General features: G+C 58.0%; 58 protein-coding genes and 1 tRNA gene (1 of these 59 cut by a window edge). 27 read left to right on the top strand and 32 right to left on the bottom strand.

Annotated elements, in window-relative coordinates:
- Positions 1-609 carry the 5' portion of an ATP-binding cassette domain-containing protein gene (locus JQ845_RS06385; protein WP_003446611.1) on the bottom strand. 1,308 nt of this gene lie to the left of the window's left edge, so the window shows 609 of its 1,917 coding nt (coding positions 1-609); it begins with the start codon at positions 607-609; the stop codon falls past the left edge of the window.
- A gap of 214 nt (positions 610-823) precedes the next feature.
- Here JQ845_RS06385 and JQ845_RS06380 point away from each other — a divergent pair, with 214 nt between their 5' ends.
- Positions 824-2,752, top strand: a complete 1,929-nt coding sequence (locus tag JQ845_RS06380) for a transglycosylase SLT domain-containing protein (RefSeq protein WP_003446610.1) — start codon at positions 824-826, stop codon at positions 2,750-2,752.
- An 82-nt stretch (positions 2,753-2,834) separates the two neighbouring features.
- On the opposite strand, the gene JQ845_RS06375 is transcribed toward JQ845_RS06380, so the two are convergent.
- From JQ845_RS06375 to yegS, 3 genes are all read right to left on the bottom strand, one after another.
- Positions 2,835-3,641: an MOSC domain-containing protein gene (locus JQ845_RS06375; RefSeq protein ID WP_003446609.1), complete on the bottom strand. Its 807-nt coding sequence runs from the start codon at positions 3,639-3,641 to the stop codon at positions 2,835-2,837.
- Between the two features lie 64 nt (positions 3,642-3,705).
- Positions 3,706-4,641, bottom strand: a complete 936-nt coding sequence (locus tag JQ845_RS06370; protein ID WP_161720058.1) for a chemotaxis protein CheV — start codon at positions 4,639-4,641, stop codon at positions 3,706-3,708.
- An 82-nt stretch (positions 4,642-4,723) separates the two neighbouring features.
- Positions 4,724-5,653: a lipid kinase YegS gene (gene yegS, locus JQ845_RS06365; protein ID WP_161720056.1), complete on the bottom strand. Its 930-nt coding sequence runs from the start codon at positions 5,651-5,653 to the stop codon at positions 4,724-4,726.
- A gap of 180 nt (positions 5,654-5,833) precedes the next feature.
- Here yegS and JQ845_RS06360 point away from each other — a divergent pair, with 180 nt between their 5' ends.
- Positions 5,834-7,282 (top strand): mannose-1-phosphate guanylyltransferase/mannose-6-phosphate isomerase, encoded by a 1,449-nt coding sequence (locus JQ845_RS06360; RefSeq protein WP_203008775.1) that lies wholly within the window; start codon positions 5,834-5,836, stop codon positions 7,280-7,282.
- A 91-nt stretch (positions 7,283-7,373) separates the two neighbouring features.
- Here the strand turns inward: JQ845_RS06360 and JQ845_RS06355 are convergent, their stop codons facing one another.
- Both JQ845_RS06355 and moaB read right to left on the bottom strand, forming a co-directional pair.
- Complete coding sequence (locus JQ845_RS06355; RefSeq protein WP_203008774.1) at positions 7,374-8,600, bottom strand: molybdopterin molybdotransferase MoeA; 1,227 nt, start codon at positions 8,598-8,600, stop codon at positions 7,374-7,376.
- Positions 8,584-9,123, bottom strand: a complete 540-nt coding sequence (gene moaB / locus JQ845_RS06350) for a molybdenum cofactor biosynthesis protein B (protein WP_003446604.1) — start codon at positions 9,121-9,123, stop codon at positions 8,584-8,586. Before moaB ends, JQ845_RS06355 begins: the two co-directional genes overlap by 17 nt.
- A gap of 79 nt (positions 9,124-9,202) precedes the next feature.
- Between moaB and mobA the strand changes: the two genes are divergently transcribed.
- Both mobA and JQ845_RS06340 read left to right on the top strand, forming a co-directional pair.
- Positions 9,203-9,772, top strand: coding sequence for a molybdenum cofactor guanylyltransferase MobA (mobA, locus tag JQ845_RS06345; RefSeq protein ID WP_003446603.1), 570 nt, complete (start codon positions 9,203-9,205; stop codon positions 9,770-9,772).
- Between the two features lie 106 nt (positions 9,773-9,878).
- On the top strand, positions 9,879-10,100 hold the full coding sequence (locus JQ845_RS06340; protein ID WP_003446602.1) for a YgdI/YgdR family lipoprotein: 222 nt from the start codon (positions 9,879-9,881) through the stop codon (positions 10,098-10,100).
- 68 nt (positions 10,101-10,168) lie between these two features.
- On the opposite strand, the gene JQ845_RS06335 is transcribed toward JQ845_RS06340, so the two are convergent.
- Positions 10,169-11,059 (bottom strand): pseudouridine synthase, encoded by an 891-nt coding sequence (locus JQ845_RS06335; protein WP_127195840.1) that lies wholly within the window; start codon positions 11,057-11,059, stop codon positions 10,169-10,171.
- A gap of 57 nt (positions 11,060-11,116) precedes the next feature.
- On the bottom strand, positions 11,117-11,353 hold the full coding sequence (locus tag JQ845_RS06330; protein WP_003446600.1) for a glutaredoxin family protein: 237 nt from the start codon (positions 11,351-11,353) through the stop codon (positions 11,117-11,119).
- A 274-nt stretch (positions 11,354-11,627) separates the two neighbouring features.
- Here JQ845_RS06330 and JQ845_RS06325 point away from each other — a divergent pair, with 274 nt between their 5' ends.
- From JQ845_RS06325 to JQ845_RS06295, 7 genes are all read left to right on the top strand, one after another.
- On the top strand, positions 11,628-13,364 hold the full coding sequence (locus tag JQ845_RS06325) for a cation:proton antiporter (RefSeq protein WP_203008773.1): 1,737 nt from the start codon (positions 11,628-11,630) through the stop codon (positions 13,362-13,364).
- A gap of 141 nt (positions 13,365-13,505) precedes the next feature.
- Positions 13,506-13,820: an ElaB/YgaM/YqjD family protein gene (locus tag JQ845_RS06320; RefSeq protein WP_003446596.1), complete on the top strand. Its 315-nt coding sequence runs from the start codon at positions 13,506-13,508 to the stop codon at positions 13,818-13,820.
- A 1-nt stretch (position 13,821) separates the two neighbouring features.
- Positions 13,822-14,199: a phage holin family protein gene (locus JQ845_RS06315; RefSeq protein WP_003446595.1), complete on the top strand. Its 378-nt coding sequence runs from the start codon at positions 13,822-13,824 to the stop codon at positions 14,197-14,199.
- Positions 14,196-14,540 (top strand): hypothetical protein, encoded by a 345-nt coding sequence (locus JQ845_RS06310; protein ID WP_003446593.1) that lies wholly within the window; start codon positions 14,196-14,198, stop codon positions 14,538-14,540. Before JQ845_RS06315 ends, JQ845_RS06310 begins: the two co-directional genes overlap by 4 nt.
- A gap of 149 nt (positions 14,541-14,689) precedes the next feature.
- Positions 14,690-16,021 (top strand): deoxyguanosinetriphosphate triphosphohydrolase, encoded by a 1,332-nt coding sequence (locus JQ845_RS06305; protein ID WP_003446591.1) that lies wholly within the window; start codon positions 14,690-14,692, stop codon positions 16,019-16,021.
- A gap of 370 nt (positions 16,022-16,391) precedes the next feature.
- Positions 16,392-17,018, top strand: a complete 627-nt coding sequence (locus JQ845_RS06300) for a response regulator transcription factor (protein ID WP_003446589.1) — start codon at positions 16,392-16,394, stop codon at positions 17,016-17,018.
- A gap of 8 nt (positions 17,019-17,026) precedes the next feature.
- The gene (locus tag JQ845_RS06295; protein WP_203008772.1) at positions 17,027-20,647 is read left to right on the top strand and encodes a transporter substrate-binding domain-containing protein; all 3,621 of its coding nucleotides are present in this window, start codon (positions 17,027-17,029) and stop codon (positions 20,645-20,647) included.
- 172 nt (positions 20,648-20,819) lie between these two features.
- On the opposite strand, the gene JQ845_RS06290 is transcribed toward JQ845_RS06295, so the two are convergent.
- Both JQ845_RS06290 and JQ845_RS06285 read right to left on the bottom strand, forming a co-directional pair.
- Positions 20,820-21,302: a GAF domain-containing protein gene (locus tag JQ845_RS06290; RefSeq protein ID WP_010656826.1), complete on the bottom strand. Its 483-nt coding sequence runs from the start codon at positions 21,300-21,302 to the stop codon at positions 20,820-20,822.
- Complete coding sequence (locus tag JQ845_RS06285; RefSeq protein WP_003446582.1) at positions 21,295-22,188, bottom strand: ATP-binding protein; 894 nt, start codon at positions 22,186-22,188, stop codon at positions 21,295-21,297. The genes JQ845_RS06290 and JQ845_RS06285 overlap by 8 nt, the downstream gene beginning before the upstream one ends.
- A gap of 175 nt (positions 22,189-22,363) precedes the next feature.
- Here JQ845_RS06285 and JQ845_RS06280 point away from each other — a divergent pair, with 175 nt between their 5' ends.
- Positions 22,364-24,679, top strand: a complete 2,316-nt coding sequence (locus JQ845_RS06280) for a response regulator (protein WP_003446580.1) — start codon at positions 22,364-22,366, stop codon at positions 24,677-24,679.
- A gap of 64 nt (positions 24,680-24,743) precedes the next feature.
- Here JQ845_RS06280 and JQ845_RS06275 read toward each other — a convergent pair whose 3' ends face one another.
- Entirely contained in the window at positions 24,744-25,226 is a 483-nt protein-coding gene (locus tag JQ845_RS06275; RefSeq protein ID WP_010656828.1) for a glutathione peroxidase, read from the bottom strand.
- A 22-nt stretch (positions 25,227-25,248) separates the two neighbouring features.
- The gene (gene msrB / locus JQ845_RS06270) at positions 25,249-25,644 is read right to left on the bottom strand and encodes a peptide-methionine (R)-S-oxide reductase MsrB (RefSeq protein ID WP_003446577.1); all 396 of its coding nucleotides are present in this window, start codon (positions 25,642-25,644) and stop codon (positions 25,249-25,251) included.
- A 210-nt stretch (positions 25,645-25,854) separates the two neighbouring features.
- Between msrB and JQ845_RS06265 the strand changes: the two genes are divergently transcribed.
- Positions 25,855-27,066 (top strand): pyridoxal phosphate-dependent aminotransferase, encoded by a 1,212-nt coding sequence (locus JQ845_RS06265; RefSeq protein ID WP_003446576.1) that lies wholly within the window; start codon positions 25,855-25,857, stop codon positions 27,064-27,066.
- 315 nt (positions 27,067-27,381) lie between these two features.
- Positions 27,382-28,269: a protease HtpX gene (gene htpX / locus JQ845_RS06260; RefSeq protein WP_003446575.1), complete on the top strand. Its 888-nt coding sequence runs from the start codon at positions 27,382-27,384 to the stop codon at positions 28,267-28,269.
- Between the two features lie 55 nt (positions 28,270-28,324).
- Here the strand turns inward: htpX and JQ845_RS06255 are convergent, their stop codons facing one another.
- Positions 28,325-28,984: a thiopurine S-methyltransferase gene (locus JQ845_RS06255; RefSeq protein WP_202210372.1), complete on the bottom strand. Its 660-nt coding sequence runs from the start codon at positions 28,982-28,984 to the stop codon at positions 28,325-28,327.
- Between the two features lie 100 nt (positions 28,985-29,084).
- On the opposite strand from JQ845_RS06255, the gene JQ845_RS06250 reads away from it, so the two are divergent.
- Positions 29,085-29,852, top strand: coding sequence for a DODA-type extradiol aromatic ring-opening family dioxygenase (locus tag JQ845_RS06250; RefSeq protein ID WP_203008771.1), 768 nt, complete (start codon positions 29,085-29,087; stop codon positions 29,850-29,852).
- A 115-nt stretch (positions 29,853-29,967) separates the two neighbouring features.
- Here the strand turns inward: JQ845_RS06250 and JQ845_RS06245 are convergent, their stop codons facing one another.
- Positions 29,968-31,641: a DEAD/DEAH box helicase gene (locus JQ845_RS06245; RefSeq protein WP_003446572.1), complete on the bottom strand. Its 1,674-nt coding sequence runs from the start codon at positions 31,639-31,641 to the stop codon at positions 29,968-29,970.
- 370 nt (positions 31,642-32,011) lie between these two features.
- Entirely contained in the window at positions 32,012-32,767 is a 756-nt protein-coding gene (locus JQ845_RS06240) for a spermidine synthase (protein WP_127195833.1), read from the bottom strand.
- Positions 32,768-32,927: 160 nt separating this feature from the next.
- Here JQ845_RS06240 and JQ845_RS06235 point away from each other — a divergent pair, with 160 nt between their 5' ends.
- The gene (locus JQ845_RS06235; RefSeq protein ID WP_203008770.1) at positions 32,928-34,274 is read left to right on the top strand and encodes a class II 3-deoxy-7-phosphoheptulonate synthase; all 1,347 of its coding nucleotides are present in this window, start codon (positions 32,928-32,930) and stop codon (positions 34,272-34,274) included.
- Between the two features lie 76 nt (positions 34,275-34,350).
- Here JQ845_RS06235 and JQ845_RS06230 read toward each other — a convergent pair whose 3' ends face one another.
- Positions 34,351-34,572: a DUF1127 domain-containing protein gene (locus tag JQ845_RS06230; RefSeq protein WP_010656831.1), complete on the bottom strand. Its 222-nt coding sequence runs from the start codon at positions 34,570-34,572 to the stop codon at positions 34,351-34,353.
- A 96-nt stretch (positions 34,573-34,668) separates the two neighbouring features.
- On the opposite strand from JQ845_RS06230, the gene JQ845_RS06225 reads away from it, so the two are divergent.
- Positions 34,669-35,526, top strand: coding sequence for a LysR family transcriptional regulator (locus JQ845_RS06225; RefSeq protein WP_003446564.1), 858 nt, complete (start codon positions 34,669-34,671; stop codon positions 35,524-35,526).
- Here the strand turns inward: JQ845_RS06225 and JQ845_RS06220 are convergent.
- The 3 genes from JQ845_RS06220 to earP form a co-directional block, all read right to left on the bottom strand.
- Positions 35,516-36,268 (bottom strand): sulfite exporter TauE/SafE family protein, encoded by a 753-nt coding sequence (locus JQ845_RS06220; RefSeq protein ID WP_003446559.1) that lies wholly within the window; start codon positions 36,266-36,268, stop codon positions 35,516-35,518. The two genes, JQ845_RS06225 and JQ845_RS06220, sit on opposite strands and share 11 nt — an antisense overlap.
- Positions 36,269-36,402: 134 nt before the next feature.
- Positions 36,403-36,975 carry an elongation factor P gene (locus JQ845_RS06215; RefSeq protein ID WP_003446557.1) on the bottom strand — a complete coding sequence of 191 codons (573 nt, stop codon included), beginning with the start codon at positions 36,973-36,975 and terminating at the stop codon, positions 36,403-36,405.
- Positions 36,976-37,024: 49 nt separating this feature from the next.
- Positions 37,025-38,158 carry an elongation factor P maturation arginine rhamnosyltransferase EarP gene (gene earP / locus JQ845_RS06210; protein WP_203008769.1) on the bottom strand — a complete coding sequence of 378 codons (1,134 nt, stop codon included), beginning with the start codon at positions 38,156-38,158 and terminating at the stop codon, positions 37,025-37,027.
- Between the two features lie 136 nt (positions 38,159-38,294).
- On the opposite strand from earP, the gene JQ845_RS06205 reads away from it, so the two are divergent.
- Positions 38,295-38,777, top strand: coding sequence for a GreA/GreB family elongation factor (locus tag JQ845_RS06205; RefSeq protein WP_161720040.1), 483 nt, complete (start codon positions 38,295-38,297; stop codon positions 38,775-38,777).
- A 105-nt stretch (positions 38,778-38,882) separates the two neighbouring features.
- On the opposite strand, the gene JQ845_RS06200 is transcribed toward JQ845_RS06205, so the two are convergent.
- Positions 38,883-39,134, bottom strand: coding sequence for a hypothetical protein (locus tag JQ845_RS06200; RefSeq protein WP_003446553.1), 252 nt, complete (start codon positions 39,132-39,134; stop codon positions 38,883-38,885).
- A 178-nt stretch (positions 39,135-39,312) separates the two neighbouring features.
- Between JQ845_RS06200 and JQ845_RS06195 the strand changes: the two genes are divergently transcribed.
- The 4 genes from JQ845_RS06195 to JQ845_RS06180 all read left to right on the top strand — a co-directional run bounded on the left by JQ845_RS06195 (position 39,313) and on the right by JQ845_RS06180 (position 41,942).
- Positions 39,313-39,633 (top strand): ElaB/YgaM/YqjD family protein, encoded by a 321-nt coding sequence (locus JQ845_RS06195; protein ID WP_003446552.1) that lies wholly within the window; start codon positions 39,313-39,315, stop codon positions 39,631-39,633.
- Positions 39,634-39,910: 277 nt separating this feature from the next.
- Positions 39,911-41,113, top strand: coding sequence for an MFS transporter (locus tag JQ845_RS06190; protein ID WP_003446551.1), 1,203 nt, complete (start codon positions 39,911-39,913; stop codon positions 41,111-41,113).
- Positions 41,114-41,217: 104 nt separating this feature from the next.
- Positions 41,218-41,514: a DUF6388 family protein gene (locus JQ845_RS06185; RefSeq protein WP_003446549.1), complete on the top strand. Its 297-nt coding sequence runs from the start codon at positions 41,218-41,220 to the stop codon at positions 41,512-41,514.
- A gap of 116 nt (positions 41,515-41,630) precedes the next feature.
- On the top strand, positions 41,631-41,942 hold the full coding sequence (locus tag JQ845_RS06180; protein WP_003446546.1) for a hypothetical protein: 312 nt from the start codon (positions 41,631-41,633) through the stop codon (positions 41,940-41,942).
- Positions 41,943-42,081: 139 nt separating this feature from the next.
- Here JQ845_RS06180 and JQ845_RS06175 read toward each other — a convergent pair whose 3' ends face one another.
- Positions 42,082-42,600, bottom strand: coding sequence for a DUF4142 domain-containing protein (locus tag JQ845_RS06175; RefSeq protein ID WP_003446544.1), 519 nt, complete (start codon positions 42,598-42,600; stop codon positions 42,082-42,084).
- Between the two features lie 296 nt (positions 42,601-42,896).
- Between JQ845_RS06175 and JQ845_RS06170 the strand changes: the two genes are divergently transcribed.
- Complete coding sequence (locus tag JQ845_RS06170; protein ID WP_158525117.1) at positions 42,897-43,607, top strand: CatB-related O-acetyltransferase; 711 nt, start codon at positions 42,897-42,899, stop codon at positions 43,605-43,607.
- Positions 43,608-43,838: 231 nt separating this feature from the next.
- Here the strand turns inward: JQ845_RS06170 and JQ845_RS06165 are convergent.
- A tRNA-Ser gene (locus JQ845_RS06165) sits at positions 43,839-43,928 on the bottom strand.
- Positions 43,929-44,235: 307 nt separating this feature from the next.
- Here JQ845_RS06165 and JQ845_RS06160 point away from each other — a divergent pair.
- From JQ845_RS06160 to JQ845_RS06150, 3 genes are all read left to right on the top strand, one after another.
- Positions 44,236-44,925, top strand: coding sequence for a crotonase/enoyl-CoA hydratase family protein (locus JQ845_RS06160; protein ID WP_127195772.1), 690 nt, complete (start codon positions 44,236-44,238; stop codon positions 44,923-44,925).
- Between the two features lie 208 nt (positions 44,926-45,133).
- On the top strand, positions 45,134-45,916 hold the full coding sequence (locus JQ845_RS06155; RefSeq protein ID WP_003446523.1) for a lysophospholipid acyltransferase family protein: 783 nt from the start codon (positions 45,134-45,136) through the stop codon (positions 45,914-45,916).
- An 83-nt stretch (positions 45,917-45,999) separates the two neighbouring features.
- Positions 46,000-46,971 (top strand): magnesium and cobalt transport protein CorA, encoded by a 972-nt coding sequence (locus tag JQ845_RS06150; RefSeq protein ID WP_003446522.1) that lies wholly within the window; start codon positions 46,000-46,002, stop codon positions 46,969-46,971.
- 46 nt (positions 46,972-47,017) lie between these two features.
- Here JQ845_RS06150 and JQ845_RS06145 read toward each other — a convergent pair whose 3' ends face one another.
- The gene (locus JQ845_RS06145; protein WP_003446514.1) at positions 47,018-47,743 is read right to left on the bottom strand and encodes an amidotransferase; all 726 of its coding nucleotides are present in this window, start codon (positions 47,741-47,743) and stop codon (positions 47,018-47,020) included.
- A 583-nt stretch (positions 47,744-48,326) separates the two neighbouring features.
- On the opposite strand from JQ845_RS06145, the gene JQ845_RS06140 reads away from it, so the two are divergent.
- Entirely contained in the window at positions 48,327-49,139 is an 813-nt protein-coding gene (locus JQ845_RS06140; protein ID WP_203008768.1) for a c-type cytochrome, read from the top strand.
- Positions 49,140-49,210: 71 nt separating this feature from the next.
- Here the strand turns inward: JQ845_RS06140 and JQ845_RS06135 are convergent, their stop codons facing one another.
- The 9 genes from JQ845_RS06135 to JQ845_RS06095 form a co-directional block, all read right to left on the bottom strand.
- On the bottom strand, positions 49,211-49,552 hold the full coding sequence (locus JQ845_RS06135) for a ribonuclease E inhibitor RraB (protein ID WP_003446510.1): 342 nt from the start codon (positions 49,550-49,552) through the stop codon (positions 49,211-49,213).
- A 276-nt stretch (positions 49,553-49,828) separates the two neighbouring features.
- Entirely contained in the window at positions 49,829-50,434 is a 606-nt protein-coding gene (locus JQ845_RS06130; RefSeq protein ID WP_003446508.1) for an START domain-containing protein, read from the bottom strand.
- Positions 50,435-50,481: 47 nt separating this feature from the next.
- Complete coding sequence (locus JQ845_RS06125; RefSeq protein WP_003446506.1) at positions 50,482-50,736, bottom strand: YkgJ family cysteine cluster protein; 255 nt, start codon at positions 50,734-50,736, stop codon at positions 50,482-50,484.
- Positions 50,737-50,893: 157 nt separating this feature from the next.
- Positions 50,894-51,364, bottom strand: a complete 471-nt coding sequence (locus tag JQ845_RS06120) for a translation initiation factor 2 (RefSeq protein ID WP_272481838.1) — start codon at positions 51,362-51,364, stop codon at positions 50,894-50,896.
- A 102-nt stretch (positions 51,365-51,466) separates the two neighbouring features.
- Positions 51,467-52,906: an aminotransferase-like domain-containing protein gene (locus tag JQ845_RS06115; RefSeq protein ID WP_003446502.1), complete on the bottom strand. Its 1,440-nt coding sequence runs from the start codon at positions 52,904-52,906 to the stop codon at positions 51,467-51,469.
- A 282-nt stretch (positions 52,907-53,188) separates the two neighbouring features.
- Positions 53,189-54,004: an OmpA family protein gene (locus JQ845_RS06110; protein ID WP_003446500.1), complete on the bottom strand. Its 816-nt coding sequence runs from the start codon at positions 54,002-54,004 to the stop codon at positions 53,189-53,191.
- On the bottom strand, positions 54,001-54,357 hold the full coding sequence (locus JQ845_RS06105) for a DUF4398 domain-containing protein (RefSeq protein ID WP_003446498.1): 357 nt from the start codon (positions 54,355-54,357) through the stop codon (positions 54,001-54,003). The genes JQ845_RS06110 and JQ845_RS06105 overlap by 4 nt, the downstream gene beginning before the upstream one ends.
- A 9-nt stretch (positions 54,358-54,366) precedes the next feature.
- Positions 54,367-55,185, bottom strand: a complete 819-nt coding sequence (locus tag JQ845_RS06100) for a substrate-binding periplasmic protein (protein WP_003446496.1) — start codon at positions 55,183-55,185, stop codon at positions 54,367-54,369.
- 138 nt (positions 55,186-55,323) lie between these two features.
- On the bottom strand, positions 55,324-56,164 hold an 841-nt coding region (locus tag JQ845_RS06095; protein ID WP_203008767.1), incomplete at its 5' end, for an electron transfer flavoprotein subunit alpha/FixB family protein.

Raw genomic sequence — 56,164 nt, 5'->3', positions numbered from 1 at the left:
AACCGCGCCCTGGAAGCCCATCAAGGCCTCTTCGAGCCAGGCAATAGCACCGATGTCCAGGTGGTTGGTCGGTTCGTCGAGCAGCAGCAGATCCGGTTCGGAAACCAGAGCCTGTGCCAGCAGGACGCGACGACGCCAGCCGCCGGACAATTCGGCGAGGGTTTTGTCAGCCGGCAACTGCAGACGGCTCAGGGTGCTGTCTACCAATTGCTGCAAGCGCCAGCCGTCGCGGGCTTCGAGGTCTTGCTGGACGTGCATCAGCTTGTCCAGATCAGCATCGGTAACGATGTTCTGGCTCAGGTGGTGGTACTGCGCGAGCAGTTCACCAACACCGTCCAGACCTTCGGCAACCACGTCGAACACGGTCCGTTCGTCGGCCGCAGGCAACTCTTGCGGCAATTCGCCAATCTTGAGGCCGGGCGCGCGCCAAACAGAGCCGTCATCGGGTTTTTGATCACCTTTTACCAGCTTCATCATGCTGGACTTTCCGGTGCCGTTGCGGCCGATGATGCACACCCGCTCTCCACGGGCGATCTGCCAGGACACCTTGTCCAACAACGGCATAGAGCCGAAAGCAAGGGACACATCGCTGAATTTGAGCAGGGTCATGAGCTTCTCCAAAAACTGGGCGCGCATTCTACCTGATTTGAGCCCCCAGGCGGCCGGGTATTTCTTGTACGGCCCCGTCTACCCTTCATTTAGTGCCAAGTAGCACCGGTTGGCCGGCAAGGCTTTCACGGGGCGCTGGCAAAAGGCTAAGCTACGGCACAATCAGCGCGGGTCGCCCTGCGCTTGTCGCGTTTTTCATTTGTACGGAAGCCACATGCGCAGTCGTCTTTTCAACTTTTTATCCTGCCTGCTTCTCACTACCTGCGCCGTGCAAACCGCCCACGCTGCAGACCTCACTCAACAACGTCAGCTCTACGATGATGCCAAGCGCGCCCTGGCCAAGGGTGATTCCGGCCCTTACTTTCAAAATGCCGCCGCGCTGCGCAGTTATCCCCTGACCCCGTATCTGGCCTACGACGAGCTGACCGCACGTCTGAAGTCGGCCAGCAACCCTGAAATCGAGCAGTTCCTGGCCCAACACGGCGACCTGCCCCAGGCCAACTGGATGAAGTTGCGCTGGCTGCGCTGGCTGGCAGAGCGCGGCGACTGGGCGACTTTTGAAAAGTATTACGACCCCAAGCTCAATTTCACCGAACTCGATTGCCTCAACGGCCAGTATCAGCTCAAGCACAACCTCAAGGCCGAAGGCTATGCCAACGCCGAAAAACTGTGGATGGTCGGCAAGGCACAGCCTGCCGCCTGCGACGCGCTGTTCAGCCAGTGGGCCGCCGAAGGCCAGTTGACCGAGCAAAAACGCTGGAAGCGGGTCAAGCTGGCAGCTGAAGCGCGCAACTACGGGCTTGCCACCTCCCTGGCCAACGGCCTCAACACGCTGGGCCCACAAGCCAGGCTGATGATTGATGTGGCCCAGAAGCCCGACATGCTCAGCCAGCCGTCGCGCTTCGCCCCCGCCAGCGAAGCCATGTCTGATGCCGTTGGCCTTGGCCTGCGCCGTCTGGCACGCCAGGACCCGGAAAAAGCCGCATCCCTGCTCGACAGCTACGCCAGCAGCATGCATTTCTCGCGGGACGAAAAAGTCGCCATAGCCCGGGAAATCGGCCTGACGTTCGCCCGTCGCTACGACAGTCGCGGCCTGGACATCATGACCAAGTACGACCCGGAACTGCGGGACAACACGGTCACCGAATGGCGTCTGCGCCTGCTGTTACGCCTGGCACGCTGGCAAGACGCCTACCAGTTGACCACCAAACTGCCCCAGGACCTGGCAACCACCAGCCGCTGGCGTTACTGGCAAGCCCGCAGCCTTGAACTGGCCGAGCCTAAAAACCCGCAAGCGCTGGCGCTGTTCAAAAAAGTCGCCGGTGAGCGGGATTTTTACGGCTTTCTGGCCGCCGACCGGGCCCAGACCCCGTATCAGCTCAATAACAAGCCGCTGATGCTCAGCCCGCAGCTGATCAATAAAGTACGCAACACGCCCGGCGTGCAGCGCGCACTGGAATTTCACGAGCGCGGACAAATCGTCGATGGCCGACGCGAGTGGTATTACGTCAGCCGCTTGTTCAGCCGCGATGAAATGGTCGCCCAGGCCAAACTGGCCTACGACCTGAAGTGGTACTTCCCCGCCATTCGTACCATGGCGCAAGCGCAGTATTGGGATGACCTGGATGTTCGCTTCCCGATGGCACACCGCGACACGCTGGTACGAGAAGCCAAAGTTCGTGGGCTGCATTCGAGCTGGGTATTTGCCATTACCCGTCAGGAAAGTGCCTTTATGGATGACGCCCGTTCGGGTGTGGGCGCCAGCGGCCTGATGCAGTTGATGCCGGCCACCGCCAAAGAAACCGCACGCAAATTCAGCATTCCGCTGGCCTCGCCACAGCAAGTACTCAACCCGGACAAGAACATCCAGCTGGGTGCTGCCTACCTGAGTCAGGTCCATGGCCAGTTCAACGGCAACCGGGTGCTGGCTTCCGCGGCCTACAACGCCGGCCCCGGCCGCGTTCGCCAATGGCTCAAGGGTGCAAACCACCTGGGCTTTGATGTCTGGATCGAAAGCATCCCGTTCGACGAAACACGCCAGTATGTGCAGAACGTACTGTCTTATTCGGTGATCTACGGCCAAAAGCTCAACGTACCGCAGCCGCTGGTGGACTGGCACGAACGTTATTTTGACGACCAGTAAACACACCGATTTGCTGTAGGTGCGAGCTTGCTCGCGAGCTTTTAACAGCTCGCGAGCAAGCTCGCTCCTACAGGGTAAGGGTTTACTCCAGAATGGTTACCGGCATGCCGACTTCGAGCACACCGTTACCGTCATTCACCAGGTTCTGACCGAACATAGTCCCTTCTGCCTGCTTGCGATAAGTCATCAAGGTGGCCAGCGGCTCGCGCTGTTCATCACGCACACCGGTGTGCGGATCAACCGTCGTGAGGATGCAACGCGAGCAGGACTTGACCACACGAAACTCGGTATCACCAATGCGGATGCGCTTCCAGCCGTCTTCGGCAAAGGCTTCGCTGCCCTCAATCACCAGGTTTGGCCGAAAACGCAGCATGTCCAGTTCGCGACCGACCCTGGCGCCAAGATCATCCAGCGACGCCTGACCTATCAGCAACAGCGGGTAGCCATCGGCAAACGCCACTTTGTCATCATCACGGCCATAGCCCGCTTCAGTGGTGCGCGCACGCTCCAGCGGAACATGCACCAGCCGTACCGGCTTCTCGACAAAGCGGCTTAGCCAGTCAGCGGCAGCGTCGCCCGCATCCGGCACCCGCAAAGTGTCACGCCAGATGGTGACCCCCCGCAGATTCGACTCGGCATCCGGCACCTTCACGTCCAGCGGGTCAAAACCCCGGGCACTCAGGGTCAAACCGCCGGCGGCGTTCCACAGTGCCGACAGCTGGCTCATTACAGGGTCGGCACGCTGGGTCAGGAACCTGCCGCTCGCTTCATCGACCAGCATCCAGCGTCGATCACCAACCAGGCCCAGCCGGTCCAGACGGGCCTGGGGCAGGCTTTCGCCCTTGGCGGATTTCAGCGGAAAACGATAAAGCGCGCTTAGACGCAACATTGGCCTGCCTCGAGAGAGTTAAAAAGCCAAAGTATACGAGCAAAAATCAGTTTTTCCCCCGAAGTTACGCCGGCACTTGCTCCAGCATCAAGCGTTGACGCACCACATCCACCAGCTTGTCCGGCTGGAACTTGGAGAGAAAGTTGTCGCAGCCGACCTTCTTCACCATCGACTCGTTGAAGCTCCCCGACAACGAGGTGTGCAACACCACGTACAGGCTGCGCAAACGCGGGTCGTTACGAATTTCGGTGGTCAGGCGATAACCGTCCATTTCCGGCATTTCGGCATCGGTAAAAATCATCAGCAACTTGTCCGTCATGACCTGGCCTGTGTCCGCCCATGCCTTGAGCATATTCAAGGCCTTGAGGCCATCGCTGGCAACATGCATTTTGAGCCCCAACTGCGACAGCGTTTCACGCAATTGCGCCACCGCCACACTGGAGTCATCCACCAGCAGCACTTCACGGCCACGGGCCTGTTCCAGCAGCGGATCTGCCAGTTTTTCGCGCGAGACCCGAGCGTTGTACGGGACGATCTCGGCCAGCACTTTTTCCACGTCGATAATCTCCACCAGCTGTTCATCGACTTTGCTGATCGCGGTCAGGTAATGCTGGCGCCCGGCACTGCCCGGCGGCGGCAGAATGGCCTCCCAGTTCATATTGACGATACGGTCCACGCTGCCCACCAGGAACGCCTGAACTGAACGGTTGTACTCGGTGACGATAATCGTGCTGTCGGGGCCCGGCACCACCGGGCGCATACCGATTGCCCGGGACAGATCGATCACCGGCAGGGTTTTGCCGCGCAGGTTGACCACACCGCATACATGAGGGTGACGGTGCGGCATGAGGGTCAATTTGGGCAGTTGGAGGACTTCTTGTACCTTGAACACGTTGATCGCGAACAGTTGCCGGCCCGCCAGGCGAAACATGAGAAGTTCCAGCCGGTTTTCACCCACTAACTGAGTCCGCTGGTCTACCGTGTCGAGAATGCCGGCCATGAATAACTCCTGGGCGTAAGGGCTTGATGCCCGGGGTTATCGGCCGGCCTGGCTGATTCTTTATGACTGGCAGTTGCTGCTGTCATCCCTCCTGCAGTTGCGCGGGATCAATTGGGGTCGACGTGCTGAGCAGTGGAGAGTTTTCTGGCAAATGCACCTTCAACGCGCCCTTGCGTACTTCAAAGCGCATGGCATCACCCTCCAGCGGCTCGCCATCCAGATTCATTGAAAGCCCCTCGGCCGCCTTGATTTCAACCCAGGGCACACGCGCCCGGACAAACAGGTTATCCAGGCTCCAGCCGCCGGCCATCAACTCTTTCAGGGTGCTGACCACTTCCTGGGGTGCAGGCAGAATGCTGATATCCAGCAAACCGTCATCGACCAGGGCCTGTGGGCACAGCTCCTGCCCGCCACCGGCCTGGCGCCCGTTGCCGATCCCCAGCGCCAGCAAATTACCCTGCCAGTGAAAGTCCGGCCCTTGCAGCTCGGCATACGCGGCGTGCAGTTCGGTGAAACGCGTCAGCCCGGTAAACAGATAGGCCGCCCCGCCCAGCACCTTTTTCAGGTCTTCCGAGGTATTGGCCGTAACCTGGCTGCCAAAGCCGCCCGTGGCCATGTTCAAGAATATCTGGCCACCCACCTCCCCCAGATCGATGGCTCGGGCGGGGACGTCCAGCAAGGCCAGGGCTTCATCGGGTTGCAGCGGGATACCGGCAGCCCGGGCAAAGTCATTGGCAGTGCCCAACGGCAACAGCACCAGACCGGCCTCGGTATCGGCCAATGCCAGGGCCTCGCAAATATCGCGCAAGGTGCCATCGCCACCGCCCGCGATGATCTGGTCATAGCCCGCCTCCAGAGCCTCGTGCACAAGCCGCTGGGCATCCCCGGCCTCCCATGTCAGGCGTACTGTCAGCTCCCAGCCCATGGCGCGCCGTTGCTCCACCGCAGCCCGCACGTCTTCGTTGAGCGCTTGCTTACCGTGCAAAATCAAAAATGCCTTACCTGCACTCATCTCTATCTCCCTCGACAAAAGCGGTCTGAATTTTTGGACAGCAGCCGAACCGAAAAGACCCATGCTGCCACGACTTATTTGCCCGATACCGCACTATTGTCGTCAACCAGTCGATCAATCGCGCAGAACCGGTCAAACTCCACCGCCCAAAGCAGCCCATTGACGCCAGAGGCCTTCTGAATGAGCACACTCATTCCCTGCATCATCGCCGGAGGCGCTGGCACCCGGCTTTGGCCAGTGTCCCGTGAGTCCATGCCCAAACCCTTTATGCGCCTGCCCGACGGCGAGAGCCTGCTGCAAAAGACCTTCCATCGGGCAACTGGCCTGGCAGACGTCAACCGCTTGCTGACGGTGACCAGTCGCGAGGTGTTTTTCCGCACCCTTGATGACTATCGCCCACTGAACGATGGCGCCGTGGCTCTGGATTTCATTCTTGAGCCCGTGGGACGCAATACCGCCCCGGCCATTGCTGCTGCCGCATTACACGTAGCTCGACGCTACGGCGAGGACGCGCAACTGCTGGTGTTGCCGGCCGACCACCTGATCACCGATCTGGCCGCCTTTGCCGACGCCGTCGACAGCGCACGGCGATTGGCCGACCAGGGCTGGCTGGTGACTTTCGGCATCCGCCCGAGCAAGGCAGAAACCGGCTTTGGCTATATAGAAAAAGGCCCGGCGCTGAACGGTGACGGGTTCCAGGTGGCGCAATTTGTTGAGAAGCCCGATGCCATCACGGCCCGGCAATTTCTGGACGGCGGCCAGCACCTGTGGAATAGCGGCATGTTCTGCATGCGGGTCGACAGCCTGCTGCGTGAACTCCAGGAGTACGCGCCACAGGTGCTGACGGCAGTGAGCCACTGCCTTGAACACAGTCAGGCGTTTGAGGGGCAACAGGATCTGCACCTTGAGCTGGACAGTCGCACCTTCGCCCTGGCACCCGATATTTCCATCGACTACGCGCTGATGGAACGTTCAACAAAAGTGGCGGTAGTTCCCTGTCAATTGGGCTGGAGCGATATCGGCTCATGGCAGGCGGTGCGTGAGCTGAGCCCGGCGGATGCCAACGGCAACCAGTGCAATGGTGAAAGCGTTCTGCACGATGTGCACAACTGCTATATCAACTCGCCCACACGTCTGGTCGGCGGGGTCGGGCTCAACGACCTGATCATCATTGATACCCCTGACGCCTTGCTGGTCGCTGATGCCAAGCGTAGCCAGGATGTTAAATACATCGCCCAGGCGCTCAAGCTTCAGGACCACGATGCCTATCGCCTGCACCGCACCGTCACCCGCCCCTGGGGCACCTATACGGTGCTCGAAGAAGGACCGGGGCTGAAAATCAAACGTATCGTGGTCAAACCGCAAGGTGCGCTGTCCCTGCAAATGCATCGGCTACGCAGCGAACACTGGATTGTGGTGAGCGGCATCGCCCAGGTCACCAATGGCGACCGCCAGTTTGAGCTCAACAGTAACGAATCGACCTTTATCAAACCTGGCAGAGCCCACCGCCTGGTCAACCCCGGGGCGGTTGATCTGGTGATGATTGAGGTGCAGAGCGGTGAGTACGTGGGGGAAGACGACATAGTGCGCCTGAGCGACATTTATGGCCGGGTGCCTGTGGCACGGTAAGCGTTTTGCAGGAGCAAGCTTCTGAAGAATACCGAGCTCACTACTCAATATGAGCTCGATAAAAAGCTCGCGCCTGCAGGTCTTCGGGGATTTAACCCAACACTTCGCTTAACGGGATGAAGCCTGCCAGGTCACCTTCAACCAGGGTTCGCCCTTCAAGCACTTCCACCAGCCCTTCGGCCCAGGCTGCACTGCGCAAAACACCCGAACTCTGGTTTTTGTAGATCACCGCCCGCCCCTGCTCCAGCCGGCCACGCAGGTACTCACGGCGATTACCCGCCTTGGGCCAGACGAACCCGGCCGGCACCTGGAACTTTAACGGCTCGACGGCCTGTACGCCTTGGCGGCGCAGGATGTAAGGCCGCGCCAGCAGTGCAAAGGTCACCAGGGTCGATGCCGGATTGCCCGGCAGGCCAATCACCGGTACACCCCGAAAATGCCCGCAGGTCAGAGGCTTCCCCGGCTTGATTGCCAGCTTCCACAACGCCAGTTCACCTTCTTCGCGCAGCGCAATACCCAGGAAGTCAGCCTCGCCGACGGATACGCCTCCGGTGGACAGAATCAGGTCCACCGCCCCCAGCTCTTCCAGGCGCTGACGGGTTGCCGGCAAGTCGTCGGGCAAGATCCCGGCATCGACCACTTCACACCCCAGGCGCGTCAGCCAGCTGCACAGCAATACGCGATTGCTGTTGTAGATTTGCCCCGGGCCCAATGCCTGGCCCGGCTCGATCAGTTCATCGCCGGTGGACAACACCGCAACCCTGACCCGCCTGATCACATCCAGCGCGGCACACCCCAAAGACGCCGCCAGCCCCTGTTCGATCGGGCCCAAACGGGTGCCCGCGGCAAGCACGGTCTCCCCGACAGTGGTTTCCTGCCCCTGGGGGCGAATATTCTGACCCGCGTGCAAAGCTTCAGTGAACACTACCCGGCCATCAGCCTGGACCTGAGCGTTTTCCTGCATTTCGACGCAATCGGCACCTGCGGGCACGGGTGCACCGGTGAAGATCCGCGCACAGGTACCCGCCGCCAAAGGTTCGGGGGCCTGACCGGCAAAAATTCGCTGGCTGACCGGCAGCGGCATGCCGGACCAGTCGGCCAGGTTCAGCGCGTAACCGTCCATGGCACTGTTGGGCCATGGCGGCAGATCGAGGGTGGAGATCAGATCCCGGGCCAGCACCCGGCCTTCGCAGGCCGCTAGCGCGAGCGATTCAGTGTCGCGAATTGGAGCTGCTTCGGCCAACGCCAGCAATCGCGCCAGGGCGATTTCGACGGGCATCAGCTCGCCGGTGCGACCCGGCTTATCCACGGGTTTCACAGGCCGGCGCCTGCTTTAAATGGGCCACGAAGTTACATGGGCGGTGACGCGAGTCCAGTTGCTCGGCCAGAATCCCGTCCCAACCGGTGCGCACTGCGTTGGTCGAGCCCGGCAGGCAGCACACCAGCGTGCCATTGGCCAGGCCGGCCAAGGCCCGGGACTGCACGGTCGAGGTGCCGATATCGGCCACCGAGATCTGCCGGAACAACTCGCCGAAACCATCGACTTGCTTGTCCAGCAAACAGCTCACCGCTTCTGGCGTGCTGTCACGGGCAGTAAAACCGGTGCCCCCGGTAATCAGCACCACTTGCACGCTGTCATCGGCAATCCAGGTCGCGACCTGGGCACGGATTTTATACAGGTCATCCTTAAGCAGCACCCGGGCCGCCAGTTGATGCCCGGCCTCGCTCAGGCGGTCGACAAAGACCTGGCCCGAGGTGTCGGTTTCGAGAGTACGGGTATCACTGACAGTCAGAACAGCGATGTTCAAAGGCACGAAAGGCACATCAACCTTGGCTTTCATAGACGAGGTCCAGTTGTAGGAGAAACAGCCCGGTGTTATATCACAGCGCTTCTTTTGCCTGGTTGCGCGGAGTCCATCCATGAGCGAGTTTCAATGCTCCATTCTGTTGCTGGCGGGGGGCCGTGGCCAGCGTATGGGCGGGCAGGACAAAGGCCTGGTCATGTGGCAGGGCCTGCCGCTGATCGCCCACGCCCAGCGCGTGGCGCGGCCGCTGACCGATGACCTGATCATTTCCTGCAACCGCAACCGCGAACTGTATGCAGACTATGCAGACGTGCTGGTCAGTGACGGCAATGAGGATTTTGCCGGGCCATTGGCGGGTATCCGCGCCGGGCTGGCTGTTGCCCGGCACTCGCACCTGCTGGTGTTGCCCTGTGACGCCCCCAGGGTCGACAGTGACTTGCTCTGCGCCCTGCTCAACGCCGCCCGCCAATATCCGGAGCAACCCTGTATGGTGCACCACGGCGAACACTGGGAGCCGCTGTTCTGTGTGATCCCGACGGCACTGGCTGAGGCTTTCGAGCAGGCATGGCTCGCGGGAGAGCGCAGCCCGCGTAAAATCATGCTCCAGCTCAATGCCCGTGCCTGGCAATGCGCAGAGAATGACCCCCGGCTTAGCAATTTCAACACCCCTGACCTACTGGATTGACCGGGCATGCTGCACTTGTGCCCCTAGCCAGGGAACTTGCGGACGTTGTATACGTCTCAGGGACAGATAGATCTATAACAGCACTTTAATTTGTTGGAGAACCACAATGACTCATCGGACTCTCGCCGCCCTCATGCTCGCTGCTGGCATGGCCGCCCTTGCCGGCTGCGCCTCGCCAACAGTGATCACGCTCAACGACGGTCGTGAAATCCAGGCAATCGACACGCCAAAGTACGATGAAGATTCAGGCTTCTACCAGTTCAAACAATTGGACGGTAAAGAAACCCGCATCAACAAAGACCAGATTCGTACCGTTAAAGAGTTGTAAGCCTCGCATCAAAACAAAACCCGCCTGGTGCGGGTTTTGTTGTTTCTGGGGCTGCCTGCGGGGGATGTTTACCAGTCCAGATGAATCCGGCTTTCAAAGTAGCGCTCCTGCCCCGTCAACGGGTCAGCGAAACGCAGGCTGTGGGCCAGTAACTTCAACGGGTTGGCATAGTCATCAAGTGCATCCTTGAGCACGTCCGGATAGAACGGGTCATTGCATATCCCCGCCCCCAGCGCCGCCATATGCACCCGTAACTGATGCTTCTTGCCCGTCACCGGATACAGCGCATATCGCCACAAATCGGCGTTTTTCTCACACACCTCGACCCGGGTCTCGGTGTTGCTGGCACCCGGGCCTTCTTGCATGCGGAAAAACGGCTCGCCCGCCACCAACCGGCTTTTGTGCACCAGTGGCAACTCAAGGTCAGGCAGGGCTTTGGCAATCGCTTCGTAGCGTTTTTCGATCTTGCGCGTGGGAAATAACGATTGATAAGCAGACCGGCTTTCTGGATTGGCCGAGAACAGCACCAGGCCAGCCGTGTGCCGGTCGATGCGGTGCAGCGGGACCAGGTGCGGATTGCCCAGGGTACGAATCAAGCGTCGCAGCAAGGTTTGCTCAACGTATTCTCCCGCTGGCGTGACCGGCAGGAAATGCGGTTTGTCCGCCACCACCAAATGCTCGTCGGCATACAGGATGGTTTCCTGCACCGGGATCGGAGTCTCGTTGGGCACTTCGCGAAAGTAGTGAATGCGCAGACCTTCCTTGTAGCGCAACTGCGCACTGATCGGCGCACCGTCAGCATCCAGCACCCGGCCGCGGGCGATGCGATCAAGCCATTGCTCGCGGCTGATGGCGCGAAAGTGCTCGCACAAACAATCGAGCACGGTTAGCCAGCTACCGGCAGGCAGGTACAAAGTGCTGGCTTGGTGCTCGGCGGCGTTGAAAGGCTGGGTCGACATAGATAACTCGGACGGTAAATGCAGCCGGTGATTATCGCGCACTGCAACCGCCCAGGGCTATTGGAGAAAATTCACCACTTGGGCCGTATCAAATGGCCAACTCAACTCTTCGCCCGTATCGACCCGACGCAGTACCGGAATGCGCAAGCCATAGGCCTCAAACAGCGCTTCACTTTCTGCGATATCCACCAGCTCCACCAGCAATCCATGTTCGACCAAAGGCATCAGTTCAGCCTCGGCCAGTTCACACAAGTGGCAGCCAAGGGTGCCGAACAGTTGACATTCGGGAGGCATAAATAATGACCTTGTTTGAATAAGCGTCCAGTTTAAGAGCCTTGCCCCAAGACGTCGAGGCGCTTGCTAGCGCGCTGGGTTTGCGGGCCGCCCCCCTCCGGGCAGAAGAATACAATCGCTCTATACCGCTGCTTGCGACTACCCTACACCAGCACTGGCAAAGAACCTGGCCCCTTGCGGGGTTGGCAGCAAAGAATGATGTACATCAGCGCCGGCACTGCTCGTTTGCTGGATGCTCGCGACTTTTTTACTCGAACTGACAAGGAAGACTTTCGTGTTCGCCAATTTGTTAATCATCCTTGCCTCATCCCTGGTGGTGATCGCGCTGTTCCGGCGCCTGCAACTACCCCCCGTGCTGGGTTATTTATCTGTCGGCCTGCTGGTGGGCCCGACGGCACTGGACTGGGTCAATGACAGCCCGGACCTGCCTGATCTGGCAGAGTTGGGGGTGGTGTTTTTATTGTTCTCGCTGGGGCTGGAGTTCTCACTGCCCAAGATGCTCAAGTTGCGCCGCGTGGTGTTTGGCCTGGGCAGCCTGCAGGTACTGGTGAGCACCGCGGCTCTGGGCGGCTTGCTGTATGCGTTCGGGATGAGCGCCAACACAGCATTCTTGCTGGGCGCAGGCCTCTCTCTGTCATCCACGGCCATCGTGAGCAAGGAACTGACCAGCCTGGGCGAAATTTTCAGTCGCCACGGGCAAAACGCCATTGGCGTGCTGCTGTTTCAGGATGTGGTCGCGGTGCTGTTGTTGACCTTGGTACCGGTATTTGCCGGCAGCAGCGACCAGGCCTGGTATTGGGCATTGCCGGTCACCTTGGGCAAAACCGTTATTTTGTTTGTTGGCCTGCTGTTTGCCAGTCGCTTCGTGCTGCCGCGCCTGTTTCACGAAGTTGCTGCTTCCCGATCGGCCGAACTGTTCGTGCTGCTGGCACTGGTGATCGTATTACTGACCGCCTGGCTGACCCACCTGCTCGGTTTGTCGCCTGCGCTGGGGGCCTTCCTGGCCGGCATGCTGCTGGGGGAAAGCCACTACCGGCATCAGATTGAAGCCGACATCCGGCCATTCCGCGACATCTTGCTGGGGCTGTTCTTCGTCAGTATCGGCATGCTGATCGATCTGCAACTGTTCGTTCACGACGGCTTTCTGATTCTCGGCCTGACCCTGGCCTTGATGCTGATCAAAGGCATTGTCGTCGCGACCCTGGTCAAGCTGCGCGGCAGCGATGGCGAAACGGCCTGGCGCAGTGGCCTGGCGCTGGCCCAGGGCGGTGAGTTCTGCTTTGCCCTGATGGCCCAGATGCAACTCAACTCGCTGATCCCGCCAGATATCGCCGCTTACCTGCTGGCCGCCACTTTCTGTTCGATGCTGCTGACTCCCCTGCTGCTGCGGGCCGCACCTAAAATTGCCGCGGCCCTGCACCGCACGTCCAATGAAGAAGCCGAGCTGGAACAAATCGCCGCGCAAAGTGCCGAGCTGCATGGCCATGTGGTGATGTGCGGTTACGGTCGTGTTGGCCAGTCCATCGGGCGTTTTCTGCGCAACGAGAACAAACACTTCGTGGCTCTGGACTACGACCCGGAGCGGATTCAGGAAGCGGCCAAAGGAAACAGCAGCGTGCACTACGGCGATGCCCGTCGGGGTGATTTGCTGCGCGCTATCGGCCTGGACCGGGCACGCCTGCTGGTTATCGCGGTGGATAGCACGGACGTGGCCATGAGCGTGCTCGAGGAGGCCCGGCTCATTACCCTGGACGTGCCCATTCTGGTCAGAACCCGCGACGACAGTAAGCTCGCCGAGCTCAAGGCCGCCGGGGCAACTGAAGTGGTACCTGAATTGCTGGAGTCGAGCCTGATGCTCGCCTCCCATGCCCTGATCATGCTGGGGCTGTCAGAAAAAACCGTACAGCGCCGGGTGGATGAAGTGCGGCATAACCGCTATCACTTGCTTGAAGGCTGCTTTGAAAGTACAGAGCCGCGGGAAGGGTCTGGTTTCCCCCGCGAAAATGAATAAATTGAGGTAAGGTTTTAAATCGCTCAGCGGGATATCTCTGGCATTCAGGTTGGGCAATCCCACAAGGTGTCAGAGAAATGCAGTGAACCTTCACCGAATGCCTACACTCGAACCATCAACAAGCCACTAACGGAGTTACCCATGGCCCGCATAAAAGCAAAGAATGCTCAAGAAATCCTGTTGGCCGATTTCCAGGCCCTGGTCAACGACACGGAAAGATTGCTGGAGCACTCTGCGACTCTGGCCGGCGACGGCGCTGAGGAAGTACGCGCCAAAATCCAGGACAGCCTGCTCAAGGCCCGCGAATCGCTTGCTGATACCAAGGAGTCGTTACAGGAGCGTGGCCAGGCTGCCGTAGTGGCCACCGAAGATTATGTTCAGTCCAACCCTTGGCAGTCCGTTGGCATCGCGGCGGGCGTGGGCTTTCTGATTGGCCTGCTGGCCACCCGGCGCTGATATGACAACTGAAGAATCCGGCTCCTCCCGTTCCACACCGCGGCGCTTGGGTGCCGCGGTTCTGGGTCTGTTGCATAGCCATGTCGAGTTGCTGGGCATCGAACTGCAAGAGCAGAAAGCGCGCACGGTCAGCCTGTTGTTATTTGCCGGGCTGGCACTGGTGTTCGCCCTGTTGTTGCTGATCGGTCTGTCGGCGCTGGTGTTGATATTGCTCTGGGACAGTTATCGCCTGAGCGGCATTATCGGGCTCTGCGTGTTTTATGCGCTGGCGGCGGCGTTCTGCGGCGTGCGCCTTAAAGCGGCGGTGTTCGATGAGTCTTCTCCTTTCAACGCCACGCTGGAAGAGCTGGCCAAAGACCGTGAGCGATTGATGCCATGAGCCATCCTGAAATGCCACAAAACGCCTCACGGCGCGAGATGCGCAAACTGTTGATCCGTCTGCGCATGGAAATGCACCGCCAGGAGATTCGTCACGAATCGCAACAACTGCTGCAACCACTGCAAAAAGTGCGCGGCATGGCCAGCAACTGGCAAGAAAACCTGGGGATAAAGCACGGCTCGCTGTGGGCCGTGGGGCTTGTCAGCGTACTCGGCTTTCTGACGGGCAGAAGTGCAAAAAGCAAAGGCAGCGATGGAACATCACGCTGGATCGGGCTGACCACAGGCCTGTTGCCACTGATCAAAATGGTCATCCAGGCAGCCTCGTCGCGCAAGCCTTGACGGGCCATGTGCAGGAGCGGGCTTGCCTCGTTCCTGCACATGGGGGCAACACCGATAATGCCCTGGACATGCATGGAACCATCTGCGGCTTGCACCATCCTGTGTGAAGCGAGAAGCTGGGGCCTCAGTCACTGACGGAGCACAGCGCCTTGGATTGGCAAACCCTGCTTAACCGCGAACGCCTCGGAAAACCCCACCACAGCCCCGAAGAACTCGGGCGCAGCCCTTTCCATAAAGACCATGACCGGATCATATTTTCTGGCGCATTCCGTCGTTTGGGACGCAAAACCCAGGTCCATCCGGTCAACAGTAACGATCATATCCATACCCGCCTCACCCACTCACTTGAAGTCAGTTGCGTGGGACGCTCACTGGGTATGCGGGTTGGTGAAACGATCCGTAGCGCGCTGCCCGAATGGTGCGATCCGGCCGACCTGGGCATGGTCGTTCAGTCCGCCTGTCTGGCCCATGACATTGGTAACCCGCCCTTTGGCCACTCGGGTGAAGACGCCATTCGCAACTGGTTTCAACAGGCAGCAGACCGGGGCTGGCTGAACGACATGAGCGATGCCGAGCGCAATGATTTCCTGAGTTTTGAAGGTAATGCGCAAGGCTTCAGGGTGCTTACGCAACTTGAATACCACCAGTTCGATGGCGGTACCCGCCTGACCTACGCCACCCTTGGCACCTTCCTCAAATACCCCTGGACCGCACGCCATGCGGACGCTTTGGGCTACAAGAAGCACAAGTTCGGCTGCTATCAAAGTGAACTGCACCTGCTCGAAAACATTGCCCACAAGCTCGGCCTGCCACAAATCGAAGACCAGCGCTGGGCGCGGCATCCGCTGGTGTACCTGATGGAGGCGGCCGATGACATCTGCTACGCACTGATCGACCTTGAAGATGGCCTGGAGATGGATCTTCTGCAGTATGACGAAGTTGAATCCTTGTTACTGGGGCTGGTGGGCGATGACCTGCCGCAAACCTATCGCCTGCTCGGCCCCCAGGACTCCCAACGGCGCAAGCTGGCGATTCTGCGCGGCAAAGCCATCGAGCACCTGACCAACGCTGCTGCACTGGCATTCGTTGAGCAGCAAGAACAACTGCTGGCCGGCACCCTGCCCGGGGATCTGGTGGAGCACATGCACGGTCCGGCCAAGCGCTGTGTACTGGATGCCAAGGACATGGCGCGCAAGAAGATCTTCCAGGACAAACGCAAAACCCTGCATGAAATCGGCGCCTACACCACGCTCGAAATTCTGCTGAACGCCTTTTGTGGCGCAGCACTGGAGCAGTATGGCGGACGAACCCCGTCGTTCAAGAGTCGCCGGATCCTCGACCTGCTGGGGAATAACGCCCCCCATCCGCAATGGCCGTTGCATCGTGCGTTTATGCGGATCATCGACTTTATTGCCGGGATGACCGATAGCTATGCCACCGAGATGGCCCGGGAAATGACCGGGCGCTCCAGCCCGACCTGACCACGGCCCGCCCTTGTAAAAAGGGCGGGCCGCCGTGTTTCCGGCCTGTGCCGAGCTGAATCAAACGCGGACACTTGTCGCCACCCGGAACTCCCACCCCCCTTCAACTACCCCTGTATAAAAACAGAAAAAAACTGTAGGAAAATTCACTTTACACAAAAGAAAATTCGATAAAACCCAGACGCTATTTCAAGTAAAGCTTTGACTGCCTCGCTCACCTTCTCCAACTTTCTAAGTAAACCCTTAACCCCTGCCTTATTTAATGTAGGACTATTCCCATACTACCCTTACTGGCCTACCCAATCGTATATCACTCCATATAACTAAGCTAAGGTGCGCCTATTCTATACCGTACTTTGTGGGGTTTTTTATGAACACCGTATTCATTGTTGACGACCATCCTGTGATCCGACTTGCCATCCGCATGCTGTTAGAGCATGAGGGTTATGAAATAGTCGGGGAAACCGATAATGGTGTAGATGCAATGCAGATGATCCGCGAGTCCATGCCGGACCTGGTCATTCTCGATATCAGCATTCCAAAGCTCGATGGTCTTGAAGTGCTGGCGCGCTTCAACACAATGAACACACGGGTTAAAACCCTGGTTTTGACGGCCCAGCCCCCTGCACTTTTTGCCATGCGCTGCATGCATTCAGGTGCAGCCGGGTATGTATGCAAACAAGAAGACCTGAGCGAACTTGTCAGTGCCATTAAAGCTGTATTTTCCGGCTACCACTACTTCCCCGGCCAGGCATTGAGTTCAGAAAAGTACGAAAACGGTGACTCATCCGAAATGCAACTGTTCAAACTTGTCAACGACCGCGAACTCATGGTCCTGAAACTCTTTGCCCAGGGAAAAACAAACAAGCAAATAGCCACAGACATGTTTCTTAGTAACAAGACCGTGAGCACTTACAAAAAACGGCTCATGCAAAAACTGCAAGTCAGCTCAATGATCAACCTTATCGAAATGGCTAAACGCAACGCTTTGGTATGAAGAACTCAATGCCCTCATGGTTAAACAAGTACTTGTCATTGATCGCAGGCCTGCTCCTGGATACCCTCCTGTTCAGCGCCACAGCCCGGGCAGAGAGCCATGTGCTGCTCAGCCGTTCCGGAACCTACCCCATGGTGGTTGCTCTGGATCAACAGCAGCGCTCCTGGCTCCAGGGCAAGCGCGAGTTACGGGTCGGCAGTTCGGCCCCTGACTATCCACCGTTCGACCTCACCGCCAGTGCCCGGGACTATGAAGGCCTGACCGCCGATTACCTGGGAATTCTGGCCAGTGCCCTTGACCTCCCCATCAAAGTCCAGCGATTCAACTCCAGACTCGCAGCCATCAAGGCACTTGAAGAAGGCAGCATCGACCTGCTTGGTACTTCAAACGGCTTTGAAGCCGACAACCCGCAACTGCTGCTGTCCACTCCCTATGCAATTGACCAGCCGGTCCTGGTGACCCGCGAGGGAGACAGCCGCTCTCTGCCCCGGGACCTTGCCGGTTTGCGCCTGAGCCTGGTGCACCACTACCTGCCTCTGGATGAGGTCAAGGCGCTCTACCCCAAGGCCATCATCCATTCCTACCCGTCCACTCAGAACGCCATCAACTCGGTGGCTTTCGGGCAGACAGATGTATTTCTGGGGGACACGGTCTCGGCGCATTACATGATCAGCAAGGGTCATCTGAAGAACATTAAAATGGCCAACTTCGGCAAGCCGCAACCCCATGGCTTCAGCTTTGCCGTACACCGGGACAATCGGCAACTGCTGGAGATGATCAACACTACCCTGCAAGCCGTGCCCGGCAGTGAGCGCGATAGTATTGCCAGGCGCTGGAACGCCGGCAGCAATAGTTTGCTGGCCAGTCAAAAACTGCAACTGACCGAGCGCGAAGAGCAGTGGCTGAGCCAGCACCCGGTAGTCAAAGTGGTGGTCAATGAAACCCTGGCGCCGCTGACATTTTTTGACCCGGACGGAAACTTCAGAGGCATTACTGCCGACTTGCTGGAGATCGTTCGCCTGCGTACCGGGCTGACTTTCGAGATACAGCGTGCACGCAGCTTCGGGACCATGATCCAGATGATCAACAGGCATGAAACCGACATCATTGCCGCCATCAGCCCCTCTGCTTCCCGAGAAAGCTCGCTGAGTTTCAGTCGGCCCTATTTTGAGAACTCATTCGTGTTGCTCACCGCAAAGGGTTCCGGCAAACCTGCAAGTCTTGATCAACTGGCAGGCAAAAAACTGGCCCTGCCCCTGGGCAACCCCCTGACTGACTATTTGCGTACCGAGCATCCGCAAATAGTTCTGGTCAACACCGATGACATTTATCAGGCAACCGAACTCCTGGCCGCGGGAAAAGTACAGGGGGCGGTCAACTCGCTGGCCATTGCCAACTACTGGCTGTCTTCAAAATTGCTCCACAACCGGTTGCAGATCAGCGCCTCCCTGGGAACCCGGCCCGCCACGTTTTCCCTGGCCACCTCCAGGGATGCTACAGAACTGGGCTCTATCCTCAACAAGGCATTGCTCGGCATTGCGCCCGAAGAACTGGGCATTATCCACAGCCGCTGGGGTGGGCATGCCCCGGCGCCGGAGAGCTACTGGCACCCTTACCATCGCCTGATTTACCAGATCATCATTGGCGCCAGCCTTTTGCTGTTGCTGTTGCTGATCTGGAACGCCTGCATGCGCCGGCAGATCCGGCAACGGAAAATGACCGAGCAGGCACTCAGTGATCAGTTCGAGTTCCTGAGGGTTCTGGTCAATGGCACGCCACATCCGATTTATATGCAAGATCGCGACGGGGTTCTGCGAACCTGCAATGACAGCTACCTGGACGCTTTTTCAACCCGGCGCGAAGAGGCCATCGGACAAACGCTGATGCAAACCTGCAGCCTTATGCGTGATGAACACGAAGCCCATGATTATCAGGCCGACTGTCTGCGGGTCATGACGGAAGGCACCCCGCTTATCGTCGACCGGCCACTGCAGGCAGGCGATAAAACCCTCACCATCTACCACTGGATTCTTCCCTATCGCGATGCCCTGGGCGAAGTGCAGGGCATCATCGGCGGCTGGATCGACATCAGCGATCGCCGCCAGCTGCTGGAGGAACTGCGCACCGCCAAAGACCTGGCCGAAGACGCCAACCGGGCCAAAAGCACATTTCTGGCAACCATGAGCCATGAGATCCGCACCCCGATGAATGCAGTCATCGGCATGCTTGAGCTGACCTTGAAACGCGCTGACCAGGGTCATCTCGACCGCCCCTCAATAGAGGTCGCCTATCATTCGGCCAAAGACCTGCTGGAGTTGATCGGCGACATTCTCGATATCGCCCGCATCGAATCCGGTCGAATGAGCCTGACTCCAGAGCGGGTCAATCTGCGGGATCTGGCCAGCTCGGTGATCCGGGTATTTGACGGCCTGGCCAGACAGAAATCCCTGCACCTGTCACTGACTTTCAAACCCGAAGGCCGGGCGCCTGATGTCATGATCGATCCGCTGCGCTTCAAGCAAATCATGACCAATCTGATCAGCAACGCCATCAAGTTCACCGAGCGCGGCCAGGTAAACCTCGAACTGCACTTGCTGGCGAGCGACACCCCGCACCATGTTGATCTGCAGTTGCGGGTCCGGGACACCGGCATCGGTATCAGCCAACAGGATCAGGAGCGCCTGTTCGAGCCCTTCGCCCAGGGGCAAAACAACGCAAAACTGGCAATCAACGGCACCGGCCTGGGTCTGGTGATCTGTCGTAGTTTGTGCGAAATGATGGGCGGTACCCTGAGCCTGAGCAGTCAGCCCAACGTAGGCACGCAAATTCAAATAACCCTCAGGTTGCCTGCGCTGGAACCCTGCACGCCGCCCACCGCCGAAGAATCGCAAATCCACCCCGCTACCACCCAGCTCAATGTACTGGTGGTGGACGACCACCCTGCCAATCGCCTGTTGCTGTGCCAGCAACTGGGATTTCTGGGGCATCGCTTTACCAGTGAAAAAAACGGAGCTGACGGGTTAAAAGCCTGGAAACAATCGAGGTTTGATCTGGTTATCGCTGACTGCAACATGCCGGTCATGAACGGCTACGATTTGACCCGGGCGATTCGTCAGCATGAGCAGGCATCCCGACACAGCCGCTGTACGGTTCTGGGCTTCACCGCCAATGCCCAGCCCGAAGAGCGACTGCGTTGCAAGCAGGCCGGGATGGACGATTGTTTGTTCAAACCCATCAGCCTGAGACTGTTGGGTCAACGCCTGGCCGCGATCGAACCCGCAGCCCCATCCGCGAGGGCACCCAATCTCAATATTGAGAGCTTTTACGCACTGTCAGGACAGGACAACGCGCGAATCAGAATGCTGCTCGAAGAGCTGCTGCGCAGCAATCGGCAGGATCTCAAGACACTGCTTGAACTGCGCGTCGACAACGGCCTGCAACCTTTTTTCGTCATCGCACACCGGATCAAGGGCGCAGCGCGCATTGTGAGTGCCGACATCCTGATCAAACGCTGCGATGCGCTGGAGCAAGCCAGCCTTGCAACTCTGGAGTCTCGCCGTAGTGCCGTGCAACAGGCCATGGAAGCACTGGAGGTAACATTGATCAACGAACTGGCCAAACACGCCTGAATGCACCCACCCTGCCGGCACCTGAGCCGAACGTCACCGCGGCCCCACGTGAATCCCCAGTGGGCCCGCGGTTTGGGCGCGAGCATGTTGCTATACGCCTGGCCGTGCGTGGAGCCGCTACAGCCTGACCAGCCCGAGTCGAAGCACCACGACCCCTAACAATCAGGAGCTATCAGCACTCACTCAAACGCAGGAAGATCGCAGCCAGTGCCTCAATACCTTGCTGATCCTGCTCGGAAAACCGGCCGACGCTCGGGCTGTCCAGATCCAGCACGCCGATCAGGCGCCCGTCCTTGATCAAAGGCACCACCAGTTCGCTGTTGGAAGCACTGTCACAGGCAATATGCCCCGGGAAAGCATGTACATCCTCAACCCGCTGGGTCTGTCTGCTAGCCGCAGCGGCGCCACAGACGCCCCGGCCAAAAGGAATGCGGACACACGCGATCTGCCCCTGAAAAGGCCCCAGCACCAGCTCTTCATTACGATTAAGGTAAAAACCGGCCCAGTTCAGGTCATCTAATTGATGGTACAAAAAAGCCGAAAACTGCGCGGCGTTGGCAATAAAATCGCGCTCATCCGCCAGCAAGGACTCCAACTGGGCCCGCAGCAAACCATAGCCATCCAGACCGGCGCCTGTGGCATTCAAATCAATCATTGTTTTGCTCCAGCAATTTCAATCCAACCCAGTAACGTGCAAATTGATAAGCACACCGGCCATTACGGTTGCCACGCCCGGTCGCCCAGCGCACGGCCAGAATATCCAGCGCTTCGTCACGCTGCCACTTCAGACCGGCCTTGCCGGCCAGTACCTCAATCCAGTGCTCGACCACGTTGAGGAAGTGCTCCTGGGTAAACGGGTAGAACGACAACCACAGGCCGAAGCGATCAGACAATGCAATCTTGTCCTCCACCGCTTCGCTGGGATGAAGCTCACCATCGACGTTCTTCCAGTTTTCGTTGTCGCTTTCTTTTTCGGACACCAAATGCCGGCGGTTCGAGGTGGCATACAGCAAGACGTTGTCCGGGGCTTGCTCCAGCGAGCCGTCGAGCACACTTTTCAGAACCCGGAAATCGCCTTCACCGGCGTCGAAAGACAGGTCATCGCAAAACAGGATAAAACGCTGCTTTTGACCCTGTAACTGCTCCACCACTCGTGGCAGATCGGCCAGGTGATCACGTTCGATTTCAATCAAGCGCAACCCGGACTGCGCGTACTCGGCCAGCAAGGCCCGAATAATCGAAGACTTGCCCGTGCCGCGCGAGCCCCACAGCAACGCATGGTTGGCCGGAAAGCCATCGAGAAATTGTTTAGTATTGCGGCCCAGTTGATCGCGCTGGGTATCAACTCCGATCAGATCCGTAAGACGCATCTCAAGACTGACTTGCAGCGGCATCAGATAACCCGAACGGCCTTCGCGTTGCCAGCGGGCTGCCAGGCAGTCGCCCCACTCAATCGGCTCGCGCTGCGCAGGCAGCAACGGCTCAAGACGCGCAAGGACCGCTTCAGCCCGCTCTAGAAAGGCATACAGTTTAGAATCCACAACATCTCCTCAGACTGATACACAGTGATAGCGCATTGACATGGACCGCGCGCAGCGCCTGTCCATGAGGTGATTGATACAACCTGCCTGTAAATACTGCAGCTATACCTGCCTGTTAACCGACTAATCGATTATTCTTGCCCGCCGAAGGGAAATGGAATCAGGTGCTGCACCCATGGACATAAAACTTACCCATCGCCTGTCTTACAAACAGGCCAGGCTGACAGTGCTGGTCGGCTTTGTCCTGGGGACAATGCTCAGTCTGCTGCAAATCGGTATGGATTATGCCAGTGAAAACGCAGCCATCAATCGTGAAATCGAATCCCTCCTGGATATCAGCCATAACCCGGCCTCACGTATTGCCTACAACCTGGACTCAGAACTCGCACAAGAGCTAGTGATGGGCCTGATGCGCGCGCCGGCCATTACCGGGGTGCAAATCAGCGATAACGACAAAAATATGCTGGCCAATGGCCGCGAGCAGCCCGATAACGGCCGCTACCGGGCATTGAGTGATTTCCTGTTCGGCTCCATGCGCACCTTCGACGATCGCCTGTACTTCAACCACTTGCCCGAGCAAAGCGTGGGGGTGCTTCACCTTGAGGTGGATACCTACCCGTTTGGCAGTCGATTCCTGCACCGTGCCGAGCTCACACTGCTCAGTGGTTTTGCCAGAAGCCTGCTGCTGACCTTTATTCTGCTGGGACTGTTTTATGTGATGCTGACCAAGCCGCTGGTACGGGTTATTGGCGAGCTCAGCAGAAGCAAACCCGGTAATCCCAAGCCATCGCGCATCGAGTGTCCGCGCGGACATGAAGACGACGAAATCGGTGTATTGGTCAACGCTGCCAATCAGCAATTTGACGCCGTAGCCCGGGAAATCGAGCAGCGGCGCAATGCAGAAAATCGCCTGACCGAGTATTCGTCCCAGCTTGAAGACATGGTCAAGGCCCGCACCCGGGAACTTGAAGCAATCAATTCGCGCCTCAGTCAATCCAATCAAGAACTGGAGGCAGCCCGCAGCACGGCACTGAAAATGGCTCAGGCGCGGTCGGCGTTTCTGGCCAACATGAGCCACGAAATACGCACGCCCCTCAATGGCCTGCTGGGCATGCTGGAACTGTGTCTGGACAGCCCGCTGAACGCCGAGCAACTGCAGCAGCTTTCAATAGCCCACGACTCGGGCAAGGTTCTGGTCGAACTGCTGAACGACATTCTCGACCTGTCAAAATTCGACGCCGGGAAACTGGAACTTGAACATATTGCTTTCGATCTCGGCACCCTGACCGAAGACACCGCCAACCTGCTGTCTCAGAACGCGGCGCCCAGCGTAGAGCTGACCTGCCTGATTGATCCGCACTTCCCGGCATTGGTGATGGGGGATCCAACCCGGGTGCGTCAGATTGTCAGCAACCTGCTGTCCAATGCCCTCAAGTTCACCCGGTTCGGGCGCGTTGATGTACGCCTTAGCGCGCACAACGACCAGGTACGGATCGAGGTGCGTGACACGGGCATCGGCATCGCCCACGAAGCGCAGACCCGCATATTCAAACCCTTTACCCAGGCCGGGGCCGGTATTACCCGCCAGTTTGGCGGTACCGGCCTGGGCCTGGCATTGACCCGCAGCCTGTGTGAAGTCATGCACGGCCGACTGACCATCAGCTCGCAAATCGGTTTCGGCAGCCAGTTCTGTGCCGAGCTGCCTCTGCCCTGCCACACTCCCGCCATCAAGCCCATGCCCTTGTCTGGCCGGGTAATTGCCGTGAGCCCTGCGGGCAGCGGTCTGACTGAACTATTGAGCAGTTTTTTGCCTTTATGGGGCCTGGATTACCAGCGTTACTCGCTCGACGACTCACTGGCGGGCGCTAATCCGGACCTGCTGATTACGGACTGCCCAGAGTGCCTGTTCGGCCTGCGCCCCACCATCAGCACCCCGATTTTACTGGTCACCGCCTATGGCAACTTCATGCCCGGCGACCAGGTCAACGCCCTGGCTCCCCTGCAACAAAAAGCCCGGCCTTTATCACGGCACGCGCTGTATCAGACCTTGCAGCAGTTGCTGCAAAAAGAAGGCGGCAACCACCCGAGCACTCACTCCAGAAGATCCTTCGTTCTGCACCGCGCTCAAGTGCTGCTGGTTGAGGACAACCCGGTCAACCAGCTGGTGGCCAAGGGTATGCTCGGCAAACTTGGCTGTGACGTGGTGATTGCGGCCCATGGTGGTGAGGCGCTGAGCCAGCTGGAGCGCAACAACTTCGATCTGGTACTGATGGACTGCAACATGCCCGTCATGGATGGTTACGAAGCCACCCGGCAAATTCGTCAGAGTGGCCGCTGGCCAGAGCTGCCAATTGTCGCCCTGACTGCCAATGCCATGCCCGAAGAGCGTGAGCGCTGCCGCGCGGCGGGGATGAACGACTACTTGGCCAAACCCTTCCGCCGCGAAGAGCTCGAAGCCCTGCTCGACACCTGGGTGCCGCTGAAAACCTGAGCAGTGCAGTAGCAGGCGCTACGCTGAACCGTGGCAAGAGTCGCGGGCGTGAGGCTGTGGCGGCTTATTGCAGCAGCGCTTCAATATCCGCCCTGAGTGCCTCGGGTTTGGTGGTCGGGGCGTAACGCTTGACGCTGCCGTCCGGGCCAATCAAGAACTTGGTGAAGTTCCACTTGATCCTTTCGGTCCCCAGCAGTCCTGGCGCCGTTTTTTTAAGCGCTGCAAACAATGGGTGCGCCTGACTGCCATTGACCTCGATCTTCTTGAACAGCGGGAAGGTCACCCCGAAGTTCAGCTCACAAAACTCGGCAATGGCGGCGGCGTCACCGGGTTCCTGCTTGCCGAACTGATTACAGGGGAAACCGAGAATCACCAACCCTTGATCCCTGTATTGCTGCCACAAGGCTTCAAGCCCTTTGTACTGCGGGGTGAATCCGCACTTGCTGGCGGTATTGACCACCAGCACTGCCTTGCCCGGGAAGTCCGCCAGAGTCTTTTGCTCGCCACTGAGGGTGGTGCAGGGAATATTGAGCAGGTTGCCAGTCATGACGGCGTCTCTCCAGCAAAGGTCAGGCGCGAGGAACCAGGTCCAGGCATACCGAGTTGATGCAATAACGCAGTCCGGTCGGCGGCGGACCATCCGGAAAAACATGCCCCAGGTGGGCCTCGCACTTGGAGCAGACCACTTCGGTGCGCACCATGCCGTGACTCGCATCACGGATCTCGATCATCGCGCTGTCGCCAATCGGTTGATAAAAGCTTGGCCAGCCGCAACCCGAATCGAACTTGGCGCTGGAATCGAACAGCGGCTGATTGCAGCAAACACAGTGATAGACGCCATCGGTTTTGGTGGCGTTGTATTTGCCCGAAAATGGCCGTTCGGTGCCTTTGAGACGGCACACGTTGTATTGCTCGGGGTCGAGCATGGCCTTCCATTCGTCCAGTGTTTTGTTCAACTTTTCCATGGTTCTGCCTCTGTCGCTGAAAAACCCTGCCCGGTGGCTTTTCCAGGGGTCGGGTGGCACGTATGATTGCGCCTCGTAATGCGCCAGTCTGGCACCCGCTCTATCTGCATTCAAACGGATTCTTGAAGCAATGCGGTGTTTGCAAGGCAGGATTAGCCAGGGCCGGGATTTCACACGGCCTGGATCGTTCATTTTCAGGATCACATCGCCATGCAGGTCAGCAAATCAAACAAGCTCGCCAACGTCTGCTATGACATTCGCGGCCCAGTGCTCAAGCACGCCAAACGACTGGAAGAGGAAGGCCATCGCATCCTCAAGCTGAATATCGGCAACCCGGCGCCCTTTGGTTTTGAAGCGCCGGACGAAATCCTTCAGGACGTGATCCGCAATCTGCCGACCGCGCAAGGTTATAGCGACTCCAAAGGCCTGTTCAGCGCGCGCAAGGCGGTAATGCAGTACTACCAGCAGAAACAGGTAGAAGGCGTCGGCATTGAAGACGTCTATCTGGGCAACGGCGTATCCGAGCTGATCGTGATGTCGCTGCAAGCGCTGCTCAACAACGGCGACGAAGTTCTGGTGCCGGCACCCGACTACCCGCTGTGGACCGCTGCCGTAACCCTTGCCGGCGGTCACCCGGTGCATTACCTGTGTGACGAGCAAGCCAACTGGTGGCCTGACCTGGCTGACATCAAAGCCAAGATCACCCCCAACACCAAAGCCATGGTCATCATCAACCCGAACAACCCGACGGGCGCGGTGTATTCCAAGGAAGTACTGCTGGGCATGCTGGAACTGGCCCGCCAGCACAACCTGGTGGTGTTCTCGGATGAGATTTACGACAAGATCCTGTACGACGATGCCGTGCACATTTGCACCGCTTCGCTGGCACCGGACCTGCTGTGCCTGACCTTCAACGGCTTGTCCAAGTCGTACCGGGTGGCGGGCTTCCGCTCAGGCTGGATCGCCATCTCCGGCCCCAAGCACAATGCACAAAGCTACATCGAAGGCATCGACATGCTGGCCAACATGCGCCTGTGCGCCAACGTGCCCAGCCAGCATGCGATCCAGACCGCACTGGGCGGCTACCAGAGCATCAATGATCTGGTCTTGCCCAACGGCCGCTTGCTGGAGCAACGTAACCGCACCTGGGAACTGCTCAATGACATCCCCGGCGTCAGTTGCGTGAAACCTATGGGCGCGCTGTATGCATTCCCCCGCATCGATCCAAAAGTATGCCCGATCCTGAACGACGAGAAATTCGTCCTGGATCTGCTGCTCTCGGAAAAATTGCTGGTGGTTCAAGGCACCGCATTCAACTGGCCATGGCCGGACCATTTCCGCGTCGTGACCTTGCCGCGGGTCGATGAACTGGATATGGCTATTGGTCGAATCGGTAATTTCTTGAAGACCTACCGTCAGTAACCCCTTCACATGCTGTGCGATCAAGGAAATATCGCACAGCATGTGTCGAGTAAAACTTTCTTCACCTACTCTTCCCTGCTGCCCTTCTACGCAGCCTTTTTCACTTCAAAAAAATGCTTGTACCCAAGGTTTGCTGGGCTCTGATCGAATTTGTGCGCTTAAAAAAAGTCATTCCGGATCAGGAAATGACTGGTTTGTTACTAAAATCAAGCCGTAGGACACAGTTTGAAATAGTCGCCCGGTTGAATAGCCTGTGGCAGCACCTTATATACCCGCATACGGCAATACCTTTAAGTCGAGGAGATTCTTTAAACCATGATGCGCATTCTGCTGTTTTTGGCCACTAACCTGGCGGTCGTGCTGATTGCCAGCATTACCTTGAGCCTGTTCGGCTTTGACGGGTTCATGGCGGCCAACGGGGTTGATCTGAACCTCAGTCAGCTGTTGGTATTCTGTGCGGTCTTTGGTTTTGCAGGGTCCTTGTTCTCGCTCTTCATCTCCAAATGGATGGCGAAGATGAGCACCAGCACCCAGGTGATTACCCAGCCTCGTACCCGCCATGAACAATGGCTGATGCAAACCGTTGAGCAACTGTCCCGCGAAGCAGGGATCAAGATGCCTGAAGTGGGTATTTTCCCGGCATACGAGGCCAACGCCTTTGCCACTGGCTGGAATAAAAACGACGCGCTGGTCGCGGTCAGCCAGGGTTTGCTGGAACGCTTTTCACCCGATGAAGTAAAAGCCGTACTGGCCCACGAAATCGGCCACGTCGCCAATGGCGACATGGTGACCCTGGCATTGGTGCAGGGCGTGGTGAACACCTTCGTCATGTTCTTCGCCCGTATCATCGGTAACTTTGTCGACAAAGTGGTATTCAAGAACGACGAAGGTCGCGGCATTGCCTACTACGTCGCGACCATCTTCGCTGAACTGGTACTGGGCTTCCTTGCCAGCGCCATCGTCATGTGGTTCTCGCGCAAGCGTGAATTCCGGGCAGACGAAGCCGGTGCACAACTGGCAGGCACGGCGGCCATGATCAGTGCCCTGCAGCGCCTTCGCTCCGAGCAGGGACTGCCGGTACACATGCCTGACACCATGGCGGCTTTTGGCATTAACGGCGGCCTCAAGCAAGGCCTGGCGCGGATGTTCATGAGCCATCCGCCACTGGAAGAACGTATCGATGCTCTGCGTCGTCGCGGCTGACAGCACGGCAATACGAAAAAGGGCGACTTGAGTCGCCCTTTTTTGTGCCCGCCATTCAAGCGTTCTTGCGTAGCCGGTAGACCCGCTCCACCAGACGGGTAACACCGGCCTTGAGAAACTTGCCGTTCTGCTCCAGAACATCGGACTGCTCGATAACCTGCAAGTCCCAGGCAGGCACCAGCAATTGCTGAATCTCGACATCCGGCACCGAGAACGGCGGCCCCTGCATTTCTCCCTGGGGATAATCGAGGCTGATCAGCAGTCCCTCGCAGCCCCGGGGCAGGATTTGCGTCAGATGCCGGGCATAGGCCTCACGCATTTCAGCCGGCAAGGCAATGATCGCCGCACGGTCATACAACCCCGCACACTCAGCCACGTCTGCCGCACTCAAGGCAAAGAAGTCGCCACACCAGAGAGTCACCGGGCCAGCCTCGTACACCTTGAAGCCGCCTTGCTGCCTGATCTGTGGCGTGACCCTCTGCTCGCTGAAAAACTGCTCCACGGCCGTTTGCGACAGCTCTACACCCAGAACCTCGAAACCACTGGCCGCCAGCCAGTTCAAATCCAGGCTTTTACCGCACAAAGGCACCAGCACCCGGGCGCCCCGGGGCAATTCAAGCCGGGGCCACAGCCGCTGCAGGTAGGAATTGACTTGCTCCTGATGGAAACCGATCTGATTACGCTGCCAGCGGTCGTGCCAAAATTCGGGCTGCATGATTCACCTTTAAATTCGATCAATAAGCACTAAAACTTATATTGGATTTAGATCAATACCAGGTTGAAGATGGTTCATCTTAACCCTGAGGACCCCTGCCATGCTGCCCAGCCTGTTTATCTCCCACGGCTCTCCCATGCTGGCACTCGAGCCTGGTGCCAGCGGCCCGGCACTCAAACGTCTGGCAGCCGGACTCCCCCGCCCCAAAGCCATTGTTCTGGTGTCTGCACACTGGGAAACCAGCGACCTGAGGGTAGCCAGCCACCCTGCGCCCGAAACATGGCATGACTTCGGTGGTTTCCCGCCTGAACTGTATGCCGTGCAATACCCGGCCCCCGGCGACCCCGCCCTGGCCGCACGCATTGTTGAACTGCTCGCCGGGCACGGCCTGCCTGCCCGGCTGGACGCCCAGCGGCCCTTTGACCATGGCGCCTGGGTGCCGCTGTCGTTGATGTACCCGCAGGCCGATATTCCCGTGGTTCAGGTTTCATTGCCCGGTCAGCCCGGGCCAGGGGGCCTGACTGAAATCGGCCGCGCACTGGCAACCTTGCGCAGCGAAGGCATCCTGATCATTGGCTCGGGCAGCATCACCCACAACCTGCGCGAGCTGGACTGGCACGCGGGCCCGGAAAGCATAAAGCCCTGGGCCCAATCCTTTCGCGACTGGATGATCGAAAAACTTGCCGCCGATGACCAACCGGCCCTGCACCAGTACCGGCAACTGGCGCCTTTTGCCGCCAAAAATCATCCCAGTGACGAACATCTTCTGCCGCTGTACTTCGCCCGCGGCGCAGGCGGCTCCTTCAGCATTGCCCACCAGGGCTGGACGCTGGGCGCACTGGGGATGGATATTTACCGGTTCGGGTGAGGCCACGCACACCCGCCCATAGAGTTTTATGTCGCCCGCGCCTCAATTTGCAGGCAAAAAAAATCCCCGAACCAGTCGGGGATTTTTTTAGCGATCAATCACAGCCAGGCAGTGATTAATCTTCGCGGTAGCGACGCAGCTTGAGCTGCTTGCCGGCAACGCGGGTGTCTTTGAGCTTGGCCAGCAAGCTTTCCAGACCAACTTCCGGCAGTTCTACCAGGCTGAAGCTGTCACGCACCTGGATGCGACCGATTGCTTCACGTGCCAGACCACCCTCGTTGAGGATAGCGCCCAGCAGGTTCTTGGCAGCGATACCGTCACGCGCACCCAGCGCAGTACGGCAACGGGCACGACCTTCGGCCAATGGAACCGGAGCACGACGCTCACGATCACCACGATCCGGACGGTCGCCAGTACGCTCGGACGAACGCTCACGCGGTGCGCTGTTCGGCACCAGTGGACGGTCGCGCTCGATCGCAGCCAAAGTCAGAGCCTGACCGTTGGTAGCTTTGCGCAACAGGGCAGCGGCCAGAGCACGCGGGCTGCAACCGATATCGGCAATCAGGCGATCCAGCAGATCACCGTGGGTCGATTCAGCGTCAGCAACCAGTGGCGTCAGGCTGTTGGTCAACTTCTTGATGCGGGCATCGAGAACAGCTTGAGCATCCGGCAGGCGGACTTCAGCAACCTTTTGACCGGTTACACGCTCGATCACTTGCAGCATGCGGCGCTCACGCGGAGTTACCAGCAACAGCGCGCGACCTTCGCGACCTGCACGGCCAGTACGGCCGATACGGTGAACGTAGGACTCTGGATCGTAAGGCATGTCAACGTTGAACACGTGAGTGATACGTGGAACATCAAGACCACGAGCCGCTACGTCGGTCGCTACAACGATGTCCAGACGGCCATCCTTGAGGGATTCGATAACGCGCTCACGTTGGTTCTGAGCAATGTCACCGTTCAGCGCAGCAGCTTTATAGCCTTTGGCTTCCAGGGCACTTGCCAGATCCAGGGTCGCTTGCTTGGTACGTACGAACATGATCAGGGCGTCGAAATCTTCGACTTCCAGCAGGCTCAATACAGCCGAGGTCTTCTGGTCAGCGTGAACCAACAGGTGAGCCTGTTCGATCGCGGTAACGGTCTGAGTCTTGGTCTGGATTTTTACGTGTTGCGGATCGCGCAGATGGCGTTCGGCAATGGCACGGATCGACTGCGGCAGGGTAGCCGAGAACAATACGGTCTGACGGGTAGCAGGCAAAGCCTTGAAGATCGCTTCAAGGTCATCCATGAAGCCCAGCTTGAGCATTTCGTCAGCTTCGTCGAGAACCAGGTGGTTCACGGTTGCCAATACTTTTTCGTCACGACGCAAGTGGTCGCACAGACGGCCCGGAGTGGCGACAACAATCTGTGCGCCATTACGGATTGCTTTCAGTTGTGGACCCATAGGGGCGCCGCCGTAAACGGCCACAACGGTAACGCCAGGCATTTGCTTGGCATAAGTTTCGAAAGCGGTTGCTACTTGCAGCGCCAACTCACGGGTTGGCGCCAGGATCAGGGCTTGCGGCTCGCGCTTAGCAGGATCGATGCGATGCAGGATCGGCAGGGCGAACGCGGCGGTTTTACCCGTACCGGTTTGCGCCTGACCAATCATGTCGTGACCGGCCATAATGATCGGGATCGATTGCTGCTGAATAGCCGAAGGTTCTTCGTAGCCAGTCGCAATGACAGCTGCAAGAATGTTCGGATTAAGATTAAAAGCGGCGAAGCCGCCGGTTTCCTGGGTCATGGGTCTGCCTCTAAGTGCATCCGCAAAGACCCATGCTCCAAAGCTGCGCATGCCGTGTAAGACTCAAGAGTCGCCCTGGCTGCTTTGTCGGCGGGGATTTGCGAAAACGTTAAATGAATGGAGCGTTCAGGGTTGTCCGCGAAACGGACGAGCAGCCGAAGCGTGCTTCGGGAAATGCGACACCTAAACGTGGCCCGGCTAAAGGCCGGCGCGCACTATACCGGATTTATCAAAAAAAAGAAGTGTTTTTTTAAGACCAACTCGTCTGTATGCCTCTGCATACCGGGCTTTGGCAATATTTTCGCCTTTGTGAAATCCCCTGGCGCCTGCCCCTTCTGGGGCAAACGCTAAAACGTTTCATCGCCGGGCCTCAGGTGGCCGGGCGAATCGCCTTGATCAGCGAGTCCAGTGAGTAGCCCAGACGCGGAGCCAGGGCCTGGGCCCGGGCGGTGAGCGCGTCGATATCCAGAGTCTGATCCAGATCGGACGGCACCAGCAGGATGACGTTGCCCTCCTTCACCGGCAGCTCCCAATAATGGCGGTGATACAAACCGCGCAGCAAGGCGGCCCCCAGTGGCTTGCCGTCATCGGTCGCCCATTGATTGATCACCAGCCAGCCATTGGCGGACAGTTTTTTCTGACAGTCTTCAAGAAACTTCCAGGCCAGGTGACCGGTAGCCGGCCCCAGATCGTTGTAGAGGTCGACGAAAACCAGGTCCGCAGGCTCCGCGCTGTCCAGCAGCTCCAGGGCATCTCCGATGCGGATATACAGCCGCGGGTCATCGTCCAGCCCCAGGTATTCAATGGCCAGGCGCGGTACATCCGGTCGTAGCTCGATGGCTTCAACATCTTCAAGGGGCAAAAACTTGAGACAGGCCTGGGTCAGGGTTCCGGCGCCAAGCCCCAGAAACAGCGCGCTTTCAGGCGCCTCATGACACAACGCGCCGATCAGCATGGCGCGGGTGTAGTCGTATTCCAGCCAGCTGGGGTCAGCGGTAAAAACACAGCTTTGCTCGATCGCATCGCCAAACTCGAGGAAGCGGTAGTCGGCTACCTCCAGTACCCGAATCATGCCGAAGTCATCATGAACTTCAGCGAGCAGACGCTCAACGCGCTCCTCAGACATTTCCTCTCCTTGCCGCGTCCCGGCACAACCCGGGCATCGCTCTAAAAAACAACCACTCGGCGCCGAGCAGAAAGCGCCGATTGTCGGCCATTGCGGCGCAACAGGTCACGCACTAATTGCTGCTAACATGGGCCATCCCCTTCCAATACTAGAGTCTGCAATGAGCCAACCCTGGAGCCCTGACAGCTGGCGCGCCCTGCCGATCCAGCAACAACCCCGCTACCCTGACGCCGCTCACCTGCTGCGCGTGGAGCAAAGCCTGGCGAGTTATCCGCCACTGGTGTTTGCCGGTGAAGCCCGTGAACTGCGCCGCCAGTTTGCCGAGGTCACTGAAGGTCGGGCGTTCCTGTTACAGGGTGGCGATTGCGCAGAAAGCTTTGCCGAGTTTTCGGCGGCCAAGATTCGCGACACCTTCAAAGTGCTGCTGCAGATGGCCATCGTCATGACCTTCGCTGCTGGCTGCCCGGTGGTCAAGGTCGGGCGCATGGCAGGGCAATTCGCCAAACCGCGCTCGGCCAACGATGAAACGATCAATGGCGTGACCCTGCCGGCCTATCGCGGCGACATCGTCAACGGCATCGGCTTCGATGAAAAAAGCCGCGTACCCGACCCGGAGCGCCTGCTGCAGTCCTACCACCAGTCCACGGCCACCCTGAACCTGCTGCGCGCCTTTGCCCAGGGCGGGTTTGCCGATCTGCATCAGGTCCACAAGTGGAACCTGGACTTCATCGCCAACTCGGCACTGGCGGAAAAATACAGCCAGTTGGCCAACCGCATCGACGAAACCCTGGCCTTTATGCGCGCCTGCGACATGGACAGCTCGCCGCAACTGCGCGAAACCAGCTTCTTTACGGCCCACGAAGCGCTGTTGCTGAACTACGAAGAAGCCTTCGTGCGGCGCGACAGCCTGACCAACGATTACTACGACTGCTCGGCGCACATGCTGTGGATCGGCGACCGCACGCGCCAGCTCGACGGTGCCCACGTCGAGTTCCTGCGCGGGGTCAACAACCCGATCGGGGTCAAGGTCGGCCCGAGCATGAATACCGAAGAACTGCTGCGCCTGATCGACATCCTCAACCCCGACAACGACCCGGGCCGCCTCAACCTGATCGTGCGCATGGGCGCCAACAAGGTTGGCGACCACCTGCCGCAGCTGATCCGTGCGGTTGAAGGCGAAGGCAAGAAAGTGCTGTGGAGTTGCGACCCGATGCACGCCAACACCATCAAGGCCAGCAGCGGCTACAAGACCCGCGACTTTGCGCAGATTCTTGGCGAAGTGAAGCAGTTCTTCCAGGTCCATGAAGCCGAAGGCAGCTATGCCGGCGGGATTCATATCGAGATGACCGGGCAAAACGTCACCGAGTGCATTGGCGGGGCCAAGCCCATCACCGAAGACGGTTTGTCGGACCGCTACCACACCCACTGCGACCCGCGCATGAACGCCGACCAGTCGCTGGAACTGGCGTTCCTGATTGCCGAAACGCTGAAACAGGTCAAACGCTGAACCGCCTGACTTGTGCACGAACTGCGGGAGCCGGCTTGCCGGCTCCCGCAGGGGCTCTGGACCTTTACCGGCAAGCTTATTTGTTGAACGGGTCATCCCAAAAAGCCCGATGACTTTCGGATTCTATATCCGCCCGGCTCAGCCCCAGATCTTTAAGCGTCGCATCACTGATCCGGCGCAGATGCGCCCTTTGGCGCGACAGCTGGTACCAGCGGGCAATCACAGCCATCACCTTTTGCGCCCAAGACTTCTGACTGACTGGCCGGGCGATCCAGACAAAACCTTTTTGACCTTTCATCACTTGAGACCTCCGTAGGGATGGCTCAAGTTTCTGCCCGGGCTTAAGATCAATCCAACGAATGTTTCTTATGCGATACATCTGTGAGATTGATCAATGGCCGAATTCCCCAGTATCGATACCGACCTGTTGCGTACCTTTGCCGCCATTGCCGATCACGGCGGTTTTACTCGCGCCGCCGAAGTGGTCAATCGCACGCAGTCGGCGGTCAGCATGCAGATGAAACGGCTCGAAGACGACGTGCTCAAATGCGCGTTGTTCCAGCGCGACGGGCGCAATGTCAGCCTCACTCCCGAAGGCCATGTACTGCTCGGCTATGCACGGCGAATCCTTAAACTGCACAGCGAGGTGTTCAATACCCTGCGTCAGCCGCATATGGTGGGCACAGTCAAAATCGGTTCACCCGATGATTACGTCATGCGCTTTCTGCCCGGCGTGCTGTCGCGCTTTGCCCAGGATTACCCGCTGATCAACGTCGAAGTGCATTGCGAACCCTCAGTGCAACTGCTGCAACGCAATGATCTGGACCTGACTATCGTGACCCGCGAACCCGGCACCGAAGTGGGCCAGATCCTGCGGCAGGAGCGCTTCGTATGGATGGTGGCCCAGGGCTTCTCGCCCCACGAGCAAACGCCGCTGCCACTGGCAATGTTCAATACCGACTGCTTCTGCCGGACCTGGGCCTGCAATGCGCTGGATATCATGCAGCGTGAATACCGGGTGGCCTATACCAGCGCCAGCCTGGCAGCGATCAACGCGGTGGTCAGTACCGGACTGGCGGTGACCGCCCAGTTGCAAAGCCTGCTGACCCCCGATCTGCGGATTATTGGCGAGGCCGAAAACCTGCCGCTATTGCCCTCAGCCAGCATTGTGCTGTTGCGCAAGCCCAACAGCGTGACCTCGCCCATCATCGAGTGCTTTGCCGAATACATCGTCGAAGGCTTTAAGCTTTAATCGCCAGCAGCCCCGCGCACAGCAGCAAAAAGGCGCAGTACAAACCGCGCAGCATGCGTTCCGGCAGAGCGTGAGCCAGCCTGACTCCCCAGCTGATACTCAACAGCCCGCCCACAGCCATCGGCAGACCCATGATCCAGTTGACCTCGTCATGCACCGCGTAGGTCAACAGCGTAACGGCGGTACTTGGCGCTGCCAGGGCCAGCGACAAGCCCTGGGCCACCACTTGCGATGTGCCAAAGACGCTGGTCAGAACCGGCGCAGCCACCACTGCGCCGCCAACCCCAAACAAGCCCCCGGTAGTGCCCGCCACCGCACCCAGCACTCCGAACCAGGGCCAGCCACGGCCTGAGCGGGCCACCGGCTTTACAGGCAAGCGATACAGCTTGATCAGGTTGTAGAGGGTAATTGCCAGCAAGAAGGCGATAAACCCCCAGCGAATAACCCGCGCATCCACTCCAACGGCGAGCATGGCGCCCAGCCAGGCGAAGCAAAAACTCATCAACACCAACGGCAACGCCTGGCGCAGATCGATTTTATTGCGCTGGTGATAACGGTACAGCGCGAGAAACACATTGGGCACCGACATGACCAAAGCGGTGCCTTGCGCGATTTGCTGATCCAGGCCGAACCACAAGCCCAGAACCGGAATTGCGATCAGGCCGCCGCCAATTCCGAACAACCCGCCCATCGCCCCCAGAGCAATACCCAGGGCTGTATACATTGCAAAATCGGTCAGCATTATGGTCCCTCTTCAGAAGCGCCCATGCTAACCAGTCCCCTGCACGCGGCAAAGCTCTAAACCGGGGCTTTTGACCGGCCAAAAAAAACCCGGCCATGGGGCCGGGCTTTATCATCGTACGGTTGACGCCAGGTTTAAACCTTGGCGCGGCCCTTGTAGGAGCCACCGTCACGGGTGTCGATCTCGATCCAGTCGCCGATTTCAACGAAATCTGCAACGCTCAGTTCGGTACCGTTTTTCAGTTTGGCAGGCTTCATCACCTTGCCCGAAGTGTCGCCGCGAGCGGAACCTTCGGTGTAGTCAACCTGACGCACGATAGTGGTCGGCAGCTCTACGGAAACCAGACGCTCTTCGAAGAAGATCGCTTCGCAAACGTCGGTCATGCCTTCTTCGATGAACGGCAGAACGGCTTCGATGTCTTCAGCGTTCAGCTCGTACATGGTGTAGTCAGTGGTGTCCATGAACGTGTAGGTGTCGCCGCTGATGAAGGACAGGGTCGCTTCTTTGCGATCCAGGATCACGTCTTCGAGCTTGTCGTCAGCGCTGTATACGATTTCAGTCTTGTAGCCGGTCAGCAGGTTTTTCAGCTTGGTCTTCATGATTGCGCTGTTACGACCGGACTTGGTGAATTCAGCTTTCTGAACCAACCAAGGGTCGTTTTCGAGCTTGATGACTGTACCGGGTTTAAGCTCTTTACCAGTTTTCATTGCGAGTATCCGAATTTGGAATGAGATTTACAAAAATCTAGGCCGCGTATCATATCCAATTTCTATAAAACAGTACTAGCGCTTGCGCAAGATCTGCTTGCAATGACTGTTGCAGACACCATCGTTCAGAGTGCGCAGTGATCTCGGGCCAGTGTTCAAGCAGCAAATTCCAGCTTTGCGCCATGTCTGAACCGGCATTCCAGGCGTGCCACAAGCCGGTAAAGGCTTGAGCGGCGGGCGCAGAAAGATCTTTTACATACAGGTCCAGAAAGGCATTGAGCTTGACCCAGTGCGCGTCTTCTTCCTGTTCATAGATATGCCAAAGCAGCGGCCGCCCGGCCCATTGCGCGCGGACGAACGAGTCTTCACCGCGCACCGCATTGAAATCACAACTCCATAACAGGTGGTCGTAATCCTGCTGGCGTACGAACGGCAAGCTCTGGACTTTCAGTGCTCCCCGCTGCTCGACCCTGCCCGGTGCCAGCTCATTGACCTCGAGCCAGCGCAGCAAATCCCCCATGATTCGCCCCTGGGGCACCAGCAGGTGGGTCGGCACACTGCCCGCGGCCATGGCGTCCAGCCAACTGGCCAGCCCGGCATTTTCATAGGCGAACAAAGAAACCAGCCGCGCGCTACTTTCAGGAAACACCCGAAGCCCTTGCAAAAATGCCCGTCTGGCCTGGGGGTCCTGCTCAAAGGCGCGCCGGCGGGCGAGCAAATCGGCCTCACGCAACAGACCACCGGTACCTTCACCAAACCCGGGGAAAAAGAACATCCGTTTCAAGCCATCCGGGCGCAGGGAGGGTAAACCGTGACAGCCGCTGACCCAGTCTTCCGCGCTCAAATACTCCAGATTGATCCACAACGCCGGCTTTTTCCGCGCTTTCATGGCCTGCAAATAGTCTTCAGGCAGCTTGCAGGCAAAGGCCTCCAGCACCACATCGGCGACGTCCACCGACTGCCATTGCCCGGGCCACTGAAGCACCTCGACCCCCTGCTGCATCTGTTGCGCCGCCGTGGCGTCGGCCTCGGGGCACAGCGGCACGAATGCCGACAGATCATCGACCCACAGCCGCACCGACTGCTGATGTTCGGCCACCAATTGCCGGGCCAGACGCCAGGTCACCCCAATGTCGCCGTAGTTATCGACCACACTGCAAAAAATATCCCAGGAGGCTTTCATTCCGGGCTCCAACATTCAAAGGGCTGATTGTCCGCATTATTCGACGCGTACAGAAGGCTTAAGGCGGATTAATCTGCCGGGTACTCGTGCGACAATCGCCGATTGCCGTCATGACCCCCGTGAAAAACCGCCCCTTATGAACAAGAACGCTGTGTACCTGTTGATGCTGGAAAAGCTCGAAATCGATCTTGATGTGCTCCAGCGGGCAGCGCAAACCGCCTATGAAGCCGCCACCCACGCGGAGAATATCGCCGAGAACAAGTACGACACCCTGGGGCTTGAAGCGTCCTATCTGGCGACAGGCCAGGCGCGCCGGGTTGAAGAAATCCGCCAGGCGTTGAAAAACTGCCAGGCGATGGTGCTCGCGCCATTCAATCCCGCACAAGGGATTGAAGTGGGGGCGCTGGTCAATCTGGAGGCCGGGAACGGCAGCGGGCAATGGCTATTTCTCGCTCCGGATGCCGCGGGGCTCAAGCTTGTCCAGGACGGGCAAACCGTTACCGTCATCACCCCGCGCTCGCCGCTGGGCGCGGCGTTACTGGGCAAGCAGCCGGAGGATGAGGTGCTCATCAACATAGCCGGCGTCAGCCAGGACTTTACTGTCTGCGAGGTCGAGTAGGCAGCGCCGCCCTGTTGCCACTCGATATCCGCAGAGACGCGGGTGCCCGTCACGGGAGGCCGGGTGGCGGTGCCAGCAGATCAAGATCAAAAGCCCGGCCGGGCGTTACTTGGCGGCCATCAGGCGATTGACTTCGCTGCGCACCATGTTGGCGTATTCCGGCGGGGACATCGCGTCCAGCTCCGAACGCACCCACTCAGCCCATTTGCCCTTGCGCTTGGCGCGCTCGCCGAACAAACGCGCCGCATCCCCTTTGGCCTTGCCCAGATTGCTCTGCCAAAGGTCATACAGACGGGACTTTTCATCTTCAAGCGCAGCACGCTCAGCGAGGGGTTTGTTGGCGAGGTTGAAGCTCATGGGAATTTCCTGCGGCGTAAATTAGACGACATCTTACACCCTCCAAAGCAGTGCCTTACTCCGGTTTTTGACTACGCTCTCACCTCGGACACACAATCGGCCCCAAAACAGATGCAACTTTTTAGCATTGGGTTGACTCCATTATTCATCTCTCTTTTCACCTGCAAGGAGTACCGCAATGGCTCGAAAAAACGCCGTACAAGCCGCTGAAGATCAAATCAAGGATCAGGCATTCAGTGAGCTGCAACTGTTGATTACCGAATCTGAAAAGCTGCTCAAGGACAGTGCGTCCCTGCTCGGCGAGGAAGGCGAAACCCTGCGTGCCCAGGTAGGTCTCAAGCTCAAGCAGGCGCTCGACTCGGTGAGCAACGTGCGTGAACGCACCAAACCTGTGGTCGATGCCACCGAAAATTACATTGGCGGCCATCCGTGGCAGACCGTGGCCATCTCGGCCGGCTTCGGGCTGGTGGTCGGCCTGCTGCTGGGCCGTCGCAACTAACTACCAAGCCCCTCAGGGGGCGCCTGTCTGTGCAGGAGCGAGCTTGTCGCGCGATGATTGTTAACGGGAATGCGTGTTTAGCGGTTAAACACGGCGCTTTCGAGACCATCGCGAGGCAAGCTCGCTTCTGCAGTTGAGAGAGCAGCTTTTGAAGTGAACAGCATTGCCTCACTGAGGTGCCTTGTCGTTTAAAAATCAAAATCCTGGACATATTCAGTGACATCCATGACAGGCAGTCCCGATACTTGATCGTCTTCCCATGCCAACGAGACAGTCAATGTCCGCTTCTTCTGCTGCTACCAAACCTTTAAGCACTGCCCTGATCCTGTTGATGGCAACCGCCACCGGCCTGGCTGTCGCCAGTAACTATTACGCCCAGCCCTTGCTGCACACCATCGCCCAGCAACTGGGCTTGAGCATGAGCAGCGCCGGCACCGTGGTGATCACCGCGCAACTCAGCTACGGTGCCGGCCTGTTGTTGCTGGTGCCGCTGGGCGACCTGTTCGAACAACGCCGCCTGATCGTCAGCATGACCGTGCTCAGCGCCCTGGGCCTGTTATTGAGTGCATTCGCACCTTCACTGCCCTGGCTTCTGGTCGGCACGGCGATGACCGGCCTGTTTTCGGTTTCCGCCCAGGTGCTGGTGCCAATGGCCGCCAGCCTGACAGACCCGCAGAGCCGGGGCCGGGTAGTGGGTACTTTGATGAGCGGCCTGCTGCTGGGGATATTGCTGGCCCGAACCGTAGCAGGGGCGCTGTCTTCGGCGGGTGACTGGCGGACCATTTATCTGGTGGCTGCAGCCTTGATGACAGTCAGCGCCATCGCCCTGTTTTGCGCGCTGCCCAACCATCACCAGAGCGCAGGCCTGAGCTACCCGAAACTGCTGGGGTCGGTGTTCAAGCTGTTTGTCGAAGAACCGGTGCTGCGCCTGCGCTCGATCCTGGGCCTGTTGACCTTCTCGCTGTTCGCCCTGTTCTGGACTCCGCTGGCCTTTTTGCTGGCCGTGCCGCCCTACAGCTACTCGGACGCGATCATTGGCCTGTTCGGCCTGGCAGGCGCTGTCGGGGCGGTGGCCGCCAACTGGGCCGGGCGCATGGCCGATCGCGGCAAAGGCCAACTGGCCACCACCGTCGGCTTGCTGGCCCTGCTGGCGTGCTGGTTGCCCATGGCGTTTGCCGGCCACTCATTGCTTGCACTGCTGATTGGTGTACTGGTGCTCGATTTTGCCGTGCAACTGGTGCACGTCAGCAACCAGAATGCGGTGTTTAAAGTCCGCCCGGCCGCCCGCAATCGCCTCAACGCCGGCTACATCACCTGCTATTTCATTGGTGGCGCACTGGGCTCTCTGGTAGGCGCGCAGACCTATCCGGTCTATGGCTGGAACGGCATTGTGATCGTCGGCGCGGCGGTGGCAACTCTGGCACTGGCGGTATGGGGCTATGCCTTGCAGCAGGAAAGCAGGCTGCAGCCCGTCGCCTAAGGGTGGTTGCGGCACTTTTCATCACCGGGCGAACTCGCTAGGATGCGTATCCCACCTGAAAACGGTCCGCCCACGCGGGCCGTCTTACTGCTTCGAGACGCCGCATGATCCCTAAAGAATCCCGTAACGAACTGGCCCTGGACACTTTCATCAAAGCGCACCCCGAGCTGCTCGAGGAGATGAAAGAACTCAGCGCTGAAGATCGACAGCAACAAATTCTCTGGGCATTCGAGAGCGCCGCCGACGATCTGGGTATTGAAGCCTGGGAGCTGGCACTGCAACTGATCGCCCGCTCGCCGCAGGAGCTCGAAGCCATGCGCCTTGAAGTCCATCAAGAAGTGGCCGAAGCCCTGGAGATGAGCTGGGAAGAATACTGCGGCTTGAATGACATCGCAGTCTGAGAGCCTCGCCAGCGGTGCAGGGTCACCCCGTCACCGCTCGTCGCTTGCATCGCACTAATCCCCCGCGCCAGCACACCAATATCAGGTACGACTCCCAACTGTCTGGAGACGCAACCATGATTAGCTCATCGATCAAAATCCTGTCGCTGGCCGCCGCACTCTGTGTGGTATCCGCCACCAGCCTGGCCGACTCCTCCACTGGCCCGACCGTGCCGATACAACCGACCGAGCCGCCCTCCGGCCAGGACGTCAAGCCCACCATCAATCTCGACTCCAAGATTCATAACGACGCCGACGTGCCTAACCATCCATCAGTGGACCCACGGGTGCAGGGCGATGACCCCGGACGTCAGGGAGGGATGAATACTGATGGCAATGGCCCGATTGGCAGCGACCCGGTTGCGCCGCCAACCACACCAAAACCCTGAACCTCCATTGCCAGCAGCAGGTCTGTAGGAGCTGGCTTTCCCGAGACGGGTTCACCCCGCGGGCTCAGGCAAAACCTGTTGCCCGCATCGCTGCAAAGCCAGACTCCCACAGGGTTTTGCAAGATTCAGGGAGTGCGGCTCAAGATTTGTGATGGGCGTCCACCAGCTTCTTGGCCATCACCAGGTGCATCTCGAGTTTGGGCAGGTATTTTTCGGCGAAAGCCTTCAATTCGGGAGAATCAGGGTTCTTGATCTGCTGCTCGAACAACTCAATGGCCTCTTCATGGGCCTTGACCTGATTGGCGGCATAGGCGGCATCAAATGAGTCGCCTTCCTGTATTTGCAGCATCAGCTTCTTGGCCTTACCCAGGATTTGCTCGTCGGTCGAGACTTGCAGATCGTGCTTTTGCGCGAGTTCTTTCAAGTCCCGGTTGGCATCCGTATGGTCCTTGATCATCTCCACGGCGTAGCTCTCTATATCCGTTGAAGACGTTTTGCCAATCGCCATACGGCTGGTTTCAATCTCGGCTATCCCGGCCGCAGATGCCTCATCCACGAAGTTGGCCGGACTGGCTGCTACAGCGGTACCCGCCACCACCAGGGCACATGCAAGGGCACAGCCTGCGACGAAGCGTTTAGGGCCAATCAGGTGTTTCATAACGTCCTCCAGAAAAAGGCAGGTTTATTCCCTGCACTGAATCTGAAGGCCCATGACCACAAAGGTTTAGATAAAGGCTTTTTTTCTGACCGACGGGCACTACTGGCATCGCGCAGGATCAACTACGCCCCCTTTTGACCCCCATCAATGACACTGCCCAGATATTCGATACCTTCACCGACCTAGAGGTTGAATGCCCCGTGACGGGGACAAAAAATCACTACCTCCATTGCGTAACACATTGAAACAAATGCACAGTGAGACACGTCCTGCATTAGAAGCCAGCGATCACTGCCATGAAAATAATTATTAATTACATCAGAAACCGATATTGGAAGAACTGGATTCGCAAGCACAAATGCAAAGTTTCTGGCGGCCTGCATTCACTGCACAAAAGAAGCACCTTGCGTCTGGAGGAAGGCGTATCTCTGGGGCATATGATCATTGAGCCTAAAAACCTGAAGATCGGCGCCCACACCTATATCCGAAGTGATTGTGTCCTTACCGCGGTTTCCTCAATCGGCCGGTTCTGCTCTATCGGAACGGGGTGTGTCATCGGGCAAGAAAAGGGCGGGCATCCTTCCACCTGGCTCAGCTCTCATCCATTCCAGTACACCAACACAGGATTGACCTACGATCCTGAAATATCCGACGTGACCATTGGCCATGATGTCTGGATTGGTCACAGTGCGATGATCATGGAAGGCGTAACAGTTGGCACCGGAGCGATAATTGCCACCCGGTCAGTGGTTGCTCATGATGTCCCGCCCTATGCAGTAGTCGCAGGTTTACCTGCGAAAGTAGTCAAATACAGGCATACACCAGAAATGATTTCGCAATTGCTGAATAGCAAGTGGTGGGATTGTGAGATCGACTCTCTGCGAGACTTGCCGTTGAATGACCCCACTGCAGCCCTGCCAATGCTGGAGGAGCTGCGTAAAGAAAAGCCGGCTCGATATCAAGAGATTCAGGTAACGCGCAGAGGTTGCTGTGTAGTGGCCAACTAACTCCGGACACGGCGTCAAGTTTTTTGGACTACCCCTCTACCCTAGACCTCGGCCCGGGCCATATCCCGGGCTTTGTAGACCCCCTTGCCGGTGGCGGTGCTCACGCAGCCGCAAAAAACAGAAAATCCCCTACCCTTTCCATCTCGTTTCCATATCGCCTTTTTGCAGACGCCAGAAACCACAAACCCCCGACTTTCTCTAGGAAAATCAGGGGTTTGTGTTTACTTAATGTGGCGGTGAAGGAGAGATTCGAACTCTCGATACAATTTCTTGTATACACACTTTCCAGGCGTGCTCCTTAAGCCACTCGGACACTTCACCGTATCTCTTCAAACAAGTTCTGTCTGTCGAGGCGCGCTAATGTAGTCGAAAGCTTTCGATATGACAAATGTTTTTTTCAGAATTTTCATGCGCTTACGGGATTCGCTGTTTTTCAGGTCCGGGCAGACCGGTTGCATCTGGCAAATTCCGGCCCCGGAGCTTTGCCAGGCCACGGCTGTTCGACAGGCGCGCCGCCCTCTATATAGAAGGCGCACACCATTTGCCTGACTCACCAGTCAGTCACAAGGCTTTACCTGCGCCTTGGGGCTGGGTAACGTCTGCCAACTTCTATACAAGGAATTGCGCCATGAGTGACTTGATCTCGTATCACCTGGAAGACGGTATCGCCACCCTGACCTTGAGCAATGGCAAGGTGAATGCTATTTCCCCGGACGTGATCACTGCGTTCAATGCGGCACTGGATCAGGCCGAGCTGGATCGCGCAGTGGTGATTATTACCGGGCAGCCGGGCATTCTGTCGGCCGGCTATGACTTGAAGGTCATGACCGCCAGCCCCGAGCAGGCGATTGAGCTGGTTAGACAGGGCTCGACCCTGGCTCGCCGCTTACTGGCGCATCCCTTCCCGGTCATTGCTGCCTGCCCGGGCCATGCGGTGGCCAAAGGCGCATTTGTGTTGTTGTCGGTTGATTACCGGATCGGCGTCGAAGGCCCGTTCAGCATTGGCCTGAATGAAGTGCAAATCGGCATGACTATGCACCACGCCGGCATTGAACTGGCACGCGACCGGTTGCGCAAATCGGCATTCCATCGTTCGGTGATCAACGGTGAGATGTTCAATCCCCACAGTGCGGTAGACGCAGGCTTCCTCGATCAGGTGGTCAAGCCCGAAGAACTGAGGACCGCCGCCCTGGAAATGGCGCGCCAGCTGAAGAAGATCAACATGAAGGCGCACAAGAACACCAAGCTCAAAGTGCGCAAAGAACTGCTTGAGACTCTGGACAAGGCGATCGAGGAAGATCAGCTTCACCCCCTCTGACCCTGCCCCGGTAATCCGGTCCCGATTGCAGCCAGCAGTCGGGATGGCTTCCCCCCGCTAAAACCCGTCAACACCTCTGGCTCGCGCTTGAGCCCTCTCGCTGAAACAAATACTTAAACATCAGCAATCTCCCAGGTGTATCGGGGTAATTGCCGAATACAGTGCACATCCGTACACTGCGCCAAATTTTGTTTTAGCGAGCCTGTAAATGCTACTTTCGATACGTATGTTGTTGATGAGCCTGCATTTTATGATCGCTGGCGTGCTCGGTGTATTGCTCGGAATCTGTCGCCCGTTCAACCCGGACAACAGTCGGTTGTGCGCGCGTCTTTATGCGTGGCCTTCGAAATGGATCCTGGGCTACAGGCTCAAGGCCGAGGTTGGTCCATTGATGGACAAGCCCCAGAGCTGCGTGATAGTGGCCAACCACCAGTCCAACTATGACTTGTTCGTGTTCGGCAATGTGGTGCCGAAGCGTACTGTGTGCATCGGTAAAAAAAATCTGAAATGGGTGCCTCTGTTCGGCCAGTTGTTCTGGCTGGCGGGCAATGTATTGATTGATCGGGGCAATGCACAAAAAGCCCGTCAGTCCATGCTCACCACCACCCGCACCCTGCAAGAAAAAGACACTTCGATCTGGGTCTTTGCAGAGGGTACGCGCAACTTCGGCAAAGCCCTGCTGCCCTTCAAAAAAGGCGCGTTCCAGATGGCGATCAGTGCCGGCGTGCCAATTGTGCCGGTGTGCGTCAGCACTTATAGCCAGCACTTGAAGCTCAATCGCTGGCACAGTGCCGATATTGAGATCCGTTCATTGCCCCCGATTCCAACTGCCGGGCTGACCCTGGAAGACATGCCGGCCCTGATGGAACAGTGCCGCGAACAAATGCGCGAGTGCATTGAGGCGATGGACCGTGAACTGCTGGCACAGCAAAACCACCGCCTGCCACCCATGGCCGGGGGTAAAACACCGGCATCCAACCCGAACCTCTGAACGTTTCTGGCCTCAAAGCAGGGCATTGCACGCTAAGCTGCATTTTCGTGCCATAACCCTTTGAAGAAGAAGCGATAAGAACTATGGGGAGAGTTGTTGCTGCCGCGGTTTACAGCGCAGGCAAAAAAGTCACCGACATCACTCTGGACGAAGGCAGCGGCTGGGCTGAAAAGCCCGGTCACTTCGTCTGGATCGGCCTTGAGCAACCGGACGCGCAAGAGCTGAGTAACTTGCAGCGCCAGTTTCATCTGCATGAACTGGCCATTGAAGACGCCCTGGAACAACACAGTCGGCCCAAGCTAGAGACCTTTGGCGATGCGCTGTTCATCGTCATCTACTCGCCGATTCGCCATGAAGGCAAACTGGACTTCGTCGAAACCCATATCTTTGCCGGCAATGGCTACATCATTACCTGCCGCAATGGTCACTCCGCGTCTTATCGGGCGGTACGCCAGCGCTGTGAGGCCCGCCCGCTGCTGCTGGATCATGGCGAAGATTTTGTGTTGTATGCCCTGCTCGATTTCGTTACTGAAAGCTATCAGCCCGTCAGTGAAGCCATTCACGCTGAAATCGATCAGCTCGAACGCAACATCCTGGGCAATGCACTCAACGAAGCCGATATCCTGCATTTGCATGCACTGCGCCGCGATGTTCTGCGCTTACGCCGCTATGTGGCGCCCATGGTCGAAATCAGTGAAGAGTTACAGCGCCTGACCTTTCCGTTTATCGACAAGAACATGCGTCCGTACTTTCGCGATGTGCAGATCCACGTTACCCGGCAAATGGAAGACCTGACCACCCTGCACGACATCGCCACACAAACCATTGAAATTGTCGTACTGCTGGAGTCTTCACGGCAAAGTATCGTGCAGCGCAAATTTGCCGCCTGGGCAGCCATTCTGGCCTTCCCGACAGCAGTGGCAGGTATCTACGGGATGAACTTCCAGAACATGCCGGAGCTGAGCTGGCACTACGGTTATTTCGGCGTGTTGGGGTTTATCACCCTGGGCGTTGCAGGGCTGTGGACGAGCTTCAAGCGTTCTGGCTGGCTGTAAGACGAGCTGAACTGCAGGAGCGAGAGAGGCTCGCCCCTGCAAGTCTTCACACCTGGGTCTGAGAGTTGTGCGAAACAAATCGCATCATCCACTCGGCAACCGTTCGCCCATGATGCTCTTGTTCCAGGCTGCTGATTCCGCTGCTGTAGATCTGCTCGCCCAGGCTCTCCTGGCGCAAGTTGAGCAATGCCCGCGAGTAGTCATGTATGAACTCGGGATGCCCCTGGAAGCACAACACCTGATCGTTGATGTGATAGGCGGCAAACGGGCAAAAATCGCTGGAGGCGATTACCGTGGCGTTCTCCGGCAAGGCCGTGACCTGATCCTGATGGCTGATCAGCAATGTGAGGTCTTCGACAACCGGGCTCATCCACGGTGCTTTGGCCGCCAGCTTGTACTGATGGGTGCCAACTCCCCAGCCCTGGGTGGCCCGCTCGCTCTTGCCGCCCAGCAGCAACGCCAACAGCTGGTGACCGAAACAGACGCCGAGCAATTTATCGCCACGCTCATAACGGCTCAGCAAATAGCTTTTCAGTGTCTGGATCCAGGGATCGGTGCCGAATGAATCCGCCTTGCTGCCGGTAACCAGATAGGCATCAAAGCTTTGATCGTCAGACGGATATTGGCCATTCATCACGTTAAAAATACTGAATTGCGCAGCAATGGGCTGTTGCGAGAACAGGTGTTTGAACATCTGCCCATAGCCTTGATATTGATCAACAAACTCTGGACGCAGAATGTCGGTTTCCAGAATGCAGATGCGTAGCGACATAAAAGTACCTGGCACGATAAAGGCAATAGAGGTGATGGCAACTCGATAGAGCCTGCCTTGAAAGGGTATTTCAAGGCAAGCCCTGAACGCGGGCTAACTACCGGAAAGCTGCCGCCCTGCAAACCGGAGCCGAATCTGCGCAGCGATAGGGCCACCGACAACCTCCCTGACGAACGGTAGGGCACTAATAATTAGTGGGCCTCAAGGGGCCATTGCGTCTAGCCATGGGCTGACAGAGAGGGTACGGCAAGCTTAATAGCGTTTTAGAAACCTAATGCACTTGGATGATGTGAAAGGGTTCTAAGCCATATGTTATGTGGACTCTAAGGTTAACTCAGTCGAGGGATACGGCGCCTTGTTCAGCACTTGCGCCGTGGTCTTTCAACATTGCCGCTCAGGAATAACAAAAAAAGGCAGACCGCCATGTTTAAATATACGAAAGTACGTCAGGCCGGACTTATTCTCTTTGCCACGACCTTACTCTTGATTTTACCCAATCTCACCAGGGTAATCGGCTAAGGTATCGCCTTCAGTTCGGGCCAGTGGCACCCAGGCCATCGATCACAACAGAACAGCATCCCCATTGAAATTACTGACTCTCTTCCTGGTTTACTTACTCAGCCTGCCGGCTGGCGCGGCCCAACTCACACTCGACCTGGGCAACGCCAGCCGCAGCTGGCAAACCGCCGAGCTGTTGCAGCATCCGGCGACGCAAACCCTGCTTATCACTGATGATGTTGCATACAGACGCAACATGACCTACCGCGCTATTCCCCTGGCCACCCTGCTCCAGGGCATCAAGCCTGACGACCACCTGCAAGCGATCGCTCTGGACGGGTTTGCTGCGGAGCTGGCCGCCGGACCGCTGCTAAGCCGCAGCGGCGCCAGAGCCTGGCTGGCAATTGAAGATCCGGCTCAGCCCTGGCCACCGCTGGGTAAGGACAAACCGAGTGCGGGACCGTTCTATCTGGTATGGACCGACCCTCAGGCCAGCCATATCAGCCCCGAACAATGGCCTTTTCAAGTGGCCAGTTTCAAACGCCAACCGCCGGTTGCCGAACGCTTTGCGGCCCTGCTGCCAGACCCGGCACTGCCCACGGATTCTCCGATCAATCAGGGGTTTGCACTGTTTCAAAAAAACTGCCTGGCGTGCCATCGTCTAAATGGTGCGGGCGATGCCCAATTCGGCCCCGACCTGAACATTCCGTACAACCCCACCGAGTACTTCGCAGCAGACTTTCTCAAGCGCTACATCCGCGACCCGCAAAGCCTGCGGCACTGGCCACAGGCACGCATGCAAGGCTTTTCGGCCAGCGTGTTACCCGACAGTGAGCTGGACATGTTGATCCGCTATTTGCAGCATATGGCTACGCGCAAGGTGAATGGCCAGGCCTGACCGGGAATATGCAGTCTGCAAAAACCAGAACGGCCGGCCCTGAGGCCAGCCGTTGACTCTTTCAACTTGATTCAATTGAGCAGGCCACGCACCTCCTGCTTGACGCCCCAGCCTTCAATGATCCCGCCCAGGGGGACAACCACTGCTTCGAAATCCTGCTCAAAATCACCAATGCCACCATAGGTGGCGTACATCACTTTGCTCAATTCCAGATGCCAGGCACCGTCATCCCGCACGTTGATCTGGGCATTCAGGGATTCACCACAAAATTTGCCTGCCGCTCTGCGCGCCCGCTCCTCGTCCGGGAAAATGGCGTAGAACTCGATGGGATGGATGCGGGAAAAATCAAAACCGCCTTCTTTCATGCGGCGCAGCACATAGCTGCTGAGGTCTTCTTGATGGGCTGTGCTCATGAAACGTCCTCCTCGCAATGGATAGACATTCAGCGCTCCCTGACCGGCAACAGGTTGGCCATGACAGAGAGTGTTAAGCATGTAGCGAACAAGATCAGAGCCAGTCGATTACTTCGCTGGTCTGGATGCAGAGTAGCCCCAGCGCGCAATGACTGCCAAGAGGGAAGCCGTGAAATCGGAGATTTTTTTTGTCTGCCAAAGACTTGCGTGACCTGGCCCGGTAGCTGGACAGATGCGCTGTCCAGATGCCGGGCCAAACAGATATCAGAGTGCTGATTACTTCTCTGCACGCTCACGCAGCGCCTTGAGGGTATTGAACGGGGCATCGACCACAAACTTGTTGGCCAGCCATGAAGGCACGCTGCCGCCCGGCTCGGTGTGCACCTGATAGGTGACTTCTGTCAGATTGTCGCCTTTGGGTACCAATTTCCAGAAACCGTCGACCTGAGCGACCCGAACAAAGCCCTTTTCTTCAGGAATGTACTTCGGCAAGCCCTTCAGGGTGCGGGTCAAGGTGCCATCCGCTGCCACATTCGTGGTCACCAGCAGTACCGAGTCACGGGGGGTCACGGGCCAGGGGGTATTGAACTGGGTATAGGTCCAGCTCTGATCGCCCTCATGCTTGAGCAGCTTTTGCGTTTTACACTCGTGAATCCAGGCACAGGCACTGGCCACGTCTTCTTGCAAAGCACTGATTTTGGCAAGTGGCGCTTTGATGGTGGTTACCCCTTGGTAGGCCTTGTATTGAGACCCGGGAACTTCACTCAGCGAGACCTTGATCCCGTCTTCATTTTTCGCCACCTTCCAGTCTTCTGCCTGGGCCACGCCCGCCAGCAAAACAGTCAAACCGCATGCCAATGCCACTCTATGCAACGAACCCATTGTCTTATTCCTTATTGTTGAAGGTCTGTTCACTGAACAAAAACACACTAAGCCGCTGTCATGCGCTCCCACCAACCGATCAGCTTGATCGCTTCTTCTCGATTGCTGCCACACACCTCGATGTCGGCCTGAAAAGCGCCACATACGGCCGGACGTTCGGGCTGGCCGAACAAACCGCACAAGTAGTCGACAGAAAGATGCAGACAGCGTTCCCCCGCAGGTTTGCCATGGGGCATGCCGGGCAGCGGAGTACTGATGGAGGGGGCGATGCAGCAAGCGCCACAGCCTTCACGGCAGTTCATGACAGTAGCTCCTGATTCGGGGCAAAGTGTGTTGATGACAAGGGATATTACTCGCTGGAACGGGCGTTTGAAATTGACCGTTCAGCAGAAATGGCTGTGACCGGGCAGTCAGTTTGCAAGCCGGCCGCAATGGAATGGAAGGTTGAGCTGCAGGCACTTATTGTTTGAATTCAAAATCCAGCGCCGCGCCCTCAATCTCGCTCTGCCGCGCTTCGTTGCGCAATTGCAGACCCATTTCATTGCTGAGCAAGCGCCCGTTCAATTGAAAAGGGCTTTCCTGTTCCGGCTTTTCGCCAAACATGTTCGGCAGCAGCGGCTTGTGCGCAGGCATTGCAATGGTACCCAGAGGCCGCAGCTGGCGGACCATCTCGGGAGGCAAGCTCAAGTCAAGTTTGGCAGAGGGCAGAGGCTTTTTCGCAATCTCGTGGGCAGAGCTGGATTTGCTCGCGATGGGCGCGCGTTTCTTTGCCGGAGCTTGCCTGGCAGCCACAGGTTTTTCCCTGGAACTGGCAGTGTGCGACTTGGCAGTGACTGTTTCTGGCTGCGACTGAACGGCTGTAGCAGCGCCAGCATTGAACGCCGTCAGCACACCCATCAATATAAGCCCCACACAGAATGTCGCTTTCATAACTCCACAGCTTTAACGGTTTAGGCGCATATGCTGGCGCTTTAGCACCAGAGTGACAAGTCCAAAGTATCCCAATGGTTGTATCCGCCGTCGCTCAGCTCCTCAGTAGAGGCTTGCCGTTTCCAGGCAAAGCTGGCTGGCAAGCATGCCCAGGGTCATCAGCGCCCGCTCGGCCTCGCGGTTCCAGGGTATGGCGCAGTTCAGACGTATACAGTGATTGAACTGCTCGGTATTACTGAATATCAGCCCCGGGGCAATACTGATGCCCTGTTGCAACGCCCGGACATGCAGCTCCTGGGTATTGACCCGGCCCGGCAAGCTGACCCACAAAATGAAGCCGCCACTGGGGCGCGACATTTGTGTTCCTTCCGGAAAGTGCTGCTGAACGGCCAGCTGGAACGCGCTGAGGTTCTTACGGTATTCCTGGCGGATAAACCGCAAATGGCGATCGTAGCCGCCGTTTTCAAGATAGGCCGCTACCCCCATCTGCGTGACACTGCACGCCGAATGAGTGGTGAAGGTTTGCAGGCGCTGGATTTCCTGTTGATATTTGCCGGCGATCATCCAGCCGATTCTCACACCCGGCGACAGGGTTTTAGAGAAACTGGAGCAGTAAATCACCCGATCCAGACGGTCGTAGGCCTTCAAGGCTTTGGTGCGACCGACTTCAAACATCAGTTCGCCATAAATATCATCTTCAACAATCTGAATATCAAAATCCGAGGCCAGGCGCAGCAACTGCTTCTGCCGCTCTTCGGGCATGGTGCCACCCAGCGGATTGCTCAGGCGCGTGGTCAGGACCAGAGCCTTGATCGACCATTGATTGGCCGCCAGCTGCAGAGCTTCGAGGCTCATGCCGGTGGCCGGATCGCTGGGTATTTCGATGACCTTCAGACCCAAAAGATCGGCAAGCTGCAGCAAGCCGTAATAGGTCGGTGACTCGGCCGCAATCAGGTCCCCCGGGCGGGTCAGCGTGCGCAGCGACATTTGCAGGGCATCGACACAACCGTGGGTGATGATCACCTCCGAGGGGTCAACCACTACCCCGGCGTCGCGCATGCGGATCGCGACCTGGCGGCGCAGCGGCTCAAAGCCCGGACTGAACATGTAGCTGAACGCCCGAGGGCTGTGGAAACGCGTGACCTTGGCCAGTTGCTGATGCAATGCCCGCACCGGCAAGTAGTCGACACTCGGTACCGCGGCCCCCAGTGGAAACACCCCTTCGCGACGTGATTCGACCAGCACTTGCTGAATGATGCTGCTGCGCGTCACCAGCCCCGGACGTTCGACCCGGGCTATATCGGGGGTAGGCGCCGTCAAGGCGGGAGTCTGGTGTACGTAATAGCCGGATTGCGGACGCGCCCTGATCAAGCCCTGATCTTCAAGGTTGGCATAAGCCTGCAACACCGTCGCGTGACTGACATTGAGCTGCGAACTCATCTTGCGCACCGAAGGTACTCGTTCGCCCGGCTGATACACGCCGCGCCGAATATCTTCAGCCAACTGCTGAGCGATACGTTGATAGAGCAAAAGGTTGGTCATGTCGCAGCACTCGATGTTCAGGCATTATTTTTATGAAGAGCATGTTCTTGAGAGCAATAACCGAAACAGTTTAGAAGTGTACGGGCACAGTTGTCACCCACCTCAGCAGTACAGTGGGCTAAAGGCTTAACTGTATGGGTACAGGTTGACGAAGGGAAAGGAGGTGCGAGCGCATTGCTCGCCACTGCAGTGGACTGCGACAGGGCCCGCAGGCCCCTCAGGATCAGGGCTGCCACGCAGGCCGTCGCAGCCTGCGGCAACGGCTAGCGGGTATGCGGGGAATTAGCGGGCAGCGCCAAGTTGACCTTTTTCGTCAGAGAAGACGATTTCAACCCGACGATTTTGTGCACGACCACGTTCGGTGGCGTTCACGTCCACCGGATACTGATCGCCGTAGCCTTCCACCTGGATACGTTTGTCGTCGATCCCCAGGTCGATCAATACATCCGCCACCGCCTGTGCCCGTGCCAGGGACAATTTGAGATTGTCGTCCCGGCCGCCCGTGCTGTCGGTGTAGCCCTCGATACGTACGACGCGCTTGGGGTTCAGTTGCAGAAACTGCACCAGTTTGAGCACTGTACGGTTCGCCGAATTTTTCAGGTCGGCTTCGCCGGTATCGAACAACACGTCGCCCAGGGTCATCACCAACCCCCGGTCAGTCTGAGTCGTGGCCAGGCTGATGATCTGTTCTTCCAGCCACTGCCCCTGCTGCTGGACACTCAACAGCTTGGCCTCACGCAGTGCCAGTTGCAGACGCTGGCGTTCCAGTTCCAGCTTGGCAGCCCGCTCTTCGTTGAGTACTTGCTGGGTATGCTCGCGGGCGATTTCACTGTAACGCTGGCTCAGGTAGGCGTAATGCTCCACATCGTCACCACTGCCCCAGTAAGAAGACAAACGATCCGCCCGCGCCAGGGACTCGCCGGCCCGAATCACATCTTTGGGTGCAATGCGCAGCACGTTGCTGTCTTCTTTGACTGTCTGAAAATCGCTGGCGGCCTGTTGCAGGGCCTGATCACTGTTGTGATGCCCGGCGCAACCGGCCAGAGCCATGCTACCCGACAACAACACACCACTGAAAACTGCGGACTTGAGACTCATTGGGCCTCCGCCAGTTGCTTGCGTAAACGCGCGATACGGGTGTTGAGCACGTTCAACTGCTCCTGGCTTTTTTGCGTCAGAACGCGGGCTTCGGCCAATCGCGCATCAAGCTCGGCCTGTTCTGCCTGCATGCGCGCATCTTTGTAGGACCCATCGAGCATGTCTGCCCGGGCCTGAGCCAACTTGCTTTCGGCCTGTTTGAGTTCAGCTGTATCGTCGGCGCTGACCCCCACTGCCCTGGCTTGTTCAAGGGCTTGCTCGGTCAGACGCAATTGTTCATTCGGCACCGGATCGGCTGCACAACCCGCCAAAGCCGTAACGGCCAGGGCGACGAAAAAAGGTCGCAATGTCACTAAGAATTCCTACTGTTTTGGGGCGCTAAGCGGTTGTTGCAGCTGGGCTTTCCACCGCTCCAGATTGCGTTGCAGTGCAGCCTCGGCCAGGCCGGAGGCGGGCAATTCTGTCATCTTTTTGGCGAGCTGTCCGCGCAACCATGGGTCATTGCAGGCAGAGTCATGGGATATCGCCAAAAACAGTCCCGGCTGATCGATCGGCTGTGGGTGCGCCATCACGTCATCGGCAATGCCCAGGGTTTGAGCCGTAGCCATACCGGCATAGCGACCGGCCAGCACATACTCGACCTGCCCGAGCAGCAGCTTCTGGAAAGCCGCCGTCAGTCCGGGCTCGGGCTTGAGGGTTAACTGGTGCAGGGCAAATGTATCAAAGGCCTCTGTGGTACGGGCTTTTTCCGAAATGGCCCCTGCATGTCCGCTCAGGTCTGCCGGCGTTTCGTAGGCCAGCGCCGAATCTTTACGGGTCCAGACCAAATAATCGTTACGCATCAGTGGCGGGTGGATGTAGTCGAGTGAAGAGAGCCCGGCCACTGTCAGCGGCGCATCCAGCAGCATGTCCATACGCCCAGTTTTGACTTCGTCCTGAGCCTGGGAACGCTTGCCGCCATACAGCACTTCAACCTTGATCCCCAGCTCCTGGCCCGCTTGCACCATCAGGTCGGCACTGGCACCGATCAAGTGCGCCGGGTTGCCAGGATCACGCCACAGATAAGGCGGCGCATCCGGGCTGCCGGTCACGATCAGGCGTTCACACTTGCCCGCGGCCTCAGACAGCAGGGGCAACAATACCAACCCGAGCAACAACCTGCGGATCTGACGCACATCCATAACCCTGCACTCCACGCACTCAATTCTGACGCATAAAAAAACCCGATCACACGGACTGCAAAGAACAGGTAAACACAGCGTGCTTGGCCCTTCCCCGCAGCCCGCGTGACCGGGCTCTTTATAAGTGAAGCAACTGGATTAAACCAGCTTCTCCAGCTCAGGTACTGCTTCGAACAAGTCCGCAACCAGACCGTAATCGGCCACCTGGAAGATCGGCGCTTCTTCGTCCTTGTTGATCGCAACGATCACTTTGGAGTCTTTCATACCGGCCAGATGCTGGATCGCGCCGGAGATACCGACCGCGATGTACAGCTGTGGCGCAACGATTTTGCCGGTCTGGCCGACCTGCATGTCGTTCGGTACGAAACCTGCGTCAACTGCCGCGCGGGAAGCGCCCACTGCAGCGCCCAGCTTGTCAGCCAGGGTGTACAGCAGTTTGAAGTTGTCGCCGTTCTGCATGCCACGACCGCCGGAAACGACGATTTTGGCAGCTGTCAGTTCCGGACGATCCGACTTGGCAAGCTCTTCACCAACGAACGAGGAAATGCCTGCATCGTGCACTGCTGCAACCGCTTCAACGGCTGCCGAACCACCCTGGGCCGCAACCGGGTCGAAACCGGTGGCACGCACGGTGATCACCTTGACTGGCGCAGTGGACTGCACGGTGGCAATGGCGTTACCGGCATAGATCGGACGGGTGAAGGTGTCAGCGCTTTCAACCGAGATGATCTCGGAGATCTGGTCAACGTCCAGCTGCGCAGCAACACGCGGCAGGATGTTTTTACCGTTGGAAGTAGCGGCAGCCAGGATGTGGCTGTAGCCCTTGCCCAGCTCGGCTACCAGCGGAGCAACGTTTTCCGGCAACTGATGGGCGTAAGCCGCGTTGTCAGCCACCAGCACTTTAGCCACACCAGCGATTTGCGCAGCAGCTTCAGCCACAGCACCAATGCCCTGGCCTGCAACCAGAACGTTGATCTCG

This window comes from Pseudomonas paraversuta, assembly GCF_904063065.1.
In the GTDB taxonomy this organism is placed as follows: Bacteria; Pseudomonadota; Gammaproteobacteria; order Pseudomonadales; family Pseudomonadaceae; genus Aquipseudomonas; species Aquipseudomonas paraversuta.
The sequence above is the reverse complement of the archived record's forward strand: the minus strand, read 5'-3'. Positions and strand labels throughout refer to the sequence as shown.

Coding starts and splice junctions, on each gene's coding strand:
- JQ845_RS06380 (WP_003446610.1), top strand. CDS start 824: ATGCGCAGTCGTCTTTTCAACTTTTTATCCTGCCTGCTTCTCACTACC.
- JQ845_RS06375 (WP_003446609.1), bottom strand. CDS start 3,641: ATGTTGCGTCTAAGCGCGCTTTATCGTTTTCCGCTGAAATCCGCCAAG.
- JQ845_RS06370 (WP_161720058.1), bottom strand. CDS start 4,641: ATGGCCGGCATTCTCGACACGGTAGACCAGCGGACTCAGTTAGTGGGT.
- yegS (WP_161720056.1), bottom strand. CDS start 5,653: ATGAGTGCAGGTAAGGCATTTTTGATTTTGCACGGTAAGCAAGCGCTC.
- JQ845_RS06360 (WP_203008775.1), top strand. CDS start 5,834: ATGAGCACACTCATTCCCTGCATCATCGCCGGAGGCGCTGGCACCCGG.
- moaB (WP_003446604.1), bottom strand. CDS start 9,123: ATGAAAGCCAAGGTTGATGTGCCTTTCGTGCCTTTGAACATCGCTGTT.
- mobA (WP_003446603.1), top strand. CDS start 9,203: ATGAGCGAGTTTCAATGCTCCATTCTGTTGCTGGCGGGGGGCCGTGGC.
- JQ845_RS06340 (WP_003446602.1), top strand. CDS start 9,879: ATGACTCATCGGACTCTCGCCGCCCTCATGCTCGCTGCTGGCATGGCC.
- JQ845_RS06335 (WP_127195840.1), bottom strand. CDS start 11,059: ATGTCGACCCAGCCTTTCAACGCCGCCGAGCACCAAGCCAGCACTTTG.
- JQ845_RS06330 (WP_003446600.1), bottom strand. CDS start 11,353: ATGCCTCCCGAATGTCAACTGTTCGGCACCCTTGGCTGCCACTTGTGT.
- JQ845_RS06320 (WP_003446596.1), top strand. CDS start 13,506: ATGGCCCGCATAAAAGCAAAGAATGCTCAAGAAATCCTGTTGGCCGAT.
- JQ845_RS06315 (WP_003446595.1), top strand. CDS start 13,822: ATGACAACTGAAGAATCCGGCTCCTCCCGTTCCACACCGCGGCGCTTG.
- JQ845_RS06310 (WP_003446593.1), top strand. CDS start 14,196: ATGAGCCATCCTGAAATGCCACAAAACGCCTCACGGCGCGAGATGCGC.
- JQ845_RS06300 (WP_003446589.1), top strand. CDS start 16,392: ATGAACACCGTATTCATTGTTGACGACCATCCTGTGATCCGACTTGCC.
- JQ845_RS06295 (WP_203008772.1), top strand. CDS start 17,027: ATGCCCTCATGGTTAAACAAGTACTTGTCATTGATCGCAGGCCTGCTC.
- JQ845_RS06290 (WP_010656826.1), bottom strand. CDS start 21,302: ATGATTGATTTGAATGCCACAGGCGCCGGTCTGGATGGCTATGGTTTG.
- JQ845_RS06280 (WP_003446580.1), top strand. CDS start 22,364: ATGGACATAAAACTTACCCATCGCCTGTCTTACAAACAGGCCAGGCTG.
- JQ845_RS06275 (WP_010656828.1), bottom strand. CDS start 25,226: ATGACTGGCAACCTGCTCAATATTCCCTGCACCACCCTCAGTGGCGAG.
- msrB (WP_003446577.1), bottom strand. CDS start 25,644: ATGGAAAAGTTGAACAAAACACTGGACGAATGGAAGGCCATGCTCGAC.
- JQ845_RS06265 (WP_003446576.1), top strand. CDS start 25,855: ATGCAGGTCAGCAAATCAAACAAGCTCGCCAACGTCTGCTATGACATT.
- htpX (WP_003446575.1), top strand. CDS start 27,382: ATGATGCGCATTCTGCTGTTTTTGGCCACTAACCTGGCGGTCGTGCTG.
- JQ845_RS06255 (WP_202210372.1), bottom strand. CDS start 28,984: ATGCAGCCCGAATTTTGGCACGACCGCTGGCAGCGTAATCAGATCGGT.
- JQ845_RS06250 (WP_203008771.1), top strand. CDS start 29,085: ATGCTGCCCAGCCTGTTTATCTCCCACGGCTCTCCCATGCTGGCACTC.
- JQ845_RS06245 (WP_003446572.1), bottom strand. CDS start 31,641: ATGACCCAGGAAACCGGCGGCTTCGCCGCTTTTAATCTTAATCCGAAC.
- JQ845_RS06240 (WP_127195833.1), bottom strand. CDS start 32,767: ATGTCTGAGGAGCGCGTTGAGCGTCTGCTCGCTGAAGTTCATGATGAC.
- JQ845_RS06235 (WP_203008770.1), top strand. CDS start 32,928: ATGAGCCAACCCTGGAGCCCTGACAGCTGGCGCGCCCTGCCGATCCAG.
- JQ845_RS06230 (WP_010656831.1), bottom strand. CDS start 34,572: ATGAAAGGTCAAAAAGGTTTTGTCTGGATCGCCCGGCCAGTCAGTCAG.
- JQ845_RS06225 (WP_003446564.1), top strand. CDS start 34,669: ATGGCCGAATTCCCCAGTATCGATACCGACCTGTTGCGTACCTTTGCC.
- JQ845_RS06220 (WP_003446559.1), bottom strand. CDS start 36,268: ATGCTGACCGATTTTGCAATGTATACAGCCCTGGGTATTGCTCTGGGG.
- JQ845_RS06215 (WP_003446557.1), bottom strand. CDS start 36,975: ATGAAAACTGGTAAAGAGCTTAAACCCGGTACAGTCATCAAGCTCGAA.
- earP (WP_203008769.1), bottom strand. CDS start 38,158: ATGAAAGCCTCCTGGGATATTTTTTGCAGTGTGGTCGATAACTACGGC.
- JQ845_RS06205 (WP_161720040.1), top strand. CDS start 38,295: ATGAACAAGAACGCTGTGTACCTGTTGATGCTGGAAAAGCTCGAAATC.
- JQ845_RS06200 (WP_003446553.1), bottom strand. CDS start 39,134: ATGAGCTTCAACCTCGCCAACAAACCCCTCGCTGAGCGTGCTGCGCTT.
- JQ845_RS06195 (WP_003446552.1), top strand. CDS start 39,313: ATGGCTCGAAAAAACGCCGTACAAGCCGCTGAAGATCAAATCAAGGAT.
- JQ845_RS06190 (WP_003446551.1), top strand. CDS start 39,911: ATGTCCGCTTCTTCTGCTGCTACCAAACCTTTAAGCACTGCCCTGATC.
- JQ845_RS06185 (WP_003446549.1), top strand. CDS start 41,218: ATGATCCCTAAAGAATCCCGTAACGAACTGGCCCTGGACACTTTCATC.
- JQ845_RS06180 (WP_003446546.1), top strand. CDS start 41,631: ATGATTAGCTCATCGATCAAAATCCTGTCGCTGGCCGCCGCACTCTGT.
- JQ845_RS06175 (WP_003446544.1), bottom strand. CDS start 42,600: ATGAAACACCTGATTGGCCCTAAACGCTTCGTCGCAGGCTGTGCCCTT.
- JQ845_RS06170 (WP_158525117.1), top strand. CDS start 42,897: ATGAAAATAATTATTAATTACATCAGAAACCGATATTGGAAGAACTGG.
- JQ845_RS06160 (WP_127195772.1), top strand. CDS start 44,236: ATGAGTGACTTGATCTCGTATCACCTGGAAGACGGTATCGCCACCCTG.
- JQ845_RS06155 (WP_003446523.1), top strand. CDS start 45,134: ATGCTACTTTCGATACGTATGTTGTTGATGAGCCTGCATTTTATGATC.
- JQ845_RS06150 (WP_003446522.1), top strand. CDS start 46,000: ATGGGGAGAGTTGTTGCTGCCGCGGTTTACAGCGCAGGCAAAAAAGTC.
- JQ845_RS06145 (WP_003446514.1), bottom strand. CDS start 47,743: ATGTCGCTACGCATCTGCATTCTGGAAACCGACATTCTGCGTCCAGAG.
- JQ845_RS06135 (WP_003446510.1), bottom strand. CDS start 49,552: ATGAGCACAGCCCATCAAGAAGACCTCAGCAGCTATGTGCTGCGCCGC.
- JQ845_RS06130 (WP_003446508.1), bottom strand. CDS start 50,434: ATGGGTTCGTTGCATAGAGTGGCATTGGCATGCGGTTTGACTGTTTTG.
- JQ845_RS06125 (WP_003446506.1), bottom strand. CDS start 50,736: ATGAACTGCCGTGAAGGCTGTGGCGCTTGCTGCATCGCCCCCTCCATC.
- JQ845_RS06120 (WP_272481838.1), bottom strand. CDS start 51,364: ATGAAAGCGACATTCTGTGTGGGGCTTATATTGATGGGTGTGCTGACG.
- JQ845_RS06115 (WP_003446502.1), bottom strand. CDS start 52,906: ATGACCAACCTTTTGCTCTATCAACGTATCGCTCAGCAGTTGGCTGAA.
- JQ845_RS06110 (WP_003446500.1), bottom strand. CDS start 54,004: ATGAGTCTCAAGTCCGCAGTTTTCAGTGGTGTGTTGTTGTCGGGTAGC.
- JQ845_RS06100 (WP_003446496.1), bottom strand. CDS start 55,185: ATGGATGTGCGTCAGATCCGCAGGTTGTTGCTCGGGTTGGTATTGTTG.